Below are 44,293 nucleotides of genomic sequence, written 5' to 3' on the forward strand. Positions count from 1 at the left end.
CCGGCCCGGCCCGGCCCGGCCCGGCCAAACACTCACGCAGCCAGCAACTCGCCCACGACCTTGGCCACCTCCGCAGGCGAAGGCAGACCGGGATGGTGCGAGACAGCACCCGAGGCGACGTCATAGCCGTCATGCCACACGGGCTCCGGCACATGCCCCCCGTCGGCGCGGATTTGCGCGATGTTTCGCCGCACCGCCGGCTTCCGCCACATCGCGGCACCCATCGACGGGAAGTACACCACCGGAAAGGTCGCGGCCAGGATGACCGTCGCCAGGCGGTTCGGGGCGGCGCCGGTGGCGGCCACGGACAGCATGTTCGCCGTCGCCGGCAGGACCACGAGAATGTCGTGGTCGGCGGCCAGCCGGGACGGTTTGTCGGTCGGCCAGTCGGCCGGGTCCTCGCCGCTCACCACCCGTTCCGCGTGGATGGCGGCCGTCGTCGCCGGGATGAACTTCGCCGCGGTGTGTGTCATGAGGACGGTGATCGTGGCACCCAACGTGTTCCTCAGTTCGGACAGGTATTCGGGCAGTGCCGTCACGGCGACCGATCCGGTCGCGCCGACGAGTATTCTCGGTTGGTATTCGTTCTGGCCCATGAACGCATGGTGCGCCGATTTCCGTAATTGTCAATCGCGCATTACCCGGGTTGACACCACCGCGCCGTCCACGGACATTTGGTGGTCAATCCGAAGGAAGGTCCGGGGAAATGGATGACCCATACGCCGACTTGATGGAAATAATGTTCACCCGCCCGGATTCCGTGGGCCATCGCCACGAGCCGTTCCCGCTCACCGACATCCAGCACGCCTATCTGCTCGGCCGCCATCCCGGCCTCGAGCTCGGCGGGGTGTCCAGCCACACGTACTTCGAGTTCGACTGTCCCGGGCTGGACCTCGACCGGCTCTCCTCGGCCCTGCGCAAGGTCATCGAGCGCCACGACATGCTGCGCGCGGTCTCGGCGGACAACGAGCAGCGCGTGCTGAGCCTGGTGCCGGCCTACGAGATCGCGACCACCGACCTACGCGACGCGTCCGAGGCCGACCAGCGAGCGGCGCTGGCCAGGACCCGCGACGAGCTGCGCGACGAGGTCCGGCCCACCGACCGCTGGCCCCTGTTCGAGGTGCGCGCCACCGTGCTGGCCGACGACCGGGTCCGCCTGCACCTCAGCGTCGACCTGCTGTTCGTCGACCTGCGCGGCGTGTTCCTCGTGCTCGACGAGTGGTGGCACTGCTACACCGACGAGACCTTCCGCCCCGACCCGGTCGGCGTGTCCTTCCGCGACTGCGTCCGCGCGCCGCACGAGTGGGGCAAGGACGCCGACCGCGAGTACTGGCTGTCCCGTGTGGACGAGCTGCCGGCCGCGCCCGACCTGCCACTCGCCACCGCGCCGGAACGCCTCGGCCGGCCCGCTTTCGCCCGCCTCAGCACGACCCTGCCACGCGAGTCCTGGCGAGGGCTCACCGCGACGGCGGGACACCACGGACTCAGCCAGAACGCCGTGCTCCTCACCGCGTACTGCGACGTGCTCCGGACCTGGTCGAGCCGGCCGGAGTTCACGGTCACGCTGACCCGGCTCGACCGGCTCCCGTCCGGCACCCGGCCGGACGGCGTCGTCGGGAACTTCCTGTCGCTCAGCCTGTTCGCGGCGCCGGCGACCGGCGGCACGTTCGCAGAGCGGGCCGCGGCCTTGCAGCGGCGCCTCGACGAGGACCTGGCGCACGCGCGGTTCGGCGGCATCGAGGTGCTGCGGGAGCTGGCCCGCAAGGAGGGCCGGAACGTCCCGATGCCGGTCGTCTTCTCCAGCACCCTGGGCAGCGTGCCCGGCGGCGACGCGCTGCACCGGTTCGGCGAGCCCGTCCACGCCGCGAGCCAGACACCGCAGATCTGGCTGGAGAACCAGCTCGTCGAGGAACGCGACGCGCTGGTCGTCAACTGGAACTCCGTCGCCGGCCTGTTCCCCGAAGGCACGCTGCCGGCGATGTTCGAGGCCTACTCGTCGCTGCTGCACCGGCTGGCGGCCGACCCGGACGCGTGGGAGCAGGTCACCGCCGTGCCGCTGCCGGCGCGGGACCGCGACGAGCAGGACCGTGCCAACGCGACGGCGTCGGACCTGCCCGCGGTCCGGCTGCACGACCTCGTGGCCGGCGCGGCCCGGCGGACACCCGACGCGGTGGCGGTCGTCGCGGACGGCGTGGCGGTCACGTACCGGCAGTTGACCGAGGACGCGCACCGGCTCGCCCGGCGGCTGCGGGACAACGGCGCCGAGCCGAACACCGTCGTCGCGGTGTCGATGCGCCCCGGCGCCCCGCTGATCGCGGCACTGCTCGGCGTGCTGCACGCCGGCGCGGCCTACGTCTCGATCGACCCCGACCTGCCCGAGCAGCGCAGGCTGAAGCTGGTTCAGCGCTGCCGGGCGAGCACGGTGGTGACCGAGCCCGAGCTGCGCGCGCGGCCCTGGCCGTCCGGTGTGGACGTCGTGACGCCTGCCGACACCCAGCGGTACGCCGCCGAGCCGGTGGACAGTCCGCAGGGCGTCGACGACCTCGCGTACGTGATCTTCACCTCGGGCTCGACCGGTGAGCCGAAGGGCGTGATGATCTCGCACCGCGCGGCGGGGAACACCGTGCAGGACATCAACCAGCGGTTCCGGGTCGGCCCGGCGGACCGGGTGCTCGCACTGGCGCCCACCGGTTTCGACCTGTCCGTGTACGACGTCTTCGGCGTGCTGGGCGCCGGCGGCACCGTGGTCGTGCCGTCCCCCGGCCGGACGAACGACGTCGGACACTGGACCGAGCTCGTCGACCGGCACGGGGTCACCATCTGGAACAGCGTGCCGGCGCCGATGCGGCTGTGGATCGAGTCGCTCCACGGCACGCACCCGGCCACCGGCTCGACCGTCCGGCTGGCGCTGCTGTCCGGTGACTGGATCCCGACCACCCTGCCGGGCCGGATCCACGCCCGCTTCCCTGAGCTGGCGGTGATCAGCCTCGGCGGCGCCACGGAGGCCTCGATCTGGTCGGTGCACCACCCGATCCGCGAGGTCGCCGAGGACTGGGCGTCCATCCCCTACGGCAAGCCCCTCGCGAACCAGACCCTGCACGTCTACGACGACCGGCTCCGGCCCTGCCCGGCCTGGGTGACCGGCGAGATCTACATCGGCGGCACCGGCGTGGCACTCGGGTACTGGGACGATCCACAGCGGACCGGCGAGCGTTTCGTCGTCCACCCGGACAGCGGGGAACGGCTGTACCGGACCGGCGACCTCGGCCGCTACCTGCCCGGCGGGGACATCGAGATCCTGGGCCGGATCGACTTCCAGGTGAAGATCAACGGTTACCGGGTCGAGCTCGGCGAGATCGAGTCCGTGCTGTCCCAGCAGCCGGGCATCCGGCAGGCGCTCGTGGCCGCGCCGGTCTACCAGCACACCGGGCAGCGGCAGCTCGCCGCGTACCTGGTCGTCGACGAGCCGGCCGCGGCCGAGCCGGAGGCCCTGCGCGCGTCGCTCGGCGCGGTGCTGCCCGGGTACATGGTCCCCAACCACTACGTCACGCTCGACGCGCTGCCGCTCACCACGAACGGGAAGATCGACCACGCCGCGCTGCCCGCGCCCTGGAACTCCGGCGTCGAGGAGGACCGCCGGGTGGCGCCGCACGGCGACGTCGAGGAGCGGCTGGTGCGGATCTGGTCCGCACAGCTGGGGCACGCCGAGTTCGGCGTCGAGGACGGCTTCTTCGACATCGGCGGCGACTCCCTGCACGCGGTCGCCATCGTCGGTCAGATGCGGCTCGAGTTCGGCTTCGACTCGGTGGCGGAGCAGGAGGTGATCGAGCGGCTCTTCATGAACACGACGATCGCGGAGTTCGCCGACGCCCTCGACTCGCTGGTCGAGGGCCATGGCGAGGCGGCGGCATGACCGAGCCGTTCGACCTGGTCGTGGTCGGCGCCGGTTCGGCGGGGACGGTCGTCGCCTGCCGGGCCGCCGCCCGGGGCCGGCGCGTGCTCCTCCTGGAGGCGGGTCCCGACCAGCCGGCCGGCCAGAACCCCCTGCGGGACGGGACGCGGCTGATCCTGGACGGCTACAACTGGGACTACCAGGCCAACCTGCGCGGTGCCACGGGCCGGCCCTCCCGCGCGCTGTGGGGCCGGTTCCCGTACCGGCTGGGGAAGGTCGTCGGCGGCTCGTCCTCGGTGAACGGCGCCGTGGCCATGCGTGCCCTGCCCAGGGACTTCGACGACTGGGTCAAGCTCGGCGCCACCGACTGGTCCTGGGAGCAGGTGCTGCCCTTCTACCGGAGGCTCGAACGCGACGAGGACTTCCCGGGCGGCCAGCACGGCGCCGACGGTCCGATCCCGGTCCACCGCCCGACCGAGCTGCACGAGCTGGAAACGGCCTTCCTGGCCGAATGCGCCGGCATGGGGCTGCCGGCGCTGCCGGACCTCAACGGCGGCGGGGAGATCGGCTTCGGCGCGGTGCCGGCGAACACGGTCCGCGGGGAACGGCGCGACGTCACCGCCACCTACCTCGCCGCGGCCCGCGACCTGCCGAACCTGGAGCTGCGAACCGGCAGCCAGGTGAGCAGGGTCGTGCTCGACGGGCACCGCGCGACCGGCGTCGAGGTGGACGCCGGGACGGTGGTCGGCGCGCGGGAGGTGGTACTGAGCGCCGGGGCGATCGGCACGCCGGTGATCCTGCAACGCTCCGGGATCGGGCCGGCGGCGGTGTGCGCGGCGGCGGGCGTCACGCCCGTGCTCGACCTGCCCGGGGTCGGCGCCAACCTGGCCGACCACCCGTCGGTCGTCATCTGGGCCAAGCCGGTCGACGGGCTGTGCCGGCCCGGCGTGCCATGGCGCCAGGCGGCCGCGCGGATCGCCAGCGGACCCGGCGACGAGGGCGCGGACCTGCAGGTGTGGTTGCTGAACAACGTGGAGAGCGCCACGATCCCCGGCTTCGCGAACCGGCTGGACTGGCCGATGGTGGTCGGGATCTCGGTGATGCTCCTCCGCCCGAGGGCACGTGGCCGCGTGTACATCGAGGACCGCGCCGCGGCACCCGTGATCGAGCTGGGCTTCGGCACCGTCGACGACGACGTCGAGCGACTGGCACGCGGTGTCCGCACGGCGTGGCGGATCCTGCGGTCGCCGGCGTTCGCGAGCCGGCTCACAGAGATCCAGCTGTGGACCGACGCCATGGTGGACAGCGACGCCGTCCTGCACAGCGCGGTGCGCAACGTCATGAGCCCCGGCTGGCACGCGGTCGGGTCGGCCCGGATGGGGCCGGCGGGCGACCCGCGGTCCGTCGTGGACCAGAGCGGCCGGGTGCACGGCATCGCCGGCCTCAGGGTCGTCGACGCCTCGGTGTTCCCGACGATGCCCAGCGCGCCGACGAACCTGACGACCATCATGCTGGCCGAGAAGATCGCCAGCGGAATGAAGGAGTGAGCCGGTGCGGCTCTACTGTTTTCCGCACGCGGGCGCGACGGCATCGGTGTTCCGGCCGTGGCGGTCGCTGACGAGGTCCCTGCACGTCGTGGGCGTCGACCCGCCGGGCCGCGGCATCCGAGCCAGGGAGCCGAAGACGGGCGACTACCGCGAGCTGGTGCGGTCGATGGCCCGGTGGGTGCTGGCCGACCTGCCCGCGGGTGCGGACTACCTGACCTTCGGGCACAGCTTCGGCGCGATGGTGAGCCTGGCGGTGGCCGACGCCATGGCACACGAGGGCGCTCCGCCGCGGCGGGCGGTGCTGTCCGCGGCCCTGCCACCCCGGCTGCAGCCACCCGGCGACGAGACCACGGCACTCACCGACGCGGAGATGCTCGACAGGATCGCCCAGGACGGCGGCACGCCGCCGGCGCTGCTGGCCTCGCCGGCCATGGCGGGCCACCTCGTCGCGCTGATGCGTGAGGACCACGCGGTCCGGCGGCAGTTCCACCAGGACACGGCACTGCGCGTCGACTTCCCGCTCACCCTGGTCGCCGCGCGGGAGGACCGGTACGTGCCGGTCGCGGACATGTGGCGGTGGGCCGAGCACACCACGGCCGGGTGGCGCGGGGTCGAGGTCGACGGCGACCATTTCGCGGCGCTGCGCGACCCGCGTGCGCTGCTCACGAACGTAGTCGAGGAAGCGGTGCGTTGACGTGGACACCAACCCCTACGAAGCGGAGCACGAGTACTTCCGGTCGACGTGCCGCACGTTCCTGGCGCGGGAGGCGGTGCCCCACCACGACAAGTGGGAGCAGGACGGGATCATCGACCGCGACCTGTGGCACAAGGCCGGCGGCACGGGCCTGCTCGGCCTCGACGCGCCGGTGGACCACGGCGGCGGCGGGCAGCCCGACTTCCGGTTCACCGCGGTCTTCATCGAGGAGCTCGTGCGCGCGGGGGTCACCGCGCCCGGCTTCGTCGCGCACAACGACCTCATCTCGTCCTACCTCGCCACCCGGACCACCGAGGACCAGCGGAGTCGCTGGCTGTCCGGGCTGTGTTCCGGCGAGCTGATCGCCGCGATCGCGCTGACCGAACCGGACGCCGGCTCCGACCTCGGCGGCATCCGCACGTCCGCGACGCGCGACGGTGACACCTACGTCCTCAATGGACAGAAGACGTTCATCACCAACGGCGAGAACGCGGACCTCGTGATCGTCGCGGCGAAGACGGTCGGGGGACGGGGAATCACCCTGCTGGTCGTCGAACGCGACACACCGGGCTTCACGCGGGGCCGCCGGCTCGAGAAGGTGGGCTGGCGGGCCAGCGACACGAGCGAGCTGTTCTTCGACGACTGCCGGGTCCCGGTCGCGAACCGGCTCGGCGCGGAGAACGCGGGGATGGGCTACCTCATGTCCGGCCTGCCGAGGGAGCGGCTGTGCATCTCGACCGTCGCGGTCGCGACCGCGGAGAAGATGCTGGCGGACACGGTTCGCCACGCCCGTGAGCGCACGGCGTTCGGCCAGCCCGTCGGCAGCTTCCAGCACAACAAGTTCGTGCTCGCCGAGCTGGACACCGAGATCGGCGTCGCACGGGTCTTCCTCAACCACTGCATGGCGGAGCTGAACGCGGGCCGGCTCACGGGAACCGACGCGGCGAAGCTGAAGTGGTGGACGACCGAGCTGCAGACGAAGGCGGCCGACCGCTGCCTGCAGCTGCACGGCGGATACGGATATCTGACGGAGAGCTCCATCGCCCGGGAATGGGCCAACAGCCGGGTGCAGACCATCTACGGCGGCACGACCGAGATCATGAAAGAGCTGATCGGCCGTTCGCTCGGGTTGTGAAGGAGGACGGGATGAGTGAGTCGGGACCGAGTGTCTACGAATGGGCCGGCGGGGCCGAGGCGTTCGAGCGGCTGACGAAGGTCTTCTACGCGAAGGTCGTCGCCGACGAGCTGCTGGCTCCGCTGTTCCGGCGGATGAAGCCGGAACACCCGCACGACGTCGCGGTCATGCTCGGCGAGGTGTTCGGCGGGCCGGCCGACTACACGGAGCGCTTCGGCGGGTACCGCCGGCTCGTCGGCCGGCACAAGAACCGGGACATACAGCCGGAACAGCGCGCCAGGTGGGTCGAGCTCATGCTGTCGTCGGCCGACGAGGTCGGCTTCCCGGACGAGGCCGAGTTCCGGTCGGCGTTCGTCGCGTACCTCGAGTTCGGCTCCCGGCGGGCGATGGCGAACTCGAAGCCCGGCGCGAAGCCGGGCAACCGGGACTCGCTGAAGCTCTGGGGTTGGGGCGAGGCCCGGCCAGGAGCCGAGTAGTGTCAGGACACCGCGGCGAGCGCGCCGGCGATGTCCTTGTCCACCAGGTCGAGGTTGATCGCGAAACCGGCCGCGGAGCCGACTCCCGCCGCGGTGACGACCTGCGCACGCGGGTCGGTCACGTTCCCCGCGGCGTACACACCGGGCACGCTGGTCGCGCCGGCGCGGTCCACGCTCACCCAGCCGTTCTCGACGGCACAGCCGAGGTCGGTGAGCAGCGAGTCGTTCGGCACCATGCGCGGCACGACGAACACGGCCGACCTGGCCACCGTGGCGCCCTCGGCCAGCTCCACGCCCCGCACGGCGTCGTCGTCCACGATCACGCGCGCGACCGGACCGTCCACAACGGAGACGCCACGGGCCTCGAGGCGGTCGCGGTCCTCGGTGCTCAGGTCGAGCGTGTGCGCGAACAGGACGACGTCGGCCGACCACTGGCGGATGAGCTGGGCGTGGAAGACCGCGCCGGGACTCGTGCCGAGCACGCCGATCGACTGGTCGCGGAACTCGTAACCGTGGCAGTACGGGCAGTGCACCACGTCGCGGCCCCAGCGTTCCCGCACACCGGGGACGTCCGGCAGCTCGTCGTGCAGCCCGGTGGCCACGAGGATGCTTCTGGCGTACAGCGTCTCGCCGCTACCCAACCGGACGGTGAAGCTCCCGCCCGCGGAGCCGGCGACGGTGTCCACCCGCCCGTCGATCAGCCTGGCGCCGTAGCCGAGGACCTCCGCCCGGCCCGCCTCGAGGAAGTCGGCGGGGGAAATCCCGTCTCTGGTCAGGAACCCGTGCATGTGCGCGGCCGGCGCGTTGCGTGGCTGTCCACTGTCCACAACGGCGACCTGCCGCCGCGCGCGTGCCAGCAGCAGAGCGGCGTTCAGGCCGGCCGCACCGGCGCCGACAATCACCACGTCGTAGTCGCTCACCGGATTTCCGTTGGTACCCATCACGAATCACCTCCGCGAACAATGGTGGTGCCACCGGTGACCGACGGGCAACGATCGTTGCTGTTTCCGGGACGCGCCGGGCGTGGTGTCATAGGCGCATGGCACAGTTGGACGACGACATCGCCTGGGCCCTCGCCGACGTGGGGCCGAGGCTCAAGCGGCTGCGGACGCAACGCGGCCTGAGCCTGTCCGCGCTCTGCGAGCTGACCGGGATCTCGAAGAGCACGCTGTCGCGGCTGGAGGTGGGCCAACGCCGTCCCAGCCTGGAGCTGTTGCTGCCGATCGCCCGCGCATACCGGATCCCGCTCGACGAGCTGATCGGCGGCGAGGAGGTGGCGGACCCGGGGATCCGCCCCACGCCGAGGCGAGCGGACGGCAGCGTGGTCCTGTCCCTCACGCGGCAGCCGGGGCCGCACCACACCTTCAAGACGATCATCCCGCCGACGAGGGACACCCCCGACCTGTGCACCCACAGCGGCTACGAGTGGCTGTACGTCATCTCCGGCCGGCTGCGCCTGGTGATCGCGAAGCGCGACCTGATCCTCGATCCCGGCGAGGCGGCCGAGTTCGACACGCAGCTCCCCCACTGGTTCGGCAGCACCGGAGAAGGTCCCGTCGAGGTCCTGAACATCCTCGGCGCCCAGGGGGAGAGAATTCACCTGAGGGTCCGGGCGGACGAATAGCGCAACATTCCCGAAGTAGTGAACACGGTCGTTTCCGAAGTAATCTGAACCATCCCGCACGGAATGCCGTACCACGCCTTCGCCGTGCGGTTTCCTCAGACAGAACGGGAAACGGCATGAATTCTACTGACGTGCCCAGGAAGACCTTCGACGTGATCGTCGTCGGGAATGGTGTGCTCGGCCTGTCCCTCGGCCTGGAGCTGTCCCGGCGCGGGCAGGACGTGGCCGTCCTCGGCGAACCGCACCGCCCGTACGCGGGCTCGACCGCCGCCGGCGCCATGCTCGGCTGCTTCGGCGAGGTCACCCGCACCCTGGTGTCCACCGAGGCCGGCCGCGCCAAGCTGGAGCTCGGCATCAAGGCCAGCGAGCTGTGGCCGGACTGGCTCGCGGGCCTCGGCGACGGCGCGGCGGAGGAGATCGTCACCGCCGACGGGACCACCGTCATCCTCAACACCATCGGCACCGCCGAGATCGACGACGTCAACTTCAACATCATCCGCGACGAGCTCGAACGCTACGACACCCCGTTCGAGGACGTCGACCCGCTGGACCTGGACTGGGTCGACGCCGAGCCGATCTCCCGGCCGCTGCGTGCCTTCCACATCCCCGGCGAACACGCGGTGAGCGCCCCGGCCCTGCTCACCCGCCTGCAGGACGCCTTCGTCGCGGCGGGCGGCACGGTCGTCCCCTCGGCGGCGGAACACGTCGACTACGAGGGCGACCGGGTCACGGGTGTCACGCTGACGAGCGGCGAGCGGCTCACGGCGGCCCAGACCGCGCTCGTCGCCGGTGCCCAGACCACGGAGCTGCTCGACGGGACACCGGTCGGCAGCAGGATTCCGCCGCTGGTCAGTGGTTACGGCGTGTCGGTGCTGATGAAGACGTTCGACGGCACCGCGCCCACCAGCGTCATCCGCACGCCGAACCGGTCCTTCGCCTGCGGCCTGCACCTGCTCCCGCGCGCGGACGGCGAGGTCTACATCGGCGCGACCAACGTCATCTCGGTGCAGCCGCGGGACATCCCCGACATGCGGGACGTCGTGTTCCTGATGCAGTGCGCGCACCGCCAGATCCGGATGGGCCTGTGGTACAGCCCGGTCAAGAAGATCCAGGTCGGCAACCGCCCGGTGTCGGTCGACGGCTTCCCCCTGGTCGGCGCGGGCGGGATGACCGGCCTGTGGGTCATGACCGGCACCTACCGCGACGGCCTGCACCTGTCCCCGCTGCTCGCCGGCGAGATGGCCGCGCGAATCCTCGGCGAGCCCGGTTCGGTGGACCTCGACCTGTTCGCGCCGGTGCGCAGGCCGATCCAGACACTGAGCCGCGAGCGCATCGTGAACGACACCTACGAGGAGATGTTCGCGATCGGCCCCGAGCAGGACTGGACCCTACCGGCCGACTGGCACGCCTGGATCGAGATGGACCTGCGGCCGGCCCTGGCCCGCTGGGCCGACGAGATCGACCCCGAGTTCACCCCGCCGGCGGAGCTGCTCTTCGGCTCCCGGCTGGACCAGGACCTGCTGAAGCTCCTCCGCGAGTACTACACCCGAACCCGCGAACAGTGGTGACGCACTGAGAAGGGCCCTTCCGCCAGCAGCGGAAGGGCCCTTCTCTCGTCCGCTCAGCGGCGGCTGAACTCGTAGAGGGTGAAGTCCATGTCCACCATGCCGTGGTCGTTGGTGTTGGCCGCGACCGCCGGTGTCGCGCCGAAGTCCGCCGCCGGCATCTCGACCGTCTCCGAGCGGTAGCGGTAGCTTTCGAAGCCCGCCTCCGCGGCCGCCGACAGGGTCTTCCTGAGGTTGCCCATGATCTCGCTGGTGCCCAGGTACACCAGCCCGCCCTCCGCCAGGTGTGCTCGCACGTCCTGGAAGAACCCCCGCAGGAGGCCATAGCCGGGGTCGAAGACCGCGCGTTCGATCTGCTTGCGGTACGGGCGGTCCTCGGGTGCCTCGATGAACGGTGTGTTCCAGAAGACGATGTCGAACCTCTCGTCGGGGTCCACCGCCTCGAACAGGTCGCCGGACAGCGCCGTCACGCGGTCGGCCACGCCGTGCCGGACGGCGTTGCGCCGAGTGCTCTCCGCCGCCGCCGGGTTGATGTCCGTCGCCACCACGCGGGTGCAGCCGCGCTGCGCCGCCAGCACCGCGCCGATTCCGGTGCCGCAGCCCATGTCCAGGAAACTGTCGGCCTTCTCGTAGGGCACCCAGGACGTGAACAGGCTGGTGCCCGGGTCGTGGAAGGGTGGCCACACCTCGGGGAGGATCTCCCATTCCATGTCGTGCAGCGTGAAAGAGGTCCGTACGTCCGGGATGTCGATCTGCGAGACGACCCAGGAGCCCAGCTCGTAGCCCAGCTCGTTGTCCATGTGTTCTCCTCCGATCGGGATAGTCAATTGTCGGCCGCGACCAACGGTTTTTCTCCCGCGGCCGTGCTGAGCGCGCGGTCGGCGAGGACCACAGGGACCGTGAGAAGTGCCAGCCCCGCGCCGATCCAGGGAACGGCCGTGAGGCCCGCGCCCGCGGTCAGCGCGGCGCCCGCGAACAACGGGACCAGGCTGATGCCGAGCTGGAACATGGACACGGCGGTGGAGCCGGCGAGGGTGGGTGCCGCGGCCGCGATGGTGAAGACGCGCCCGTAGATGGCCGGGTTCAGCACGAATCCCGCCGTGCCGAGGCCCACCACCACGAGCACGACGGCCAGGTCCGACCGGGCCAGGAGCGTGAGCAGCACGGACGCGGCCGCGATGCCCACCGCACCGGCCAGCAACGCGTGGAAAGGACGCCGGTCGGCTATTCGGCCGCCGACGGAAAGGCCGAAGAAGGCGCCCACGCCGAACAACGCGAGAATCACGGGGACCCACACGCCGGGAGTTCCGGTCACGTCGGTCAGGAATGCCGCGAGGTAGTTGTACGAGATCATGTACGCGGCGGTGCTCAACAGGGTCACGGCGTAGACGAGCCACAGCCGCGTCCGGCGCATGGCGCGAAGCTCGCCGCGCACGTCGGGGGTCGCGTTCGCTCTGGTCTCTGGCACGCCGGCGATCGTGAGGACCGTGCCGAGCGCGGTAAGGGCCACCACGGCCCAGAAACCGCCGCGCCAGCCGGCGAAGTGGCTCAGCAGGGCGCTGGCCGGACCGCCGACGACCATCGCGAGGCTCAGCCCGCTGACGACCACGCCGGAGGCACGGGCGGTGCGGTCCGGGGTCACGAGGCTGACCGCGGTGACCGCCGCGACCGCCCAGAACCCGGCGTAGGCGAGGCCGCAGACGAAGCGGGTGGCCAGCAGCACGCCGTAGTCGTCGGTCAGCAGCCCGGTGGCGACCGACAGCGCGAACACGGCCTGCGTGGCGACCAGGGTGGTCCGGCGCGGCCAGCGCAGGGTGAGCACGGCCAGCGGCGGCCCGCCGATCACGACCCCGACGGCGAACGCGGAGATCAACGCGCCCGCGGAGGACAGCGTGATCCCCAGCTCGCCGGCGACCGCCGGCAGGACGCCGGCGACCAGGAACTCCGCACTGCCCATCGCGAACAGGCTGAACGCGAGCAGATAGACGCCGAGTGGCAGCCTGGCCATCAGCGCACCTCCTGTTTCTCGAAGTTCGGTCCAGCGTGGAACCGGGCGTGCCGGCAGGGCAATGTTCGTTGCCGGTTCCGGGACACCGGAGTGCGCAACCGAGGAGAATTCGCACTCGCGCGTCGACCACATAATCGGGTCATGACAATCGACCACGGAGTTGAGCTGAGCACCGAACACGTGGTGCGCTGGATCGAGGCGTACTTCGCCGCCTGGCGGGTGCGCGACGGCGACGGCGTGGCCCGACTGTTCACACCGGACGGGGTGTACCAGTCGATCCCGGGCGTGGCCGCGGAGACCTACGTCGGCCGCGAGGCGATCAGCGACTATATCGCGAACATCACCGCCCCGCAGAACGAGATGTCCGGTCTACACGGGACCCCGGTCATCACCGGCGACCGCGCGGCGATCGAGCTGTGGATGAGGTTCCGCGTCAAGGACGCCTACCCGGCTGGCGACGACTGGATGACGTTGATAGAGGCCAACTTCCTGACGTTCGCACCGGACGGCCTCTGCTCGCACAACATCGAGTACTGGAACTGGCGCAAGGGCTGGATCGACCCGCCCGAGGGCTGGGGCGGCTGAACCGCGACGAAGGACGCCTTCCTCGCACCGAGCTTGCGGAGGGCGTCCTTCATTGAGTGTTTTTCATCCTGGTCTGGATGTGTTGGCGGTTAAGGGGTTGTAGGTCAGGGGTTGCTGGACAGGCCAGGTGGTCGTTGGTGTGTCGGTGCTGGGAACGTAGTGAAGCCCTTGGTAGGACAGCGATCGACCAAGATCCATGTCCACACGACACCAGGGGCTTCGGATGCTGTTCTACCGTGCCGTGTTGCCGTTGTCACGTCAGACACTGACCTTCGTGTCCGGGCTGGTTCGCACCCATCGCCGGAAGGTCGGCTCGCCATGGCGGGCGCTCAAACCCCGGGGCCCCAGGCCCTGCTGGTGCTGGTGCACCTGCGTAAGGGCGAACCGTTCGCGCAGGTCGGGGCCGGGTTCGGGGTCTCGACCACGACGTGCTGGCGGTATGTCAACGAGACCGTGGAGCTGCTCGCCGTGCGGGCGCCGAAGCTGCGGGCCGCACTGCGCAAGGCGAAGCGGGAGGGGATGGCCTATGTGATCATCGACGGTGATCGCGTCCCCGGACGGGACGATCCTGTGGGTGTCTGGTGAGTTACCGGGCAGCACCCATGACGGAGAGGGTGACACGGCGGCCGCCCGTATCTGGCAGATCTTGGCCGCGCTGGAACAGGCCGGGTTGATCGCGTTGGGTGACAAGGGCTACCACGGCTATGACCAGGACCGGGAACGGGTGATCACCCCGTACGAAGGCAAGAACAAACCCGAGTCGCTGAAGGACGCCAACCGTGTCCATGCCCGGCTCCACGGCCCGGGCGAACGCGCCAACGCCCAACTCAACTACTGGCGCATCCCACACAAGGTCCGAGTCAGCCCCCGCCGCGTCGACCGACTCACCAAAGCCATCCACGTACCACAGAACTACGAAGTCACCGCCGAATGAAAAACACTCATTATGCCCAACTGAGATAAAACCGCTGCTACCTGTGCGCGTAGCAAACCACCTTCCCCTTGTCAATGCGCGCTTCCAAGTTCGACAACTGGAAGGTCGAGACGCAGACCGCGACAATGTCGAGCTTTCTCTCGCAGATCCATCGCTTGGTATTAGCGACAGGCGCAGCCTCATAGGTACTGCCAGCGGGACGCTTCGGGAGAACCACATTACAGTAGTCGCTCATCTGGACTCCACCCGCGACCTGACCGTTGGACGCATAACACTGTCCGGAACTGAGGTTGCTCGAGTCGCTGAAAGACATATGGATCGGACGGGGCAGCGGTGACGCCGAATACTGAAATTCGCATACCTTGTCAAAGTCTGTAATCTCCCACTGGCATTGACCCTTGGTAAGGTTGCCGCTAGCGGGTTCGCCGCAGTACACCCCCAGGTCCACTGCCTCCGGAAGTCTCTTGAGCCCGAGTTTTCGCACAGACTTGGAAACAGTCGATGAAGGTTGGGGCAACAGATAGACAAGGCCCACGACAATGCCCGCGTCCACGATGATGGCCACGATCACCACCGCCAACGACACCCTGACCGCTATGGCATCGATCCGCCTTATGAACTTGGCAAACACTTTCGCCAGCAGCTTCAAGATTCTCTCTACCGTGACAGGATTTGCGGGAGGCATTAACAAGACTCCTAACCGACTTCACCAGAAGGAGCGAACTTGACCGACCGTCACCTCAATCATACGTCGCGCAAAGGCCTGGGCGCGACGAAGGACGCCTCCGCGCACCGGACGTGCGGAAGGCGTCCTTCAGTCGTGTCGCCGTGCTCGAACCGGAACGGTCAGGCGGTCGCGAGTGCCTCCCGCGTGGCGAGCCGCCCGGCTGCCCGGTCGGTGACCAGGCCCGACCGGTGCAGCCAACTCACCGTGTCCACAAGGGTTTCCGCCAGTGGACGCGCGTCGACGCCACCGGTCGGGGCCGTCTCACGCACCGGGGTCGCGCACGCGCAGGTCAGGATCGCGCCGTACTCCGCCGGGAGGTGCCACGGCCACACGTGCTGCAGCGCACGGGCGAACGCGCCCACCGGCAGCAAAGCCCTGGCCGGCAAACGAACCGCGGGCAGGCGCCGCCCGGTCACCGCGCGCAGCGCCGCCAGGTACTCCGCCGTCGCCACGTACCGGCCCGGCCCGAAGTACCGGCCCGGCCCGGCCCCACCGACCAGTGACGCGTGCAGCGTGGCCGTGTCCCGGACGTCTCCGAGCGGAAACCCGCCGGCCGGCCAGATCGGTGTCAGCCCGCGCAACGTGTCACGCAGCCGCCCGGTCTGGTCGCCGATCCGGGGATCGTTGGGCCCCAACAGTGCGGGCGGGTAGGTGATCACGACCGGGTCGCCCTCGTCCTGGTGCCGGCGCGCCACCCGCTCCGCGGCCGCCTTGCTCGCCAGGTACGGCTCGTCGGCGGAGCCCACCGGCGTGCCGGCGTCCAGCGGGCCCTCGGCGGGGAACAGCGCACCGACCGTCGAGACGTGGACGGTGCGCCGAACGCCGACGCGCCGGGCCTGTGCCAGCACGATCGACGTGCCGGACTCGTTGGTACGGGCCATGTCCCCGCGCCGGCGCGGGTCGAAGCTGTACGCCCCGGCCGCGTGCAGCACCGTGTCCGCGCCGCGCACCGCCCGTGCCACGGCCTCCTCGTCGAGCACGTCGCCGTGCACCAGCTCGACCGCGCCGCTGATCGCCTCCGTCGGGATGCCCAGCGGCGCCAACGCAGGCCGCACGGCGGAACCGTCGCGCACCAGCAGCCGCACGCGGTGTCCGGCCAACAGTATGGCCGCCACCGAGTGGGCGCCGACGAAGCCGGTTCCGCCCGTCACGCACACGACCTCACGCACTGCGTGCCTCCGGGGGCTCGACGTGGTGGAAACCGCCCTCCACGAACAGCAGCGGCTCACCGGCGCCCCGGCTCGCGCTGACCACGTCGCCGAGGAAGATCGAGTGGTCGCCGCCCGCGTAGACCTCGGCCAGCTCGCACTCGATCCACGCCAGCGACCCGGCCAGCAGCGGCGCGCCCGTGCACCGGCCGGGGAACCAGTCGACGCCGTCGAACTGGGCCATGCCGGTCGGCCGGCTCTTGTTCGTGAAGTAACGCGCCACGCTCTCCTGCTCGGCGCTCAGCACGGACACCCCGAAGCCCTTCGCGCCAAGGATGGCGTCGTGCATCCGGGCGGTGTGCGCCACGCAGCACAGCACCATCGGCGGTTCCAGCGACACCGACGTGAACGCGTTGGCCGTCATCCCGTGTGCCTTCTCGCCGTTGGCGGTCAGCACGGTGATCCCGGTGGCGAACTGGGCCATCACCGTCCGCAGCACGGGCGGCGTGACGTCCAGGTCGCTGCCCGGGGGCACCACGGACAGCGGCGTGGCGTCCCGCCGCTCCCCGGTCAACGTGCGTCCCCGGCGTTGGCCGGCGCGACGGGCGCGTCGGAGTACGGCGCGAGCGAGTCCCGCAGCTCCGCGGGCACCCGGGTGGGCACCGTGTTGTTGTTGTCACCACGCATGCACGCGATGCGCTGCCGGCCCGTCGCCACGAGGTTCTCCGCCCCGTCCGCGATCTTCACGTAGTCGAAGCTGAACTGGACCTGGGTCTGGGTCAGCTCCTCGAGCCGCATCCGGACGGACAGCTCGTCGAACGCGGTGATCTCGGCGAAGAACTCGCACTCCACCTTGAGCGTGAACAGCTTCAGGTCGTTGCGCAGGTCCGCCAGCACGGCCGGCGCCTTCTCCTTGAGGAACATCTCCCGGCAGCGTCCCTGCCAGCGCAGGTAGTTCACGTAGTAGACGTTGCCGACCAGGTTGGTCTCCTCGAACCCGACGGTGTGCCGGATCTCGTAGTACGCGGTCATGTCAGTGCTCCTTGTCCGACAGGATGGCGAAGACGACCGGCTCGGGTGCGTCGTTGACCGTGGTCACCCAGGTGGCGATGCGGGTGTCGCCGTCGGACAGCCGCACCCAGCCCTCCTCGTCGACCCGGTCGAGGGTCAGTGCCTGCCCGGTGACCCCGACCTTGCGCAGGCACTCCAGCGCGCACCACACCCGCGTCGCGGCCACCGGCGCCGGCTCGTTCGTCTCGGCGACGAGCAGGTCGCGCAGCGCGATCCGGTCCTCGCCGAGCAGCCCCGCCCAGTCCGTCTCGGTGCGCTCCGCCACCGTCTCGACGTCGCACCCGAGGGTGCCCGCGCCCGCGGCGACCAGGGTCAGCCCCGCGCCGTGCGACGCGGTGACGTTCGCGCCGTCGATCTCCGGGCGCCCGTCCGGGCGGTACCGCGGGGTGATGGGACGGCCCAGCGCCCGCCCGGCGGCCAGCCAGGTCTGCGCACCGCGGTCCTCGAGGCCACCGGCCGGGTCGGGCTCGACCACGACCGCCCGCGTGCCGCCGAGCAGGCGCTCCGCGGACCGCTCCAGGTAGGATCCGAGCAACGCCGGCACCCACGGACCGGCGCCGCCCCGCTTGCGCACCGCCCGCAGCGACAGGCCTTCCCAGCGCTCCACGAGCGCGCCGGACTCGCCACGCACGTCCACGTCGTAGACGTAGGTGTCACCGTCCTGCGAGCGCTCCCGCGCGTCCATCACCACGGTCTCGGACTCCTGGTCACCCTGCTCCGCCAGGTACAGCCGCTCGATGCTCTGCGGCAGCAGCGTCGCGTCCGGCACGCAGCACTGGATGGCGTGCATGACCGCGTCGCGCGTGCCCGGGTCGGCGAGCACCCGCTCCTGGGACAGGAACGGCGCGAACCACGGCGCGGGCGTGGTCGTGGACAGGTCCGCCACGGCGTGCCGGGCGGCCGCCTTCCGGTAGGACAGCAGGCGCTGGAACCGCTTGCCCTGGAACAGGACACCGCCGTACAGCTCGGCGACGGGGTCCACCGGCACGGCCGGCAGGCCGGTCTCGACGCTGTCGTGCTCGCTCGACGGTTCGGGCCGAGGGAAGCGCAGCTGTGCCCGGAAGTGGTCGGCGCTGAACCCGGTCTCCGCGCTGCGGATCGCGACCGAGACGGTGCCGCCGCCGCGGGCGAGCGCGGCCAGCCGGATGGTCGTCGAGTCACCGGGCCGCACCACGATCGGGCGGAGGAACTCGACGTCGCTGAGCATCGGCACGGCAGAGGAGCCGGTGACCGCGTTCGCCACCTGTGCCATCGCCTCCATGCCGAGCACCGCGGGGAAGAGCAGGTCGCCCTCCAGCAGGTGGTCGGCCAGGTACGGGTCGCTGCCGGCGGCCAGGTCGGCCTCGGTGACCAATTCGACGCCCGGGTAGTGCACCAGCACGCGGTCGACGAACCGGGTCACCGGCAGCTCCTGGCTGGGCAGCCGCAGCGTCGGCAGGCCGGCCGCCCGGCCGCTGACCAGCAGCACCGGTCCCGCGGACGGGTCGGCGAGGACCCTGCGGAGCACGGCGATCCCGTCCTCGATGGAGATCGGGGTGATGCCGTCGCGCATGAGCGCCTCGACGACGCCGAGCCGCTCGCCCATGCCGGCGCCGGACCAGACCGACCACTCCAGCGCGACCGCGCGCGCCTTCGGGTGCTCACGCTGGAACCGCACGGTCAGCTCGGTCATCCGGTCGTTCGCGGTGGCGTAGTGCGCCTCACCGCGCAGCCCGGCCCGGCCGATGATGCTGCCGAAGGTGACCAGCAGCCTGACGTTGTCCTCGCCGACGGCGCCGAGCACCGCACGCAGCCCGTCGGTCTTGGGGGCCAGTGTCCTGGCGAAGTCGTCCTCGGTCAGGTTGGCCAGCGCGCCCGGCTCGTTGCGGCCCGCGCCGTGCAGGACCGCCGTCACCTGGCCCAGCTCGGCCGTGAACCGCTCGACCGCGGCGGCGAGCTGCTCGGCCGACGTCACGTCGGCACGCTCGTACCGCACCTCGACGCCGGCGGACCGCATCCTGGCCAGGTTGGTCGACACCTCGTCGTCGTCGGCCGGGTCGGCCCGGCCGAGCAGCGCGAGCTTCGCGCCGGAGTCCTGCGCCATCACCAGCGCGCACTCCGCGGTGATGCCCTTGGCGCCACCGGTCACGAGCAGCACGTCGTCGGCCGTCAGCGGGGTCCGCTGCTCGGCGGGCCCGTCGGGCAGCACCCGCAGCACCGGCACGGTCCGGTCACCGTCGGCGGTGTAGCGGACCTCGCTGTAGCCGGTGGTGGCGCCGACCTCGGCGACCACGCGGTTCACCGCGGCCTGGACGTCGTCCGCGCCGGTGGGTGCCACGTCGGCGAGGTCGAGCACGGTCGTCGGCACGCCGGGGTGCTCCAGGTGCAGGGTCCTGGCGAGCCCCGCGGCGCCGAGGTCCTGCTGCACGACGACGAACCGGGTGCCCTGCGCGGCCGCCTGCTGGCCGGCCCGCAGCGCCAGGTCGACGTGCGCCTCGCCGTCCGCCGGCAGGCACAGCAGCACCCCGTCGCCGACCCCGGCGTCGGCCAGCGCGGCCCGCAGCCGCTCGGCCAGCGGGTGGCCGCCGGGGGCGAACAGCTCCCAGGTGCCGGCGCCGCCGTTGCGGAGGTCGATCGCGGGACGCGCCTGCGACACGTGGTCCACGACGAACGGCCGCACCCACGGCGCGTAACCGGCGGCCTCGGTCGGCTTCGCCGCGCCGTCCTGCGCGGTGCCCGCCAGGTCGTCGATCATCTCGGCGAGCTCGCCGAGGGTCACGGTGGCGTAGTTCGTGGTGGCCTCGAGCGTCGGCCGGCCGAGCTCACGCGTGGCCTCGTTGATCAGCTGGCCCACGGTGATCGAGCTGAGGTGCAGGTCGTCCAGCGGGTGGGTCTGAGCGGTGATCGTGTCGACCGGCAGCTCCACCCGGTCCGCGGCGAGCCTGCGCAGCACGTCGAGGGTCGCGGACTCACCGTCCGCCGCCTCGGCCCCGGCCGACGCGGATGCCGTCGCCGCCGGCTCGGCGTCGACGACCAGGCCCGCGTCGATGTCCGGCGCGGCCTCGCAGGGGCTTTCCAGGAAGCTCGGTTCGGCGTCCTCGGCGAGCGGGCGCACCACGCGGTCGCGGAACAGGGGGGCCGGATCCACCGCGACGCCCAGCGCGTAGGCCGCGCCGACGGCGGTGAGCAGCGGCGCCAGCGACGCGCTGTCCGTGTCCACCGACAGCACCAGCTTGTCCGGCGCCTGCTGGCGGACCAGGCCGGACAGGATCCGGCCGGGACCGACCTCCAGCACCAGGTTCGCGTTCGCGATCGCCTTCGCCGCGGCCTCCTCGAAGCGCACCGGCCGCACGATCTGCTCGGTCAGCAACCGATGCAGCGGGGAGTCCTGCTCGACCATGTCGCCGCAGACCGAGGAGACGACCGGCCGCCACGGCGCGTGCAGCTCGAACTCCTCGATCCGGCGCTCGAACTCGTCGCGTGCCGGGCGCACGAGCGGCGAGTGGAAGGCGTGCGAGACGTTGAGCCGGTTCGCGGTGATCCCGCGGGCCCGCGCCTGCGTGCACACGTCGTCCACATCGGACGCCGGGCCGGCGATGACGGTCTGCTGCGGGCCGTTGAACCCGGCGATCACCACCTGGCCCTCGTAGATGAGCCCCTCCACGGTCATCGCGTCGGCGGACAGGCTCGCCATCGCGCCGCCCGTCTCGCTCGCCCTGGCCATCACCTCGCCGCGCATGGCGGCCAGCCGCAGCACGTCGTCGGCGCTCATGCTGCCGGCCCAGGACAGCGCGGTCAGCTCGCCGAGGCTGTGTCCCACGGCGATGTCGGCCTCGATGCCCAGCGAGGACAGCACCGTCAGCCCGGCCACCGAACCGGCGACGATGCGTGGCTGGGCCACCTCGGTCGCCACGGGGTCGCCGCCGGCCGGCACGGCCTCGTGGCCGAAGACCTCGCCCGCGGCGGCGAACCGGCGGGCGAGCGCGCGGGTGGCGTCGCGGCTGGCGCCCTGGCCGGGGAACAGGTAGGCGATGCGGGGTGGGGCCGTCGAGGCGTGCAGGAAGATGCCGTCGGCGGGCACGTGCAGCATGGTGTGCCCGGCCGCCAGCTCCTCGGCGACCCGGCCGAGCTTGCGGGCGGCGTCGGCGGGGGTGCCGGCCACGACCGCGGCGCGGTAGCGGCCGCCGGTCCGGCGGTCCGCGAGGCCGGCGGCGATGTCGGCGAGCTCGGCGTAGGAGATCTTGCCGGCCAGCTCGACGAGCCTGGTCACCCGCTCCAACAGCTCGTCGGCGCTCTGCCCGTCGACCAGCAGAAGCTCGGCGTCCTGACGGCCGGCGACCAGCGCGCGGACCCGGTCGGGCACCTCGGCCTGCCGGTCGTGGCCCGGCGCCTGCTCCAGCGCGATGTGCGAGTTGATGCCGCCGAAGCCCATCGCGGACACCCCGGCCCGGATGGGCAGGTCGGCCGGCCACGTCGCCGGCTCGGCCGGCACGTACATGGCCGCGTCGGCCGCGGCGAGCTTCGGGTGCGCGTCGTAGTGGCCGGTCGCGGGCGGGATGACCTGGTTGTGGATCGACAGGGTGGCCTTGATCAGGCCGGCGACCCCGGCCGCCGCCTTGGTGTGGCCGAAGTTCCCCTTGACCGTACTGAGCGCGGCCGGTGGCGCGGACGGGTCGGCCGCCCGGCGGTGGCTGGACAGCGCCTCGATCTCGGTCTCGTCGCCGAGCGCGGTGCCGGTGCCGTGGCCCTCGAAGTAGGACACCGTCTCCACGCCGTAGCCGGCCCGCTCGTAGGCCTTGGTGAGCGCGAGCCGGTGCCCCGCGGCCTCGGGCCGGGTGATGCCGCCCTTGCCGTCCGAGGAGATGCCCCAGCCGGTGACCGACGCGTAGATCCGCTTACCACTCGCGAGCGCGTCGGCCTCGCGCATGAGCACCACGATGCCGCAGCCCTCACCGGGCCAGAAACCGCCTGAGTTCTTGTCGTAGACCTTCATCTCGTTCTTGGCCAGCGCGCCGGTCTTGGCGAACCCGATGACCTCGAACGGGTCGATCGACAGGTCCACCCCGCCGGCCAGCGCCACGTCGAGGTCGCCGTCGACGAGTGCCTTCGCCGCGGTCGCGACCGAGAGCAGCGACGACGAGCACGCACCGTCCACGGTGAACCCGCCGCCGGCGAAGTCGAAGTAGTTGCACAGCCGGCCGGCGATCGTGTTGGCGAGCCCGCCGGCGAGCGTGTCCTCGTCCGGCGCCGGGAAGGGCGCCTTGTACACCGGTTCCAGCTCGCGGAGGAACTCGCCGGTCTCGTCGTCGGTCCAGCCCTTCGCCGCGAGCGCGGCGGCGACCGTCCTGCGCACGTACGGCCAGCGCAGGCGCATCAGGTTGGCGCGGGAGAACTCACCGGTGAGGCTGTTGCCCAGCACCACGCCGGTGCCCGCGCGCGGCAGGCCCTCGCCCATGGGGAACCCGGCGTCGGCGAGTGCCCGCGCCGCGGTGTCCAGGGCCAGCCAGTGGGTGAGGTCGGTCGACCGGTAGGTGCTGCCCGCGATCTGGTACCCCACGCGGTCGAACTCGAAGTCACGCAGCACGGCCGCCTTGGTGGCGTAGTGGCGGTCCGGCGCGTCCGGGTCGGCGGACCAGTAGTCCGCCTGGTTCAACCGTTCGTCTGGCAGTCGCCGGAACGCCCTGCGCCCGCCGAGCACGTTCTCCCACAGCTCGTCCGGGGAACTGGCGTCCGGATAGCGAAGCCCGATTCCAACAATGGCGATCCGTTCGTTGCTCACATTCACCGTCCAACGGCCGACAAAGCCCACGGTGCCAGCCGACATCTGCGGCTGACTTTCGGTCCAGAGTGCAGCAGATGGCGGTACCGCACCTACTTCCGTTGTGCCATAAAGATAATCAGCCATTGTCGCACTACAGGAGAATTCAATGCCTGGGCAGCGGACGTATTCTGTGGTATCGGACGGCGAAATGAGCTGACTCATGCGAGCGGAAATAAACGTACTCGGCCCACTGGAGGTTGTGCTCGACGACGTCTGCGTGGTACCCACGGCTGGTAAACCCCGTCAGTTGCTGGCGCTGCTCGCGATCAACGCCGGCAGGGTGGTGCGGACCTCCGCACTCATGGAGGAGCTGTGGGGAACGCGGATGCCACGCAGTGCCGCCGGCACGCTGCAGACCTACGTACTGCAGGTCCGCAGGCAGATCCGTCGCGCGCTTCCCGAGCAACAGGCGGAGCTCTCCCACGAACTGCTGGCGACCACGCACACCGGCTACTCGCTGCGGGTCGAGCCGGAGTCGGTCGACGCGGTCCGGTACGGCAGGCTGTCCAACCAGGGCAGGACCGCAGGCCAGGCCGGCGACTACGCGGCCGCCGACCGCCTGCTCGGCGAGGCCCTCGCGGTGTGGCGGGGGCCGGCGCTGGTGGACGTGCCGGCCGGCCCCCAGTTGGAGATCGAGACCACGGTACTGGCGGAGAGCAGGCTCACCGACCTGACGCTGCGCATCGACGCGGCGCTCTACCTCGGGCGCCACCAGCAGCTGCTCGGCGAGCTGGCCGCGCTGTGCGCGCGGCACCCGTACATGGAGAACTTCCACGCGCAGCACATGCTCGCGCTGTACCGGTCCGGGCGGCCCGGCGAGGCACTCGAGGCCTACCAGGCGGTCGCGACGACCATCCACGAGCAGTTCGGCGTGGACCCGTCACCGCGGCTGCGCCACCTGCACCACGCGCTGCTCGCGGGGGACGCGCTCCTCGACGAGCCCCGGTTCATGGTCAACAACTGGACGCCGGACGCCGTTGCCGGCTGAGAGGAGCACACATGGCCCAGCTCGAAACCGTTCCCACACCGGTGTTCCCTCGCAACAGAGGACGGGTGGTGGCCTACAGCGTGCTCGCAGGCTTCCTCCTCAGCGTGGCATGGTCGGCGTCCTTCGTGGACAGTGTGATCGGCGACAGCGTGGCGAACACGTTACTGGGCCACGACGCCAAGGAGACCGCGATCACCGGGGTGGCCGGGGGCCTGGTGTTCGCCATCGTGTCCGGGCTGGCCGGCACGTTCACCGCGTGCAACATCGCCGTGTTCGGCACGATGGCGCCGGTGGTCGGCGGCGCGGAGGGCAGGTGGGACCGGCTGCGGGCCGCCGTGCGGCCGCTGCTCTGGCTGGCCGCCGGCATGGTCGTGGTGTCCGCGGTCTACGGCGCGATCGTCGGGCTGGTCGGGACCGGGATGCCGCAGTTCGACACCGCCGACATCCCGCCGGGCGAGCTCGGGAGCCGGCTGGTCCAGTCGATGGTGGTGTTCGGCCTGGTCGGGCTCGCCATGACGTACCTGGGCCTGGCCGCGCTAGGGCTGGTACACGACCCGTTCGCGCGGCTGTCCGAGCGCTTTCCCAACGCGCGCCTGGTGTTCCTCGGCGCGCTGGTCGGCGCGTTCCTGATCGGGCGGCCTTTCCCGTTGTTCCGCAAGCTGTTCCGCGCGGCCGCCGAGTCCGGCAACCCGCTGTACGGCGCCGGGGCGTTCGTGCTGCAGTCGATCGGGAACATCATCGTGCTGGCAGTGCTGGTGCTGCTGGTGAACCTGGTCGCGGGCGGCGCGGTCCGCCGCTGGCTACTCGCCCGGCCGCACCGGCTGGCGGTGGTCACCGCGTCCGCGTTCCTTGCCGCCGGCGTGTTCACGGTCCTGTACTGGGACGTCCGGCTCCTCGCCATGCGCGACATCCTGCCGTGGTACCCCGTGGCCCCCTGGGTGTGACCGCCGGCATCGCCGACGCCGCGACGACAGCCGCCGGTCAGAAGCCGGCGGCTGTCGTCGGGAAGTTGAGCAGGTGACCCATGCGCTCACGCTTGGCGGACAGGTAGGCCACGTTGTGGGCCGTCGGGTCCGTCTCCAGGCCGACCCGGCCCGCGATGTCGATCCCGTAGCCCCGCAGCCCGCGGTACTTGGCCGGGTTGTTGGTCATCAGCAGCACGCGCCGCACACCGAGGTCGCGCAGGATGTGTGCGCCGATGCCGTACTCGCGGCTGTCGACCGGCAGGCCGAGGCGCAGGTTCGCGTCCACGGTGTCCAGGTGCTGCTCCTGCTGCAGCCGGTAGGCACGCAGCTTGTGCGCGAGCCCGATGCCGCGTCCCTCCTGCCCGCGCAGGTACACCACCACCCCCCGCCCGGCCTCCGCGATCCGCCGCATGGCCAGGTCGAGCTGCGGTCCGCAGTCGCACCGCAGTGACCCGAACAGGTCTCCGGTGAGGCACTCGCTGTGCACCCGGACCAGCACGTCGTCGCCGGTCGCCACGTTGCCCATCACCATCGCCAGGTACTCCTGGTCGTCGGTGGTCGACCTGTACGCGACGGCGCGGAACGTGCCCAGCGGGGTGGGGACGTCGGCGTCGGCGGCCCGTTCGACCAGGCCGGCGATCGAGCGCCGGTACTGGACGAGCTCGGCGATCGTGACCACGGGCAGCCCGTGCTCGGCGCTGAAGCGCTCGATGTCGGGGCGACGCATCATGCCCTGCCGGTCGCCGTCCACCAGCTCGCACAGCAGCGCCGCGGGCGTCACCCCGGCCAGGCGGCACAGGTCGACGCCGGCCTCGGTGTGTCCGGCCCGCCTGAGCACGCCGCCTTCCCTGGCGCGCAGCGGCATCATGTGACCGGGCCGGGCGAGGTCGCCGGGCCGCGTCGAGCCGGCCGCCAGTGCGACGGCGGTCGCGGCCCGGTCGCCGGCGCTGATCCCGGTCGTGGTGCCGTGCAGGCTGTCCACGCTCACCAGGAACGCCGTTCCCTGGCTCTCCGTGTTCTCCCGGACCATCAGGTCGAGGTCGAGCTCACGCGCCCGTGCCTCGGTGATCGCGGTGCACAGAAAACCGGAGGTGTGTGCCAGGAAGAACGCCACCTTCTCGGGTGTGGCGTGCTCGGCGGCCATGATCAGGTCGCCTTCGTTCTCGCGGTCCTCGTCGTCGACGACGATCACAATGCCGCCGCGAGCCAGTTGGCGGACCGCTTGGTCGACCGAAGAATCCGCCATCGGGTTGCCTCCAGGCAGATCTTTGCTGCTCGGTGCCGCGGGTCGTGCCGCGGCATTTTCGTTGTCCCGTGAGTTTCTGTCCGATATGGCCATCGTACGTCCCGCCACCCGCGGGAGCGTTCTTCCTCTGTGCCCGTTCTATCGACGGCCGATGGCGCATCGATGGGCCACGCGAAGTGTGGCCGGGAAACGTGTTCGGTGCCGACACTCTGTCGGCACCGATGAGAATCGAGAAATGCCATGCAGGTCGAGATCAGGGTACTGGGACCACTGGAGGTCTACGTAGGCGGAACATCGATCGTGCCGAGCGCCAGCAAGCCGAGCCAGCTGCTGGCGATGCTCGCGCTCAACCCGGGCCACCCGGTGAGCGTCCGGGCGCTCACCGAGGAGATCTGGGGGTGCCGGCCGCCGCGGAGTGGTAAACCGACACTCCAGACCTACATCCTGAAGCTGCGACGGATGCTGGCGCACGCGCTCGCCGGCACCGACGGCCTCTGCTCGAAGGACGTCCTGGTCACGCGCCGGCCCGGCTACGCATTGGCCGTCGACCCGGACGACGTGGACGCGGTGCGGTACGACCGGCTGTCCGCGGCGGGCCGCCGCGCGGCCGTCGACGGCGACCACGAGCAGGCGGCACGCCTGCTCACGGAGGCGCTGGGGCTCTGGCGGGGCCAGGCGCTGGCAGACGTGCCGACCGGCCCGCTGCTCGGCATCGAGGCGGTGCGGCTGGAGGAGACCCGGCTCGGCGACCTGCACCTGCGGATCGAGGCGGACCTGCGGCTCGGCCGCCATCACCAGGTGCTCGGTGAGCTGGCCGCGGTCTGCGCGCGGCACCCGATGCTGGAGAACTTCTGCGCGCAGCACATGGTCGCGCTGTACCGGTGCGGCCGGCGCGGCGAGGCGCTGCTGGCCTACCGCGGCCTGCGCGCGACGATGATCGGCCAGCTCGGCGTCGAGCCGTCGCACCGGGTATGGGACCTGCACCAGTCGATCCTGCGCGGGCGAGTCGTGCCGGAGGACCCGAGTCTCGCGGTGAGCGGCTGAGCGCGGTTCGTCCCGGCGTCGACGAAACATCGAGCAAAAACTGACCGAGCTGGTCGCCCGGCTGGACCGACCTTACCGTGGATTTATTCGATCTTCGATCCGAATACCTTCTTCCAGAGTGGTGTGAACTGATGGACGACGTTATCGAGAACGCGGTCGAGCGCGTGATTCGCGCGATGCGCGACAATTTGGGTGAAGTGATCACAATTGACGACATGGCCAGAACGGCGATGTTCAGCAAGTTCCACTTCACCCGGATATTCCAGCGGGTCACCGGGATCTCGCCGGGCCGGTTCCTCTCCGCCCTGCGGTTACAGGAGGCCAAACGGCTGCTGCTGACCAGCTCGATGACCGTCGCCGACATCAGTCATGTGGTCGGCTACAACAGCATCGGCACGTTCAGCTCCCGGTTCCGGGCCAGCGTCGGCGTCTCGCCGACCGAGTACCGGCAGTACCGGGGTTACGTGTCCCCGCTGGACGGCACCGAGGAGCCCACGGGCACGAAGGGGACGATGGTCCGCGGCCAGCTGTCCGGCCCCGGCACGGCGATGGCCGACCAGGTGTTGGTCGGGGTGTTCCGCGACCGCATCGCACAGGGCCTGCCGGTCCGGCACACGACGGTGCGCGGCTCGGGCCCGTTCGTGCTGGAGGACGTGCCGGAGGGCGCCTGGTACATCCAGGCCCACTCGGCCCCGACCGGTTTCGACGAGCCGGAACAGGCCTGCCTGGCCACCTACGGCCCGGTCACCGTCCGCCGCGACGTGCCGGTGCTGGGTGTCGACCTGCGGTTGCGCGGGCGGCGGATCTTCGACCCACCGCCCCTGCTCGCACAGCTCGACCAGCCCGTGTCCGTCGCTCAGTCGTGGGTGCCCGGCGGCGCAGGACGCACCGCGTTGCCGGGAGCCTGACGAGAGCCGGGCCGGTCGCGGCCCGGCGCGTCCGGTCAGGACCGGTCGGCACTGCCCATGCTGATGCGCAACGCCGCCAGCTCGACCCTGACGCGCTCGGCCTCCGCCGACTCGACGCCGTCGACCAGCGCGGCCGCCTGCTCGAGCTCCTTACGGGCCTCGGCCGTTCTCCCCAGCCCGTTGTCCACATCGGACAGTAGGATCAGGGACTTCGCCAGCCACAGCGTCGAACCCAGCTCGCCGAACACCCGGCACGCCTCGGTCACGTGGGTCGCGCCGGCCGCCGTGTTCCCTCTGGCCAGGTCGATCCCGCCCAGCGCGTGCAGCGCCTGTCCCTCGACCAGGCCCGCGCCGGACCGCCGGGCCAGCGACAACGCGTGCTGGAGCGTCATGTCCGCGTTGTCCAGCCGGCCGGTCCGCTCCCGCACCAGGCCCAGGCGGTACAGCGCGGCGGCCTCCCCCAGCCGGTCACCGGCGTCCCGGACGATCAGCAGCACCCGGTTCAGCGCCCGGTGTGCCTGCTCGACGTCGTTGACGCACAGGTGGTACTCCGCGAAGCGGACCAGCACCTGTGCCTGGCCACGCAGGTAGCCCACCCGCTCACAGCACGCCAGCGCCGTGCGCAGCAGTCCGTGGGCACCGTCGGTGTCGCCCGCGTCCAGGTGGGCCTTGGCCAGGTTCCGCAGTATCTGCGCCCGGCCGACCGGGTCGCCGACGGCACTCATCGTCGCCAGGGCGGCGTCGTACTTCACCAGCATCTCGGCCTCGCGGCTGCGCAGCCCGTCGACCGTCGCGGCGTCGCGTAGCGCCAGGGCGCTGCCGTGCTCGTCGCCGACCTCGCGGAAGGTCTCCAGCGCCGCGCCGAAGCACTCCTCCGCCTCGGGCAGCCGGCCCTGGGACAGCCGCAGCTCGCCCAGCGTGTAGTGCATCGCCGCCTGACCGCGCCGGTTGCCGGTTCGCGTGGTCACGGCGAGCGCCCGCGCCGCGGTCTCCTGCCAGTCGTCGAGGTACCCGCGCACCTCGAACAGCGTCGAGGCGGTGAGGGCCAGGTCCCAGCACGTCTCGTCGAGCCCGTGGTCCGCGGCGAGGCCCACCGCCGCCACCAGACCCAGGCGCTCGCTGTCGAGCCAGCCGATCGGGTCGTCGGTCGCCAGGTCGTCGGTCGCCAGGTCGTCGGCCGCCAGGTCGCCGGCCGCCGGCCAGCGGGGTGCCGTGCCGTGCACGACCGCGTAGTCGCCGCCGTACTCCTGGCGACGGGCCTGCTCCGCGCGCCCGAGCCACGCGCCGAGCAGCCGCTGGACGGCCGCCGCGCGGTCGGCATCGGTCTCGGTGGCGGCAAGGCGTTCCGCGGCGTACGCGCGGATCAGGTCGGGCAACCGGACGTGTGGCTGCTGGCCCGGACGCGGCCACATGTCCACCAGCTGCGCCTCGACCAGGGTCTCCAGCACCTCGTTCGCGTGCCGCGGCTCGGCGCCCAGCAGTGCCGCCGCGGACCAGTCCGGGACGTCCGGTGTCGTCATCAGCGCGAACAGGCGCAACAGCCGCTTGGCCGGCGCGGGCAGCGCCCGGTAGCTGACCTCGATGCTCGATCGCAGCGCGAGGCCGTGGTAGGACAGCTCGTCCAGTCGCCGGGCCCGGTTGTGCAGCCTGCCGACCAGACGGGCGAGCCGCCACTTCGGCCGGGACGCGAGCCGCGCGGCGGCGATCCGCAGCGCGAGGGGCAGCCGGCCGCACAGGTCGACCAGCTCGGCCGCGGTGTCCCGCTCGGCCAGCACCCGGTGCTCGCCGATGATGTTGCCGAGCATCGCGAGCGACGGCTCGGCGTCGAACACGTCGAGGTGCAGCTGGTGCACGCCGGGCAGGCCGGCCAGCGGCGACCTGCCGGTGACCAGCACCGCGGCGGACGACCCGGCGGGCAGCAGCGGCATGACCTGGTCCTCGGCGGTGGCCCCGTCGAGCACGATCAGGACCCGCTTGCCGGCCAGCCGCCCGCGGTACAGGTCGGCGCGCTCCTCCGGGTCCGCCGGGATCGCGGCGCCCTCGACGCCCAGCGCGCGCAGGAACCGGGCGAGCAACGCGCTGGGCCGGTCGCTCGGGCCGGCCAGGTCCCCGTAGAGGTGGCCGTCGGGGTAGGCCTCACGCAGCTCGTGCGCCGCCCGGATCGCGAGCGTCGACTTGCCGACCCCGCCCTTGCCCGAGATCGCCACGATGCGGGTGCCGTGCGGCGTGGCGGCCGGGCTCGCGAGGGCCTCCCTGATCTCGGTGAGCTGGGCCTCGCGGCCGGTGAAGTCGTCGATGCTGGCCGGCAGCCGGCGCGGGGGCCGGTGGCCGGCCGGCGCGGGTTCGGCGGACCGCGCCGGCCTCGGCGCGGTCTTCCGCAGATCGAGGTTCGGGTCGTGGTCGAGGATCGCCTTCTCCAGACGCTGCAGGCGCTCCCCCGGCTCGATGCCCAGCTCGTCGACGAGCGTGGCGCGCACCCGCCGGCCGGCCGCCAGCGCCTCGGCCTGGCGGCCGCAGCGGTACAGCGCGAGCATGAGGTACTCGTGGAGCCGTTCCCGCAGCGGATGCTCGTCGACCAGTGCCGCGAGCTCGCCGACGAGCTCGTCGTGCCGGCCGAGCTCCAGGCCGAGCCGGGCATGTTCCATGACCGCGGCCAGCCGTTCCGACTCGAGCGGCATCGCCTCCGCGACCACGGTCTCGCTCTGCACACCGGCGAGCGCCGGGCCGCGCCACAGCCCGAGGGCCTGGCGCAGGGTCGCCACAGCCTGGGGCCGGCGGTCCTCCCGGACGTGTGCGCGGGCGGCCTCGACCAGCACGGCGAACTCGGCCGTGTCCAGCTCGGCGCCGGGAATCTCGAGCACGTAGCCGGGCGTGCGGGTTCTGATGTGCGCCGGCGTGTGCGCGCTGCGCAGCACTTTTCTGAGTCCTGACACACAGATCTGCACCTGCGCGCGGGCGGTGGCCGGCGGTTCGGTGTGCCAGACCGCGTCGATGAGGCGGTCGACCGGTGTCACCCGGTTCGCGTTCAGGCCCAGCATGGCCAGGACGACCTGCTGGCGGGATCCGCCGAGGTCCAGCGCGTCGCCGTTGAACCAGAACTCCAGCGGGCCCAGTAGCCGTAGACCCATTCGCCCTCCTCCCCGCGAAAGGCGGGAGGTCAGCCGCGTGTGTAACGAGGTTGTCCCTCGAGTCTCGCACAGGCTGTACACGGACGCGCGCGGAGCGTGCTTGACTCCACTGTGGACAGTGCGGGGCGGCGCCCGGGAGGGTTCCCGGACGCCGCCCCGACGGCACCGTCACGCCGAGCGCGCGGTCTTCTCCTCCTCCGCCGGGGAGCCGACCGGCAGCTGTGTGACCGACGCGGCGGTCTGTTCCCGCTGCTCGGCCAGTGCCCGCTCCTTCGCGACCTGCACGATGTGCAGCGACCACAGGAACATCCCGCGGACCAGGCACACCGCCGCGGTGGCGAAGAACAGCCCGTACGCGATGTGCGCGACCATCAGGAAGCCGTACGTGACCGCGATCCCGGCGCCGAACGCGAACTGCGACAGCGGTTTCGACGGTGACGTGCCCGGGTCGGTCACCATGTAGTTGGTGTACAGGATGAACGCGATACCGGTGCCCATCGCCAGCGCCGCCGGGATGGACGTGTCGAACAGCCAGCCACGCACGAACGCCTGGATCACGAAGAAGCTCAGCCAGCCCATGATCAACCAGAGCCGGTTGGTGAGCATCGCGTTGAGCATCGTGCCGGACGCCGCGATGATGCCGAAGATCAGCCAGCTGACGAAGTCGTTCACGTGCTCGCTGAAGTGGTACGGCGGGGCGATGCTGACCCAGGCGGGGAACAGCACCAGCAGCATCACGAGCCCGAAGTTCGACGGGTTCATGTAGTGCCGCAGCTTGCCCCGGACCGGGGCGCGCAGGATCCACTTCGCGCTGACCGCGATGAGGACGCCGAACAGCATGACCCAGATCTGGTCGTTGACGTAGATCAGCATGTTCAGTGCGAGGCCCGTGATGTGCGCCGGGTAGAGGAACTCGATCATCCCGCGCACGCCGTTGCCGGTGAACCTCGGCGCCCTGCCCTCGACCCGGGCGCCGACGACCTCGAGCACGATCTCGGTCAGGTAGGCCGTGGCCAGCGCCGCGAACGGCCAGGCCCACGGCTGCTCGAAGCCGAGCACGGCGTAGCCGACGATGTTGAAGACCGTGATCGAGATGGCGAACCGGCGCAACGCGATGATGACCTTGGGGTCGTGCCGCGGCCCGGCCGCGGCCTTCTGCTCCGCCACTTCCTCACCTCTCCTTCGCCGTGCCGCCGAGCTGGAGGCAGTGCCAGCCGGGGCTCAACCGCAGGTCCTGCTCGTGTGCCCTGCCGTTGTGGTCCCGCCACTTCAGCCGCACGTCCACCGGACCGCTGACATCCCTGCCGAGTCCGATGTGGACATCGGTGCTGCGCTTGCCGGAGTGACCGCTGCCGCCGTCCACCCGGCTGACGTGCCGCTTGCCGTCCGGCGTGGTCACCGTGACCTCGGCGCCGATCGCCGGCGTGCCGGGCGCGGGCGCCGCACCCTCGACGGGCTTCCCGGTGTCCTGCGTCAGCCGCAGGCCGACGAAGGAACCCTTCGACGGGCTCTTGTTCTCGTAGAACACGGGCTCGGCGTACTGCCGGGCGACCGCGACGTCGAGCCTGCCGTCACCGTCCGCGTCACCGGTGGCGATGCCGCGGGTCGGCACCGGCACGGCGAGACCGAGCTGTGGCGCCAGGTCGACGTACTGCCCGCTCGGGCTCTTCACGAAGAAGTGCAGCGTCTGGTTCCCGGCGATGTCGTCGCCCTTGCGCGCGTTCGGCCAGAAGAGGGGGTCCGGTACGAGCGCGTCGTTCGCCGTTGCCAGCTCCTGCAGCTGCGGCCAGCGGTTGACCTCACCCTTGACGAAGCCGGTCGCCTGGCTGATCTCCGGCGTGCCGCTGTTGTCGAAGTCGTCGATCTTGACGTCCCAGCCCCAGCCGGTCCACGCGGTGCCGACGTGGCCGCTGACGTCCTTCCAGGGCGCCTCACCGGACCGCATCTGGTCGCGCAGGTCCTTCTGGTCCCTGGCGGTGCTCATGTACTGGAAGTTGCTCTCCTGGATACCCCACGGCGTGGTGATGTTGCTGACGAACATGTCGTACAGGCCGTCGCCGTCGAGGTCGCCGAAGTCGACGCCCATGCCCTTGAACGAGTCGTCGCCGACGCGCTTGGACTTCGGCGTGCCCGGTGTGCGCACGGTCTTCACCTCGGCGAAGGAGATGTGGCCCGGCGTGGACTTGTTGTACAGCAACCGGTCCTTGCCGAAGTCGTTCGCGATGTACAGCTCGGGCCTGAGGTCGCCGTCCAGGTCGGTCGCGCTCGCGCCCAGCGACCAGCCGTAGTTGGCGTCACCCGGCAGCGCGTCCTCGAGGCACTTGAAGTGCGCGCCCGTCGACGACGCGCCGGTGAAGCGGAAGATGTACTTCTTGCCGCTGTTCAGCGCGTGCGACATCGAGTGGTTCATCGTGACGCCACCGCTCTTGGTGTCGTCCAGCACCGGGCCGTCCGGGAAGTAGTTCCCGATGAAGATGTCCTGGTGCCCGTCGCCGTCGAAGTCACCGACCGTCGCGGCGTTGGTGTTCCACTGCGGACCGGTGTACCGCCCGTCCTTCGACGGGTTCGGCACCAGCTCGGTCGGCTGGTAGGCGGACGCGGAGAGCTTCGTGGCGTCCGGCTTCGCCAGGTAGACGATCGGCGTGCGACCCCACAGGTAGACCAGCAGGTCCAGCCGGCCGTCCTCGTTGTAGTCGGCCGGCACGCAGCCCATCGGCGCCATGACCTTGTTCATGGGCAACGGTTTCGGGTCGAGCGCGAACGGCGCGTACCGGTGGCCCGCCTTGCCCGGCGTCGGCGTGACGACGACCTGGTCGGTCCGTGGGTCCACGAGACACAGGTCGTTGGACAGCCCGTCGCCGTCCAGGTCGTTCATCGCCACCGCCGCGCCGACCGAGGAGATCCACGCCGCGATGTTCGTGTAGTCCTTGTTAACCCGGCGAATCTGCTGTTGTTTGTCGGCGGCGGGCAACGCGATGGTCTGCGGGGTGAACGAGAACTCGCTCGCCATCCGCTCCTGCTCCTCGGCGGACACCGAGGGAAGACTGACCGCGAAGTAACCTATGACGATTGCCACGACAGCGATAACCCCGGGCGACTGCCGGCGCAGCCAGCCCAATGTAGATTTCATCTGTTGAACCTCCGCCAACATTAGGTCTCGGATCAACAAGATTCTCACCGCGCCGGTTCGCGATGCTCCACTCCGGGCTTGCGGTGCTGTGGTTTTCGGGAAACGGTTGGGGCACCGCAACTTTGAAGAAGCTCGCACCGGTGGCGGTGCGGCAGAATCGGGCCCACGCGTCCGTACCGGCGTCGTCGGTATGTGATGGAGCAGGGAGGGCGCCACGTGTACGACTACATCATCGTCGGGGCCGGCAGTGCCGGGATTCCGCTGGCCGCCCGGCTGAGCGCCGACCCGGCCACGAAGGTGGCGCTGGTCGAGGCCGGGCCGGACTACCCGACGGCGGCGGAGACACCCGCCGACCTGTTGGACGGCAACGAGATGTCGCTTGTGGAGCACGACTGGGGGTTCAGTGCCGGGCTGTTGCCTTCCCGGCCGACCCGGTACTTCCAGGGCAAGGTCGCCGGGGGCTCCTCCGCGGTGGGCAACACGATCGCACTGCGTGGGATCCCCGACGACTTCGAGGAGTGGGCCGCGGCAGGGAACCCCGAATGGTCCTGGCCCAAGGTGCTGCCGCATTTCGTCGCACTGGAGAACGATCTCGACTTCGGTGGGATGTTCCACGGCCACGACGGCCCCATGCCGATCCGGCGGTGGCGGTCCGAGGAGCTGACACCCGTCCAGCAGTCGTTCCTCGACGGGTGCCTGGCCGCCGGGTTCCCCTACACCGAGGACCACAACCATCCCGCGTCGACGGGTGTCGGGCCCGCGCCCTCCACCCGGTGGAACAGCCGGGTCCGGACCTCCACCGCCAGTGGGTACCTGCGGGCCGACGTGCGTGCCCGGGAGAACCTCACGATCATCGCCGGCGCCGTGGCCGACCGGGTCCTCTTCGACGGCGACGCGGCGTCCGGCGTCGCCGTGCTCGTCGGCGGTGTGACCAGGAAACTTCGCGCGCGGCGGGTGATCCTGTCCGCCGGGGCGGTGAACACCCCCGCCATCCTGCTGCGCTCCGGGATCGGTCCCGCCGACGAGCTGCGGCGGCACGGCATCGAGGTGCGGGTGGAACTGCCCGGTGTCGGGGAGAACCTCGCCGAGCAGGCGCGGACCGGGGTGTTCATGGTGCCGAAGCCCGGCGCCGAGAACTTCGGGAAGTCCGTCGGACAGATCGTGATGCGGACCGCCGGCACCGGGACCGGGCGGGTGAACGACATGTACTACGCGATGGTCAACCACTTCAACCTGGCCGTGCAGTTCCCGCACCTGCGGGACGCGGCGGAGGCGGGACGGGTCACCTGCCTGCTGGCGGTGGCGCGTGAGCCCAGCTCGCGGGGGCGGGTGACGCTCGCGTCGAGCGACCCCCGGCTCGCGCCGGCCGTCGACCTCAACTTCCTCGCCACCGAAGAGGACCACCGCTTGCTCGCGGACGCGTTGCGGGTCGTGTGGGAGCTGGCCCAGTCGCCGAAGATCCGGGACCAGGCCGACCGGATCGTACTTCTCGACGACGCCACGTTCGAGTCCGAGGAGGCCGTTCGGCGCTACGTCGAGGGGTCGGTCGATCCTGCCTACAACCCCGCCGGCACCGCGAAGATGGGCCCTGCCGGTGACCCGATGTCGGTCGTCGACCAGCGGTGCGCGGTGCACGGCACCGACGGGCTGTACGTGGCGGACGCGTCGGTGCTGCCGAAGCAGGTGCGCGCGAACATCAACCTCACGGTGATCATGCTCGGGGAGCGGGTCGCAGAGCTGCTGCTCGCGTCATGACCGCCGCCGGTCCGATTCTGGAGCTCCTCAACGGGTTTCGCGCCGCCAAGTTCCTGATGGCGGCCAGTGAGCTCGGCGTCTTCGAGGCACTCGCCGGCGCGCCGGCGAACCTCGACGTGCTGGCCGCCCGTACCGGCCTTACGCGTAGAGCGGTCCGGATCTGTGCCGACGCCATGGTCGCGGTCGGACTGCTCGACCGGGACGGCGACACCTATCGCAACAGTCCCGCCGCGGACGCCTGTCTGGCCGGCGGCACCGCCGAGGACCTGCGGCCGTTCGTCCGTTTCTCCGACCGGTTCAGCTACCCCGCGTGGACCGGCCTCGCGGCGGCCCTCCGGCACGGGCCGGCGAACCAGATCGTCGCGCTGGACCCGGACTCGCAGCGGATCTTCTCCGAAGGGGTCGAGGCGCTCAACGCCGGGCCGGCCGCCGAACTCGCTGCCAGCGCGGACTTCGGCGATCGGCTGCTCGACATCGGGGGCGGCACCGGGTCGTGGTCGATCGCCGCGGCCGTGGCTCATCCGCGACTGCGGGCGACGGTGTTCGAACTGCCGCAGGTCGCCGAGCTCGCACGGCGGCGGATCGCCGAGCACGGCCTGGCCGGGCGGATCGACGTCGTCCGCGGCGACCTCATGACCGCGGACCTGCCGACCGGCCATGACCACTGCCTGCTGGCGAACGTGGTGCACTGTTTCTCGCCGGCGGACAACACGCGGCTGTTGGCCAAGGTGCGTGCGGCCGTCGCGCCGGGCGCGCGGTTGCTCCTCGTGGACTACTGGACCGATCCGGGACACGTCGAGCCGGCCGTCGCCGCGTTGATGGCCGGGGAGTTCGCGGTCAACAGCACCGACGGCGACGTGTACAGCCTGGACGAGGCCCGCGAATGGTTGGCCGGCACCGGATGGCGGTTCGTCGCTCACGAGCGGCTCCACGGTGCGAAATCGGTAATCGTCGCGGAGGCGGGTTGACACGGCAATCCCGACATACCAGGGTCGAAGGGCTGGTTGATTCTGGAAATCCGGGGGGACCGATCCCGAGAGTCCACAACCGACTGTGCCGAACGGGGTGATCGCGCATACTCCGAATTACCGGAAGCGCACTACGGGAGATGCCGGTGCGCCGTTTCGGCCGGATCATGGAACGGGCCCTCGAATGAGGAGGAGAATCGCTAATGACGACTGCTGTCAAGGCACAGCCGTGGCTCGGCCCGGACGGTCTGCTCAACACCCGGTATCACAAGCCCGCGTTGATGGTATTCGGCGTCATCGTGCTGGGGCACTGGGCTGAGCATGTCGCCCAGGCCATCCAGGTGTACTTACTGCACTGGCCGCGGCCCACCGCGGGTGGTCTGCTCGGGCTGGCCTTCCCGTGGCTGGTCACGTCCGAATGGCTGCACTACGGGTACGCGGTCGTCATGATGATCGCGTTCATCCTGCTGCGGCACGGGTTCACCGGCTCGGCCCGCACGTGGTGGAACACGGCCATGTGGATCCAGATCTGGCACCACTTCGAACACCTGCTGCTCCTCGTCCAGGCCCTGACCGGCGCGTACCTGCTGGGCGCCAAGGTGCCGACGAGCATCGCGCAGCTGGTGTTCCCGCGCATCGAGCTGCACCTGTTCTACAACACGATCGTCTTCATCCCGATGGTGGTGGCGATGGTGAAGCACCTGCGGCCGAAGCCCGAGGAGCTGGCGCGGATGCGGTGCTCGTGCGCCATGGTCGCGACCGCGCCCGCCCCGGCCACCGCGAGCTGAGACCGATGCTGGCGGCGGCACTCCAGCACGAGCACGGTTCCGTCGGGATCGTGATCGGCCCGATGGCGCTGCGGGTGCTGCTGCTGTCCGCGGTGATGGTGGTGGCCGCGTTCGCCGCGCTGCGTGGCTTCACCGGTCCCCCGGCCCACCGCACCGCCGTATGGGTGTGGAGTGCCGCCGCCGCGGTCGTCGTGGTGGAGCTGCTGCTGTCCGGCGGCCTGGACGTGCCGCGGCGCGTCATACCCCTGGTGCTCGCGGCCACCGCCGCACCGGCGTACGCGATCTTCTCCCGCGACCGCCGGTGGGCGGTGGCCCGCGGCGCGCTACGCACCGCCGCCCCCTGGCTGTGCGGCGCGGCGGCCACCCTCGCGGCCGTGGAGTTCGCCCGAGCCTGGCTGACCGCGACGGGCGACCAACGCACGACGTTGCTGCACACCGGCGTGCAGTTGGCGGGCGTGGCCGTGACCTGGCTGGTGATCAGCCATCCACGCCGGGGCGCCGCGAGTCTGTACACGACCGCGGTGGCGCTAGGCATGCTGCTGGTCGCCGGCGTGTCGGTCACCCTCACCTCGGGAGGCGCCGGCCCGGCCAGCGTGGTCGGGCTGGTGAACTAGGTGTTGCGGGTCACCTGGAGTCGACGCGGCCCAGGGTGCCGGTGCTCCCGCGTGCCGCTGCCCAGCTGTCGTCCTCGGGGTCGAGCGCACTGCGCAGGTAGGCCGACGTGAGGCGCTGGATCAGCGCGACTCGTGCCGGGCTCTCGTCGGTCGTCTCCCTGGCCTCGTAGCCGGGGATGCCGCCGAGCGAGTGTTCCGCGCCGAACAGGGTGAGCAGGCTCTTGCCGCCCGGGCTCAGGTGGTACGGGTCGGTGAACCAGTCCGGCCCGCGCACGGACAGGAGCGACTGGTCCCGGTCTCCCGCGACCACCAGCGCCGGCGTGGTCATCTCCGCGAAGCTCGGGTTCATGAACGGGAGGTGCTCGGCCGCGAACGGGGTCAGGTCGGCGCCGCCCCGGCCGGTCGCGGCGAGCAGCACGCCCGCACTGACCCGCGGGTCGGACAGGTCCTCCCCCGGCACGCCGTCGGCGTCGAGAACGCGTGCACCCAGCAGCATGCTCACCGACTGGGCGCCCCACGAGTGTCCCGCCGCGGCGACGCGGTTTCGGTCGACCCGTCCGGCGAGGCCGGGCACGGCCGCCTCGACGAGGTCGAGCCGGTCGAGGACCTGCGTCAGGTCCTCGACGCGGAACCGCCAGATCAGCGGGGTGCGGGGATCGTCCGGCGGGATGCCCAGCGTCCGTGAGTCGAGGTGCGTGGGCTGGACGACCACGAACCCGTGTGCGGCCCAGTAGTCGGCCAGCGGGCCGTAGCCGTCCGACGAGCTGCCGAAGCCGTGCGAGAACACGATGACGGGCAGGTCGTCCCCGGTCGTGGGTGCGGACACCCGCACCCGCAGGTCACGGCCGGGGACGGGCAACTCCACCGGCTTCACCGAGACGACCGGAACGGCCGTGTCCACGCTCATACCGAGACCGTCCGCTGCGTGATGACCTCGTCGGCGAGCCACCGGGCGACCCCGGGTGGGTACGGCGGCGGCACGCTGAGGACGAAGTGCTGGAAGCCGGCGTCGAGAGCCTGGGCGATCGCGTCCCGGGTGTCGCCGGGCCGGTCGTGGGAGACGGGCAGGTGGATCGAGCGGGTGACCGACGCGGGGTCGCGGCCGATCTCGGCGCAGTAGCGGTCGAGCAGCGCGCTGCGTCGCACGACGTCGTCGATGTCGCCGCCCGGGATGTTCCACACGTCGGCGTGCTCGGCGACCACGCGCAGCGTCGCGGACGACCGTCCCCCGATGAGGATCGGCGGGTGGGGGCGCTGCACGGGCTTGGGGTTGCCGAACGCGGTGTCGAGCCGGTGGTAGGTGCCGTGGAAGTCGAACGGCTCCTCCTCCGTCCACAGGCGGCGGATGATCGTGCACGCCTCGGCGAGACTGCCCACGGAGTGCGCGAAGTCGTGGTAGGGCAGGCCGTGTGCCTCGTACTCGCGCCGGGCGAGCGGGTGGCTGGGTCGCGAGCCGGCGCCGATGCCGAGGTCGAGCCGGCCGCCGGAGACGATGTCGACGGTCGTGGCGATCTTGGCCAGCATGGCGGGCGGCCGGAAGCGGTTGCTGGTGACGAGCAGGCCGAGGCGCAGGCGCCGGGTCTGCGCGGCGAGGGCGGACAGCAGCGTCCAGCCCTCGTAGATCGGCCCGTCCGGATCGCCGCCGATGGGCATGAGGTGGTCGAACAGCCAGGCGTGCTCGATCTCCGCCACCTCGTCCGCCTCGCGCCAGACCCGGAGGATGTCCTGGTAGTCGACCTGCATGGGGGCGGTCATGATCCCGAAACGTGGGTCAGACATGGTGTCCTTATCATGGGTAAACGGAACCTTGCTCCGTTAACGATACGGAACCTTGTTCCGTTTGACAAGCGAAGGGAGCGGCGTGATGGACGGCAGCGCGCCCCGGTCCAGGCGGGCCGACGCCCGGCGCAACGAGAAGTCCCTGCTCGACGCGGCCGCCGCGATCTTCGTGGCGGCCGGGGTCGACGCGCCGGTACGCGACATCGCGGCCGCGGCCGGGGTCGGTGTCGGCACGATCTACCGCCACTTCCCGAAGCGGGCCGACCTGATCATCGCCGTCTACCGGCACCAGGTGGAGGCGTGCGCCGAGGCCGGCCCGGCCCTGCTGTCGTCGAGCGCGTCGCCGCACACCGCGCTGGCGCGGTGGGTCGACCTGTTCGTCGACTTCCTGGTCACCAAGCACGGGCTGGCCGGAGTGCTGTCCGACAACGCCGGCTTCGAGACGCTGCACACCTACTTCCTCGACCGGCTCGTGCCCGTGTGCACCCAACTGCTCGACGCCGCGGCCGCGGCCGGCGAGATCCGGTCGGACCTGACCGCGTACGAGCTGATGCGCGGCGTCGGCAACCTCTGCATCGGGGCGGAGAACGACGCCGACTACGACGCATGCCGGCTCGTCGAGGTGCTGATCTCGGGACTACGCCGGCCGGGCACTACCTGAGGCCGGCAGCACGACTCCTGGTTCTCGCCGTACTCGACCGGCGCTGCGGGCACCCTCGCTGGGATGGCGCGTTCGGGAGGTCCCGAACGCGCCATCCCAGCGGTGCCGGTCACTCAGCCGAAGGTCACCACCAGCTGGCCGTCCGAGGCGAAGGACCAGTGCGGTGCGCCGCGATAGGAGGAGCACCGGGAACCGTTGGCGCCGGACCAGAACTGGTTCGAGCTGTCCGAGCTGCCGACGATCCGGTCGTTCGTCCCGCTGCCACTACGGCAGGAGGTGTTGCCGCGGAACACCGGCGAGCCGCCGTCGAAGGAGAAGTTGCGCTCGGTGTTGTCGATGCTGACGTTGTCCGAGACGGCCATCGCGCCGGGGTTGCGGTTGTACGTGAAGCCGTGCTTTCCGTTGTGATAGGCGATGTTGCGCCGGATCACGTGGTTGACCGAGATGTCCTCGCCGCCGAGCTTGAAGCCGTTGCGGTCGCCGTTGCCGGCCTGGGAGCCGTCCGACAGCGTGCCGTTGTCGTAGGACAGCGAGTCCTCGATGGTCACCACGCCGATGGGGCCGGTGTCCGTCTTGGTGTACAGGTCCCAGCCGTCGTCGATGTTGTTGTGGGAGACGGTGTAGCGGAAGACGTTGCCGGGCCCTGCGGTGAGCTTCGCGGCGAAGCCGTCGGCGTCCTCGCCGTCGGAGTCGGCGTTGTCGTGCGACTCCGAGCTCAGGATGAGGTTGTTGGCGGGCCACTGGCTCTGCGGGGTGTCCGAGGAGATCCGGGAGATCTGCAACCCGGAGTCGCGGTTGAAGGCGGTCACCGTGCGCTCGATGACGTTGTTGCTGCCGCCGACGAAGATCCCGTTGTCCCCCGCCCGCTGGACGGTGAGGCCGTAGACGCGCCAGTACGACCCGTTCACGGCGAGCCCGCGGTTCGCGTCGGCCTCGGCCATGGCCGAGAAGTTCAGCACCGGCGTCTCACCCGGGTAGGCGGAGATGTTCTTGCGTGTGCCCGAGGTGCCGTTGTTGCCCGGCGCGATGGTGACCGTCTGCGTGTAGTTGTAGGTGCCGCCACGCACGTAGATGGTGCCGCCGGCGGCGATGCGGGTGATGGCCGAGGTGAGTGTCGTCGGGCTGGTCTCGGTGCCGGCCGCGCCGTCGCTGCCGTTCGGCGCCACGTACAGCGCGTTGCCCGGTGGCGGCGTCGTGCCGCCCCCGGTGGTGACGTCGACGTAGTCGAGGTTCGCGAGGCCGCCGGCGCCGGTCGGGCTGAGGCGGACGGTGTTGTCGCCCGCGTTCAGGTTGACGGTCAGCGTCTTGGTGACCCACGTGTCCCACGCGCCCGTGACCTCGAAGGACACCGACTGCACGGTCGAGCCGTTGACGATCAGGTCGGTCGGGCGGCTGCCCGTCGTGCCGTTGGCGAACCGCACCGCCAGCGTCGCGCCGCCCGCCGCCGGCGCGGTCACCGTGAGCTGGGCGTACGCGCCCGTCGCGTTGGTGCCGTTGCAGAATCCGACACCGGAGAAGCCGGGCCAGTTGCTGTCGATCGTGCCGGTGCAGACGGCCGGGGAGGTCTCGGCCTCGTACCGGGTGGTCGCGGCGACCGCCGCGCCGGGAGCCATCACGCCTAGAACACCCGCGACCAGGGCGGTTCCGGCGATGAGAGGCAGGGTTCTCATCATCAGTCTCCAAAATGGAAAGCGCGACGCTGCGCTGTCCGCCAGCGTAGGAAAGCGCTTTCCACGTGTCAATACGTCTGCCGGCAATTTTGGAGCGCGACCAAATGTCGCACACCGCACACCGGGGCCGGGTGCACTCGCGCCGGCTCCGCACCCGGGCGGCGCACGCGTCCGGCCCGGACCGGCACCCCGCCTCCCCGCCGGCGGGCGAGGTACGCATTTTCGGCCCTTTTGGTTTTACGTCCCCGTTGTTACCCGATCTTCTTTCTGGGCGTTTTGAGAAGTATTGACAGGAGGGTTTGATTGGGCGGGTTGTCGGGGATAAGGCCTGGTGGTGGGGTTACGGACGAACGCGGGGCAAATTCTTGGGGAATGACGACTACGATTCCCTGCGCGGGGGTTGGCAGGCATTTCGGCGCGCTTAGGCTCCCGCTGCGGAAGGTCGGGCCGAGCGACGGGAGCAGGAGTCGGTGGTGCGCTCGCGAGCGTGGTGGACGGTCGGTGCCGTGGTGGTGGTCGCCGGCGGTGCGGCGCCGCTGCTGCTCGGCGCGGGCCCGGACGACGGCGCCGCGGCGGCGGATCCCGTGATCACCGTCTCCCGGTCGGCCTGCGGCCACGGCTGGGACACTCCGGTCGCGGGTGCGCAGACGTTCCGGCTGCGCAACACCGGGGTGTCCACCGCCGAGGTGGAGCTGATCGACCCGGTCTCCGGGGCCGTCTACGGCGAGGTCGAGGGACTCGGGCCGGGTACAACCGGGACGTTGCGGGTGCGGCTGGGCAACGGGGTCTACGCCTTCCGGTGCCTGGTCGAGGACACCGGGGCCATTGTCGGACCGAGCGTGCGGGTCACCGGCGGGCACGGCGAGTCCGGGCCCGGGGTGGTGCCCGTGACCGCCAACGACCTGCTGGCGCCGATTCGGCGGTACCGCGACCAGGTCATCGACGGCCTGGGCACGCTCGCGGCCAGCACCGCCACGCTCGGCGCCGTCGTGCGGTCGGGCGACCGCGCCGGCAGCGAGGCCGCCTGGCTCGACGCGCATCTGTCCTACGAGCGGCTCGGGGCCGCCTACGGGGCCTTCGGGGACAGCGACGGGGCGATCAACGGGACCGCCGCCGGACTGGCCGGCGGCGTGACGGATCCGGACTTCACGGGCTTCCACCGGCTCGAGTACGGCCTGTGGCACGGCGAGGCGATGGCGTCACTCACGGCCGTCGCCGACCGGCTCGACGCCGACGTGCGGGAACTGCGGACCTCGTTCCCCGGGCAGCGGATCGACCCGAACGACCTCGGGTTGCGGGCACACGAGATCATGGAGAACACGCTGGAGCTCGAGCTCACCGGGCGCTCGGACTACGGCAGCGGCACGAGCATCGCCACCGCGCTCGCCAACCTCGACGGGTCACGGGCCGTGTTGGCGGTGTTGCGGCCACTGCTCGCGACAC

General features: G+C 71.0%; 34 protein-coding genes and 1 pseudogene. 19 read left to right on the plus strand and 16 right to left on the minus strand.

All coding sequences use genetic code 11. The features are described from left to right. Positions 1–32: 32 nt before the first annotated feature. Positions 33–596 (minus strand): flavoprotein, encoded by a 564-nt coding sequence (locus VET29_RS26155; protein WP_324925076.1) that lies wholly within the window; start codon positions 594–596, stop codon positions 33–35. A gap of 134 nt (positions 597–730) precedes the next feature. Between VET29_RS26155 and VET29_RS26160 the strand changes: the two genes are divergently transcribed. Genes VET29_RS26160 through VET29_RS26180 form a run of 5 tightly spaced genes read left to right on the plus strand, consistent with a single transcriptional unit; the run spans position 731 to position 7,744 of the window. After that, positions 731–3,913 (plus strand): amino acid adenylation domain-containing protein, encoded by a 3,183-nt coding sequence (locus VET29_RS26160; protein ID WP_324925078.1) that lies wholly within the window; start codon positions 731–733, stop codon positions 3,911–3,913. After that, positions 3,910–5,439, plus strand: coding sequence for a GMC family oxidoreductase (locus tag VET29_RS26165; protein WP_324925081.1), 1,530 nt, complete (start codon positions 3,910–3,912; stop codon positions 5,437–5,439). The genes VET29_RS26160 and VET29_RS26165 overlap by 4 nt, the downstream gene beginning before the upstream one ends. Positions 5,440–5,443: 4 nt before the next feature. Continuing rightward, a complete protein-coding gene (locus VET29_RS26170; protein WP_324925085.1) occupies positions 5,444–6,133 on the plus strand; it encodes a thioesterase II family protein in 690 nt (229 codons plus the stop codon). Position 6,134: 1 nt separating this feature from the next. Beyond that, positions 6,135–7,268, plus strand: coding sequence for an acyl-CoA dehydrogenase family protein (locus tag VET29_RS26175; protein WP_324925087.1), 1,134 nt, complete (start codon positions 6,135–6,137; stop codon positions 7,266–7,268). A gap of 11 nt (positions 7,269–7,279) precedes the next feature. Beyond that, positions 7,280–7,744 (plus strand): group II truncated hemoglobin, encoded by a 465-nt coding sequence (locus VET29_RS26180; RefSeq protein WP_324925089.1) that lies wholly within the window; start codon positions 7,280–7,282, stop codon positions 7,742–7,744. Positions 7,745–7,746: 2 nt separating this feature from the next. Here VET29_RS26180 and VET29_RS26185 read toward each other — a convergent pair whose 3' ends face one another. Beyond that, positions 7,747–8,685 (minus strand): NAD(P)/FAD-dependent oxidoreductase, encoded by a 939-nt coding sequence (locus tag VET29_RS26185; RefSeq protein WP_324925091.1) that lies wholly within the window; start codon positions 8,683–8,685, stop codon positions 7,747–7,749. 107 nt (positions 8,686–8,792) lie between these two features. On the opposite strand from VET29_RS26185, the gene VET29_RS26190 reads away from it, so the two are divergent. Together VET29_RS26190 and VET29_RS26195 are read left to right on the plus strand one after the other, a co-directional pair. Next, the gene (locus tag VET29_RS26190) at positions 8,793–9,368 is read left to right on the plus strand and encodes a helix-turn-helix domain-containing protein (protein WP_414636608.1); all 576 of its coding nucleotides are present in this window, start codon (positions 8,793–8,795) and stop codon (positions 9,366–9,368) included. A 131-nt stretch (positions 9,369–9,499) separates the two neighbouring features. Next, a complete protein-coding gene (locus VET29_RS26195) occupies positions 9,500–10,936 on the plus strand; it encodes an NAD(P)/FAD-dependent oxidoreductase (RefSeq protein WP_324925095.1) in 1,437 nt (478 codons plus the stop codon). 53 nt (positions 10,937–10,989) lie between these two features. On the opposite strand, the gene VET29_RS26200 is transcribed toward VET29_RS26195, so the two are convergent. Continuing rightward, complete coding sequence (locus VET29_RS26200) at positions 10,990–11,733, minus strand: methyltransferase (protein ID WP_324925098.1); 744 nt, start codon at positions 11,731–11,733, stop codon at positions 10,990–10,992. Between the two features lie 23 nt (positions 11,734–11,756). After that, on the minus strand, positions 11,757–12,941 hold the full coding sequence (locus VET29_RS26205; RefSeq protein WP_324925100.1) for an MFS transporter: 1,185 nt from the start codon (positions 12,939–12,941) through the stop codon (positions 11,757–11,759). 141 nt (positions 12,942–13,082) lie between these two features. Here VET29_RS26205 and VET29_RS26210 point away from each other — a divergent pair, with 141 nt between their 5' ends. Next, entirely contained in the window at positions 13,083–13,526 is a 444-nt protein-coding gene (locus VET29_RS26210) for a nuclear transport factor 2 family protein (protein WP_324925102.1), read from the plus strand. A gap of 223 nt (positions 13,527–13,749) precedes the next feature. Further along, positions 13,750–14,460: pseudogene (locus VET29_RS26215) on the plus strand (transposase family protein). Positions 14,461–14,497: 37 nt separating this feature from the next. Here VET29_RS26215 and VET29_RS26220 read toward each other — a convergent pair. From VET29_RS26220 to VET29_RS26240, 5 genes are all read right to left on the minus strand, one after another. Further along, positions 14,498–15,109 carry a hypothetical protein gene (locus VET29_RS26220; RefSeq protein ID WP_324925104.1) on the minus strand — a complete coding sequence of 204 codons (612 nt, stop codon included), beginning with the start codon at positions 15,107–15,109 and terminating at the stop codon, positions 14,498–14,500. A 197-nt stretch (positions 15,110–15,306) separates the two neighbouring features. Next, positions 15,307–16,338, minus strand: a complete 1,032-nt coding sequence (locus tag VET29_RS26225; protein WP_324925106.1) for an NAD-dependent epimerase/dehydratase family protein — start codon at positions 16,336–16,338, stop codon at positions 15,307–15,309. 10 nt (positions 16,339–16,348) lie between these two features. Next, entirely contained in the window at positions 16,349–16,819 is a 471-nt protein-coding gene (locus VET29_RS26230; RefSeq protein ID WP_324925143.1) for a flavin reductase family protein, read from the minus strand. An 86-nt stretch (positions 16,820–16,905) separates the two neighbouring features. After that, positions 16,906–17,367, minus strand: a complete 462-nt coding sequence (locus tag VET29_RS26235; RefSeq protein ID WP_324925108.1) for an acyl-CoA thioesterase — start codon at positions 17,365–17,367, stop codon at positions 16,906–16,908. A 1-nt stretch (position 17,368) separates the two neighbouring features. After that, the gene (locus tag VET29_RS26240; RefSeq protein ID WP_324925110.1) at positions 17,369–23,164 is read right to left on the minus strand and encodes a type I polyketide synthase; all 5,796 of its coding nucleotides are present in this window, start codon (positions 23,162–23,164) and stop codon (positions 17,369–17,371) included. 202 nt (positions 23,165–23,366) lie between these two features. Here VET29_RS26240 and VET29_RS26245 point away from each other — a divergent pair, with 202 nt between their 5' ends. Both VET29_RS26245 and VET29_RS26250 read left to right on the plus strand, forming a co-directional pair. Then, positions 23,367–24,194, plus strand: coding sequence for an AfsR/SARP family transcriptional regulator (locus tag VET29_RS26245; protein ID WP_324925112.1), 828 nt, complete (start codon positions 23,367–23,369; stop codon positions 24,192–24,194). Between the two features lie 11 nt (positions 24,195–24,205). Beyond that, positions 24,206–25,138: a hypothetical protein gene (locus VET29_RS26250; RefSeq protein ID WP_324925114.1), complete on the plus strand. Its 933-nt coding sequence runs from the start codon at positions 24,206–24,208 to the stop codon at positions 25,136–25,138. 37 nt (positions 25,139–25,175) lie between these two features. On the opposite strand, the gene VET29_RS26255 is transcribed toward VET29_RS26250, so the two are convergent. Next, positions 25,176–26,405 (minus strand): bifunctional 3,4-dihydroxy-2-butanone-4-phosphate synthase/GTP cyclohydrolase II, encoded by a 1,230-nt coding sequence (locus tag VET29_RS26255; protein ID WP_324925116.1) that lies wholly within the window; start codon positions 26,403–26,405, stop codon positions 25,176–25,178. A gap of 240 nt (positions 26,406–26,645) precedes the next feature. Here VET29_RS26255 and VET29_RS26260 point away from each other — a divergent pair, with 240 nt between their 5' ends. Together VET29_RS26260 and VET29_RS26265 are read left to right on the plus strand one after the other, a co-directional pair. Further along, complete coding sequence (locus tag VET29_RS26260; RefSeq protein ID WP_324925118.1) at positions 26,646–27,449, plus strand: AfsR/SARP family transcriptional regulator; 804 nt, start codon at positions 26,646–26,648, stop codon at positions 27,447–27,449. A gap of 176 nt (positions 27,450–27,625) precedes the next feature. Next, on the plus strand, positions 27,626–28,357 hold the full coding sequence (locus VET29_RS26265) for a helix-turn-helix transcriptional regulator (RefSeq protein WP_324925145.1): 732 nt from the start codon (positions 27,626–27,628) through the stop codon (positions 28,355–28,357). A gap of 35 nt (positions 28,358–28,392) precedes the next feature. On the opposite strand, the gene VET29_RS26270 is transcribed toward VET29_RS26265, so the two are convergent. The 3 genes from VET29_RS26270 to VET29_RS26280 all read right to left on the minus strand — a co-directional run bounded on the left by VET29_RS26270 (position 28,393) and on the right by VET29_RS26280 (position 34,615). Next, complete coding sequence (locus tag VET29_RS26270) at positions 28,393–31,485, minus strand: AfsR/SARP family transcriptional regulator (protein ID WP_324925120.1); 3,093 nt, start codon at positions 31,483–31,485, stop codon at positions 28,393–28,395. A gap of 168 nt (positions 31,486–31,653) precedes the next feature. Then, a complete protein-coding gene (locus tag VET29_RS26275) occupies positions 31,654–32,652 on the minus strand; it encodes an enediyne biosynthesis protein (protein ID WP_324925122.1) in 999 nt (332 codons plus the stop codon). 4 nt (positions 32,653–32,656) lie between these two features. Further along, positions 32,657–34,615: a CRTAC1 family protein gene (locus tag VET29_RS26280; RefSeq protein ID WP_324925124.1), complete on the minus strand. Its 1,959-nt coding sequence runs from the start codon at positions 34,613–34,615 to the stop codon at positions 32,657–32,659. A 216-nt stretch (positions 34,616–34,831) separates the two neighbouring features. Here VET29_RS26280 and VET29_RS26285 point away from each other — a divergent pair, with 216 nt between their 5' ends. The 4 genes from VET29_RS26285 (at position 34,832) to VET29_RS26300 (ending at position 38,740) form a co-directional block, all read left to right on the plus strand. Beyond that, entirely contained in the window at positions 34,832–36,370 is a 1,539-nt protein-coding gene (locus VET29_RS26285) for a GMC family oxidoreductase (protein WP_324925125.1), read from the plus strand. Then, on the plus strand, positions 36,367–37,338 hold the full coding sequence (locus tag VET29_RS26290) for a methyltransferase (RefSeq protein WP_324925126.1): 972 nt from the start codon (positions 36,367–36,369) through the stop codon (positions 37,336–37,338). Before VET29_RS26285 ends, VET29_RS26290 begins: the two co-directional genes overlap by 4 nt. Before the next feature lie 203 nt (positions 37,339–37,541). Continuing rightward, entirely contained in the window at positions 37,542–38,126 is a 585-nt protein-coding gene (locus VET29_RS26295) for a hypothetical protein (RefSeq protein WP_324925128.1), read from the plus strand. After that, the gene (locus VET29_RS26300; RefSeq protein ID WP_324925130.1) at positions 38,075–38,740 is read left to right on the plus strand and encodes a DUF6239 family natural product biosynthesis protein; all 666 of its coding nucleotides are present in this window, start codon (positions 38,075–38,077) and stop codon (positions 38,738–38,740) included. The genes VET29_RS26295 and VET29_RS26300 overlap by 52 nt, the downstream gene beginning before the upstream one ends. A gap of 10 nt (positions 38,741–38,750) precedes the next feature. On the opposite strand, the gene VET29_RS26305 is transcribed toward VET29_RS26300, so the two are convergent. Both VET29_RS26305 and VET29_RS26310 read right to left on the minus strand, forming a co-directional pair. Beyond that, the gene (locus tag VET29_RS26305) at positions 38,751–39,647 is read right to left on the minus strand and encodes an alpha/beta hydrolase family protein (RefSeq protein WP_324925132.1); all 897 of its coding nucleotides are present in this window, start codon (positions 39,645–39,647) and stop codon (positions 38,751–38,753) included. Beyond that, on the minus strand, positions 39,644–40,519 hold the full coding sequence (locus VET29_RS26310; protein ID WP_324925134.1) for an LLM class flavin-dependent oxidoreductase: 876 nt from the start codon (positions 40,517–40,519) through the stop codon (positions 39,644–39,646). The genes VET29_RS26305 and VET29_RS26310 overlap by 4 nt, the downstream gene beginning before the upstream one ends. Before the next feature lie 85 nt (positions 40,520–40,604). Between VET29_RS26310 and VET29_RS26315 the strand changes: the two genes are divergently transcribed. Beyond that, positions 40,605–41,180: a TetR/AcrR family transcriptional regulator gene (locus VET29_RS26315; protein ID WP_324925137.1), complete on the plus strand. Its 576-nt coding sequence runs from the start codon at positions 40,605–40,607 to the stop codon at positions 41,178–41,180. 113 nt (positions 41,181–41,293) lie between these two features. Here the strand turns inward: VET29_RS26315 and VET29_RS26320 are convergent, their stop codons facing one another. Continuing rightward, positions 41,294–42,850 carry a carbohydrate-binding protein gene (locus VET29_RS26320; RefSeq protein ID WP_324925139.1) on the minus strand — a complete coding sequence of 519 codons (1,557 nt, stop codon included), beginning with the start codon at positions 42,848–42,850 and terminating at the stop codon, positions 41,294–41,296. Positions 42,851–43,323: 473 nt separating this feature from the next. On the opposite strand from VET29_RS26320, the gene VET29_RS26325 reads away from it, so the two are divergent. Further along, positions 43,324–44,293, plus strand: a 970-nt coding sequence (locus VET29_RS26325; protein ID WP_324925141.1) for an EfeM/EfeO family lipoprotein, incomplete at its 3' end; no start/stop codon positions are given.

Origin of the sequence: Actinophytocola sp. (genome assembly GCF_035634895.1) — a bacterium.
GTDB lineage: Bacteria > Actinomycetota > Actinomycetes > Mycobacteriales > Pseudonocardiaceae > Actinophytocola.

Bases quoted from the DNA above. Each gene is read 5' to 3' on its own strand.
- VET29_RS26165 (WP_324925081.1), top strand. From the start codon at position 3,910: ATGACCGAGCCGTTCGACCTGGTCGTGGTCGGCGCCGGTTCGGCGGGG.
- VET29_RS26280 (WP_324925124.1), bottom strand. From the start codon at position 34,615: ATGAAATCTACATTGGGCTGGCTGCGCCGGCAGTCGCCCGGGGTTATC.
- VET29_RS26250 (WP_324925114.1), top strand. From the start codon at position 24,206: ATGGCCCAGCTCGAAACCGTTCCCACACCGGTGTTCCCTCGCAACAGA.
- VET29_RS26295 (WP_324925128.1), top strand. From the start codon at position 37,542: ATGACGACTGCTGTCAAGGCACAGCCGTGGCTCGGCCCGGACGGTCTG.
- VET29_RS26255 (WP_324925116.1), bottom strand. From the start codon at position 26,405: ATGGCGGATTCTTCGGTCGACCAAGCGGTCCGCCAACTGGCTCGCGGC.
- VET29_RS26315 (WP_324925137.1), top strand. From the start codon at position 40,605: ATGGACGGCAGCGCGCCCCGGTCCAGGCGGGCCGACGCCCGGCGCAAC.
- VET29_RS26260 (WP_324925118.1), top strand. From the start codon at position 26,646: ATGCAGGTCGAGATCAGGGTACTGGGACCACTGGAGGTCTACGTAGGC.
- VET29_RS26310 (WP_324925134.1), bottom strand. From the start codon at position 40,519: ATGTCTGACCCACGTTTCGGGATCATGACCGCCCCCATGCAGGTCGAC.
- VET29_RS26200 (WP_324925098.1), bottom strand. From the start codon at position 11,733: ATGGACAACGAGCTGGGCTACGAGCTGGGCTCCTGGGTCGTCTCGCAG.
- VET29_RS26290 (WP_324925126.1), top strand. From the start codon at position 36,367: ATGACCGCCGCCGGTCCGATTCTGGAGCTCCTCAACGGGTTTCGCGCC.
- VET29_RS26180 (WP_324925089.1), top strand. From the start codon at position 7,280: ATGAGTGAGTCGGGACCGAGTGTCTACGAATGGGCCGGCGGGGCCGAG.
- VET29_RS26185 (WP_324925091.1), bottom strand. From the start codon at position 8,685: ATGGGTACCAACGGAAATCCGGTGAGCGACTACGACGTGGTGATTGTC.
- VET29_RS26245 (WP_324925112.1), top strand. From the start codon at position 23,367: ATGCGAGCGGAAATAAACGTACTCGGCCCACTGGAGGTTGTGCTCGAC.
- VET29_RS26305 (WP_324925132.1), bottom strand. From the start codon at position 39,647: ATGAGCGTGGACACGGCCGTTCCGGTCGTCTCGGTGAAGCCGGTGGAG.
- VET29_RS26270 (WP_324925120.1), bottom strand. From the start codon at position 31,485: ATGGGTCTACGGCTACTGGGCCCGCTGGAGTTCTGGTTCAACGGCGAC.
- VET29_RS26160 (WP_324925078.1), top strand. From the start codon at position 731: ATGGAAATAATGTTCACCCGCCCGGATTCCGTGGGCCATCGCCACGAG.
- VET29_RS26265 (WP_324925145.1), top strand. From the start codon at position 27,626: ATGCGCGACAATTTGGGTGAAGTGATCACAATTGACGACATGGCCAGA.
- VET29_RS26320 (WP_324925139.1), bottom strand. From the start codon at position 42,850: ATGAGAACCCTGCCTCTCATCGCCGGAACCGCCCTGGTCGCGGGTGTT.
- VET29_RS26210 (WP_324925102.1), top strand. From the start codon at position 13,083: ATGACAATCGACCACGGAGTTGAGCTGAGCACCGAACACGTGGTGCGC.
- VET29_RS26205 (WP_324925100.1), bottom strand. From the start codon at position 12,941: ATGGCCAGGCTGCCACTCGGCGTCTATCTGCTCGCGTTCAGCCTGTTC.
- VET29_RS26230 (WP_324925143.1), bottom strand. From the start codon at position 16,819: ATGGCCCAGTTCGCCACCGGGATCACCGTGCTGACCGCCAACGGCGAG.
- VET29_RS26235 (WP_324925108.1), bottom strand. From the start codon at position 17,367: ATGACCGCGTACTACGAGATCCGGCACACCGTCGGGTTCGAGGAGACC.
- VET29_RS26155 (WP_324925076.1), bottom strand. From the start codon at position 596: ATGGGCCAGAACGAATACCAACCGAGAATACTCGTCGGCGCGACCGGA.